A 57,009-nucleotide genomic window follows, 5' to 3' on the forward strand; every position below is an offset into this window, starting at 1 on the left:
CGGCGGCAACACCGGGCGCAACACCACCATCGTCCGCTCGAACTACCTTTGGGAGGAGAGCGAAGCGCTCTACGACCATGCCATGGACCTGTGGCAGGACCTGTCGCAGGAGCTGAACTACAACGTGATGTATTCGGCGCGTGGCGTGATGATGCTGGCGCATACGGTGCATGACATTCAGGTGTTCAAGCGCCATGTGCACGCCAATCGGCTCGCCGGGGTGCAGAACGAATGGCTGAGTGCTGAAGAGGCGAAGGCTTTTTGCCCGCCGCTGAATATCGGGAAGAACATCCGCTATCCGGTGCTCGGCGCCGCCTTGCAGCGCAAAGGCGGGGTCGCCCGCCATGATGCGGTGGCCTGGGGCTATGCGCGCGGCGCGGACCAATACGGCGTCGATATCATCCAGAACTGCGCGGTCACCGGCATTCGCCGGAATGCCGATGGATCGGTTGCCGGGGTCGAGACCTCGCGCGGCTTCATCGGCGCGAAGAAGGTGGGCGTCGTCGCCGCCGGTCACACCAGCACGGTGATGGACATGGCCGGCGTGCGCATGCCGCTGGAATCGAACCCGTTGCAGGCGCTGGTCTCCGAGCCGGTGAAGCCATGCTTTCCTTGCGTGGTGATGTCCAACACCGTGCACGCCTATGTCTCGCAGTCGGACAAGGGCGAGTTGGTGATCGGCGCGGGCACCGACCAGTATGTCTCCTACAGCCAGACCGGCGGATTGCAGATCACCACCCACACGGTCGATGCCATCTGCGAGCTGTTCCCGATGTTCCGCCGCATGCGGATGCTGCGCAACTGGGGCGGGATCGTCGACGTGACCCCGGACCGCTCGCCGATCATCGGCAAGACGCCGGTGCCGGGGCTCTTTGTCAATTGCGGCTGGGGTACCGGCGGCTTCAAGGCGACCCCCGGTTCGGGGCATGTCTTCGCCCACACCATCGCCCGCGACGACCCGCACCCGATCAATGCGCCCTTCACCCTCGACCGGTTCCGCACCGGCCGGCTCATCGACGAGGCGGCGGCCGCCGCCGTCGCCCATTGAGGTAGGTTCATGCTGCTGATCCAGTGTCCCTATTGCGCGGTGGAGCGCCCCGAGCTCGAATTTCGCTATGGCGGCGAGGCGCATATCGCCCGCCCCGAGAGCCCGTCGGAGCTGACCGACGAGCAATGGGCCGATTTTCTCTACATGCGCAGCAACCCGAAGGGCGTGATGGCCGAACGCTGGCGCCATGTGCATGGCTGCGGTCGGTTCTTCAATGCCCTGCGCGATACGGTCAGCGACCGCTTCCTCGCCGTCTACAAGGCCGGCGAGCCGCGCCCCGATATCGAGGCGCCGGAGCCAACTGCCCCGAACAAGGAGACCGGCCGGTGACCCAGATCCGCCGCACCCGCTCCGGCGGCCGTATCGACCGGTCGCAGCCGGTGCGTTTCACCTTCGATGGCCGGGAGCTGACCGGTTTTGCCGGCGATACGCTCGCCTCCGCCCTTCTGGCCAATGACGAGCACCTGGTCGGCCGGTCGTTTAAGTATCACCGGCCGCGCGGTATCCTCACCGCCGGCTCGGAGGAGCCGAACGCCCTTGTCGGCGTCACCCGGTCGCCGGGCTCCGGCACACCAAACCTGCGCGCCACCCAGGTGGAGCTCCATGAGGGGCTGTCCGCCCGCAGCCAGAACCGCTTTCCCTCGCTCGGGTTCGACATCGGCGCGGTCAACGATCTGATGTCACCGCTGTTCGTCGCCGGGTTCTACTACAAGACCTTCATGTGGCCGAAGAGCTTCTGGAATCGGGTCTACGAGCCGTTCATCCGGGCCGCCGCCGGTCTCGGCACGGCGCCGACCGCGCCGGATCGCGACCGCTATGCCAACCGCTATGTCCACTGCGATGTGCTGATCGCCGGTGCCGGTCCGGCGGGCATCGCCGCTGCCCTGTCCGCCGCCGAGGCGGGGGCGCGGGTGATCCTGGCCGATGAGCAGGCGGAAATGGGCGGGGCGCTGCTGCATGAAACCGGCGCCACGGTGGAGGGCCAGCCGGCTGACCGCTGGCTGGAAGCGGCGCTGGCGGAGCTCGCCGCCAATCCGCGCGTCACCCTGCTGCCGCGCACCACCGCCTTCGGCTATTTCAATCACAACTACATCGCGCTCGGCGAACGGGTCACCGACCATCTTGCCGTGCCGGACCCGGATTTGCCGCGCGAGCGGCTGTGGCAGGTTCGTGCCCGTCAGGTGGTGATTGCGGCCGGTTCGATTGAGCGCCCGCTGGTGTTTCCGGAAAACGACCGTCCGGGTGTGATGCTGGCCGAGGCGGGGCGTATCTATGCCAACCGCTATGGGGTGTTGCCGGGCAGATCCATCGCGGTCGCCACTGCTTGCGACACCGCCTATCGCGCCGCGCTCGACATCCATGCGGCGGGCGGTTCCATCGCGGTCATTGCCGACCTGCGGGAGCGGCCAGATGAGGCGCTTGTCGCCGAGGCCCGGGCGGCCGGCATCCGCGTCGAGACCTCCTGCGTCGTCACCGGGGTGCTTGGCCGCAAACGCGTGCGCGGTGTTCTGCTGGGTCGGTTGCGGGCGGGCAGCGTCACAGCGGCCGGCACCGTGAATGCCGATTGTCTGCTGATGTCTGGCGGCTGGACCCCGAATGTCAGCCTGCATTCCCAGTCGCGTGGAAAGCTCGTCTGGGACGAGGAACGCGGCGCTTATCTGCCCGGAGATGCCGTGCAGGCGGAGCGCTCTGCCGGGAGCTGTGCCGGGGTCGACGGGCTTGCGGCGGTGCTTGCCGATGGCGCCCGCGCCGGCGCGGAGGCAGCCCGAGAGGCCACCGGCAAGGCGCATGCGCCGCGTGAGATCTTGGCCGAGGGCGGCGAAGCCGGCATTGGCTGGGTGCTGGGCGCGCTGCCGCATGACCGGGATGCGGCCAGGGTGCGCGCCTTTGTCGACTACCAGAACGACGTCACCGCCAAGGACGTCAAGCTGGCGGTGCGCGAGGGCATGCACTCCATCGAGCATATCAAGCGCTACACCACCACCGGCATGGCGACCGATCAGGGGCGCCTGTCGAACATGAATGCCCTGTCGATTGCCTCCACGGCGCTGGACCGGCCGGTGCCGGAGGTGGGGCTGACCACCTTCCGCCAGCCCTATACGCCGGTCAGTTTCGGAACGCTTGCCACCACCTCGCGCGGGGATCTGTTCGACCCGGTCCGCAAGACGCCGATCCACGACTGGGCGGCCGGGCAGGGGGCGGCCTTCGAGGATGTCGGCCTGTGGAAGCGGGCCTGGTACTTCCCGCGCGGCGGTGAGGACATGCACCGCGCGGTGGAGCGGGAATGCCGCACGGTACGAGAAAGCGTCGGCCTGTTCGATGCCTCCACCCTGGGCAAGATCGAGGTTGTCGGACCGGATGCGGCGGAATTTCTCAACCGGATCTACACCAACCCGTGGCTGAAGCTCGGGCCAGGCCGCCTGCGCTACGGGCTGATGCTGAACGAGGCCGGGTTCATCATGGATGACGGTGTCGTCGGCCGGCTGGCCGAGGACCGCTTCCATGTGACCACCACCACCGGCGGTGCGCCGCGCGTCCTGGCCCATATGGAGGACTACCTCCAGACCGAATGGCCGGATCTCAAGGTCTGGCTGACCTCCACCACCGAACAATGGGCGGTGATCGCGGTGCAGGGGCCGAAGGCGCGGGAGGCGATCGCGCCGATCATTGACGATATCGACCTTGCGACCGAGGCGCTGCCGCATATGTCCATGCGCGAAGGGCATGTGATGGGCGGCATTCCCTGCCGGCTGTTCCGCATGAGCTTCACCGGCGAGGCCGGATATGAACTCAACGTGCCGCCCTCGCGCGCCCGCGAGGTTTGGGAGGCGGTCTGGGCCAATGTCGAGAAGCTTGGCGGTTGCGCCTATGGTACCGAGACCATGCACGTGCTGCGGGCGGAAAAGGGCTACATCATCGTCGGTCAGGAGACCGATGGTACCGTCACCCCGGACGATGTCGGCATGAGCTGGGCCATCGGCAAGAAGAAGCGCGACTTCGTCGGCATGCGTTCGCTGGCCCGGCCGGATCTGGTGGCCGAGGGGCGCAAGCAACTGGTCGGCCTTTTGACCAGGGACGGCACGACGCTGTTGGAGGAGGGGGCGCAGATCACCCGCGAGGCGGTGCCCGCGCTGAAGACCCCCGCTCTTGGTCATGTGACCTCGTCCTATGTTTCACCCGCCGCCGGCCGGCCGATTGCCCTGGCGATGATCGCCGATGGCCGGGCCCGGATGGGCGAAACCCTGCATGTGCCGATGCCGGAAGGCGCGATTACCGTCGAGGTGGTCCCACCGGTGTTCGTCGATCCCGAAGGAGCGCGGCTCAATGTCTGAGGCACCCCTTTATTCCGCCGCTGGTGACACCGAAGCGGTGCTTGCCGCCCCGGGGCTGCGGGTCTCCCGGACCCGGCCGCTTGCGCGCTTCGCCTTTCGCGGTGATCCGGCGGCTGCCGGCAAGGCCGGCGCTGCCTTCGGCGCGTCCCTGCCGATGACCCCGCTTGCCGCCAACCGGGTCTCCGCCCGCGCCGCGCTCTGGCTCGGCCCGGATGAATGGCTGCTGTTGGCCGCTGATGAGACTGCGGCGGCAATCGCAGTCGGCATGGCCACGGCGCTTGCCGATGCGCCCCATGCGCTCGTTGATGTGTCGGAGCGCAATGTCGCGCTTTTGGTGGAAGGCGAAGGCGCGGAGCGTCTGCTCAACACCCAGGTGTTTCTTGACCTGGACCCGGCGGCCTTTCCCGTGGGGATGGCGACCCGGACCTTGTTCGCCAAGGCGGAAATTATCCTCTGGCGGCTCGGGGACGAGGCCTTCGCCGTGGAATGCTGGCGCAGCTTTGCCCCCTACATTGAGGGATTGCTCGTGGAGGGAGCGCGGGGGCTTTGAGATCGTTGGCCGTCCGCGCTCCGTTTTCCGGTGTTCGTGGTCAGTCGGCGATCAGGCCGCGCTTCTTCAGCAGCCCATCGACCGACGGCAACGCGCCTCGGAAGGCGATGTAGGCGTCCTTCGGGTCCTGGCTGCCGCCGGCGGAATAGATCCACTTGCCGAGCCGCTCGGCGGTGTCCGCATGGAACGCATCGCCGGTTTCCTCAAAGGCGGTGAAGGCGTCCGCGTCCATCACCTCCGACCACATGTAGCTGTAGTACCCGGCCGAATAGCCATCGCCGGAAAACACATGGGCGAAATGGGTCGGCCGATGCCGCATGACGATCTCGCGCGGCATGTCGATGCGCGACAGGGTGGCTGCCTCCAGCGCGGCGACGTCCGCACCGTCCGCCGGCTGGCCGTCATGCACATCGAGATCGAAGATCGCCGAAGCGAGGTATTCGACGGTGGAGAACCCCTGGTTGAAGTTGCGGGCCGCGTGCAGGCGGTCGAGCAGATCCTGGGGCATGGGCTGGCCGTCATGGGCGCTGATGGCGAATTGCGACAGGATTTCCGGCTCGCTCAGCCAGTGCTCGAACAGTTGCGACGGCAGCTCGACAAAGTCACGGGCAACGGAGGTGCCGGAGATCAGCGGATAGGTGACATTCGACATCAGCCCATGCAGGGCATGACCGAATTCGTGAAACAGGGTGCGGGCATCGTCGAAGGTGAGCAGCGTCGGCTCGCCGGGGGCCGCCTTGGCGAAATTCATCACGTTGACGATGATCGGGCGAATGTCGCCATCGAGCTTCTGCTGGCGCCGGAAGGCACTCATCCAGGCGCCGCTGCGCTTGGAGGCCCGATTGAAATAGTCGCCAAGGAACAGGCCGAGATGCTGGCCGCCCCGATCCTTCACCTCGAAGGCACGGACATCGGGGTGATACAGATCGAGCCCTTCGACCTCCTGGAAGGTAAGGCCGAACAGCCGGTTGGCGGTGTGGAAGGCGGCCTCGATCATCCGGTCAAGCTGGAAATACGGCTTCAGCTCCGCATCATCGAGCGCGTAGTCGCGCTGGCGGAGCTTTTCCGAGTAGTAGCGCCAGTCCCAGGGGGCGATTTCAAGATTGTCGCCCTCAGCCGCCGCGATTTCCTGCAGCGCTGCGGCTTCCGCGCCAGCCTGTGCCCGTGCCGGGCCCCAGACCGCCTCCAGCAGTTCCCGCACTGCCGTCGGCGATCCGGCCATGGTGTCATCGAGCTTGAAGCTGGCGAAATCGTCGAACCCGAGGAGCCGGGCGCGTTCAGCACGGAGCTTCAGAGTTTCGGCGATGATCTCCCGGTTGTTGGTCTCACCCGGCATCTCGCCGCGCCGGATCCAGGCGGCAAAGGCCTCCTCGCGCAGGTCGCGTCTTGCTGAGAATTGCAGGAACGGCTCGATCAGCGAACGGGACAGGGTGATCACATGCTTGCCCGGGTGCCCGCGTTCGCGCGCCGCTTCGGCCGCTGCCGCCCGCAGAAAGTCGGGCAGGCCGGCAAGATCCGCCTCCGTTTCAAGGACCAGGGCATACTCTGCTTCGTCGCGCAGGACATTCTGGGAGAACGCCGTGCCCAGCACCGCCAGCCGCTGGGTGATTTCGCTCATCCTTGCCTTGCCGGCGTCATCGAGCCCGGCCCCGGCGCGGCGAAACAGAGTGTGATAGCGCTCTAGAACCCGGCGCTGCTCCGCATCGAGGCCAAGGCTCTCCCGTTGCTGCCAAAGGCGGTCGATCCGCTGGAACAGCGCCGAGTTGAGCATGGTTTCGCTGTGATGCCGGGCAAGGCGGGGCGCCATGTCGCGCTCGATGGCCTGCAAGGCGGGGCTGGTGTGGGCGCCGGTGAGATTGAAGAACACCGACGCGACCCGGGTGAGCTGCTCGCCGGCGCGCTCCAGCGCCTCGACGGTGTTGGCGAAATCGGGCGCGTCCGTCCCCTCGGCGATGGCTGCGATATCCGCCTTCGCTTCCGCCAGAGCCGCGTCGAAGGCCGGGGCGAAGTCGCTCGCCTCGATCTGGCCGAAAGGAGGGAGACCGAAGGGCGTGTCCCAGCGGGCAAGAAGCGGATTTGTGGTGTCGGACATGAACGGGGTTCCGTCTGCGGGGAAGAAAAGGGGAGATGTCACCAGATGTGGAGACATCCATTATATGGGCGCAAGGCCCTCTCTTGTCAGCCCTTGCGGACCTGACCGCAGAGGTTTTCACGAGCGTGGGCGGGCGGTTCGGGAGAATTGACCCGCCTCGCGTCATTGATCGTTAAGGGCGCGCGCATCATACTGAGCGCCATGTCCGCTCTGTCCATCTCCTTGTCCGGCCTGCAACGCGCCGGTGCCAGATTCGAGACCGCCGCCCGTCAGATCGTCTCCGCGGGAACGGTCCGGCCAGGGACAGAGAGTGAGGGGCCGGCTCCTGCCGCCGGACCGGAGGCCGCCATTGGCGCGCCGCGTCCCGGGTTTTCGCCGGATATGGCCACAGCCATGGTCGGGATGATCGAGGCGGAAAACGCCTATGTGGCCAATGCGCGGGTGGCCGGTCGCATTGCCGAGATGCAGAAGGCCTATCTGGACGCGCTTGCCCCGAAATCCGAAAAGTAAAACCTTGCGCTGAGCACGCCGCGATCTCGTTCAGCCCGTAAGGAGCGCGCGTCAGGCGGACATCTGCCGGCTGCAGGTCGTGTGTCGGCGATTGGGGGAAAGCTGGGGCCAGAAATAAATAACGCCCACCGGAGGGAGGAGAACCGGTGGGCGCCATTTATTGGCAACCGATGCTGGGAGGAGGTGCACCGGTTGTACAACGGGGCCAGACGTTGGGAGGAGGAGTGTCCGGCGCCGTTGAGAGACATATGGGGGAGTCGGCCCGGGATTGCCAGAGCCGAGGTTGCATATCAGCTCTGAACTCAGTGCAGGGCACTGCACAATTTTTCAAGCCGGTTTGTGTGCGGTGCGAAATTGGCGGGTCTTCGAACCGTGCCTCCCCGTGAACAACGCGCGGGAGGGTGGTGGCTGTATGGGCAGTAAGGTTTTGTAAAATAACAGTTATCAAGAATTTTGCGCGCTGTGATTTGCCATTCGGCTCAGACGCGGGCGCCGTCTTCGCTGATGCTTGCGCTGGCTGGCGGGCGCAAACACATGATATCAAAAGAAGATGAAGCCCTGCCGTCTCACCTCCGCCGGTCTCATCGTTCAGGCCGATGGCTCCAGTTATCCACTGCCGGACGTCGATGCGGCCGAGATTCTTGTGCCCCATCTGGCGCCACGTGTCGAAACCTATGAGTTGGCGGGCTTGGGCGAGATCGGCGTTCTGATCCGCTATTCCTGTCATTGCTGGACCAGCAAATATGATGAGGCACTCCATAACGGCGTGATCCGGATCATGGATCGTGGGCGGGCGCGCGCCTTTGACCCTGCGCGCTATGCGGCCTCGTTGGAACTGCCGGAGCTGATGCGGGATCTGCCGCACAAGCGGATCTATGCCACGCGGGGCGACCGCAACTATGGCTGCTATGATGCGAGCCGGCGCGATGCGGATGGGCTCTGCTATACGGCCTATTTCGCACTGAAGGCGCGCAAGGGCCTATGTGATGCTGCCCCCTATAGTTTCCGCTTGTTCGTTGAAAGCGCCTATCCCAAGGCGCAGCAGGAGCCAGGTCGGGCAACGAGCCTGCGTGCGATCCTTGGCAGGTCCCGCGCGGGGACAGAGATTGGCGAGGAACCCGAAGACTGACGCGGCGTGGATGCGAAAACGAAAAAAGCGCCCCCCGAGGCTTCGGGCGGCGCTTTTTTGTTCGGACCCGCCTGACGGCGGGGCGAGATCAGCGATGGGTGCGGGCGATGAAGTCGATGTCGCCACGGCCGATGCCGAGATCGCTGAGCTCACGGTTGGAGAGCCGCGACAGCTCGTAATAGGTCTGCCGGTACTTCTGCCAGGAATTGTATTTGCGCACGAGGGTGTCGAACATGGTTTCGCTCTTTCGGTCTGATGTTTCAGTGAGCGAACACCCGCCGATGTTGCGGCGCGACAATCGCTCGATAGGGTGGATATAAGCTGCCTTTCGGCCTTCGGAAGACGGTGTTTCAGCATGGCTGGGCCGCGTTGGCTGCGGAACTGAAACAAGGGCGTCCGGTGCGGCGGGACACGCCGCGAAGCTCTTTCAAAAAAAAGCGATCGCCCGCCGGAGGGAGGAGAACCGGCGGGCGACGCTATTTCCGGACGAGGCTGGGAGGAGGATGCCTCGCCGGGCACGCTAAAGGGACAGGGGAGGAGGTCTATCCCTTTGAACGTGATCTCTTATCGGCTCACGCGCTTGGCGATGAAGGGAATGTCGCCGCGTGCAATGCCAAGGTCGTCAAGTTCGCGCGTCGTCAAGCGCGACAGCTCGGAAACCGTGCTCTGGTAGCTCTTCCAGGACCGGTACTTGCGCGTAAGTGACTCAAACATCGGATGGCCTCGCCAGATTTGCGCCGCTGCCGTTCCGCGTCAGCGCCGCGTCAATTCGATGACCGGTAGATAGATTTTCCAGCTGATGAAAAAAAGAGCGATTTGTGCATGGCAGGGGTGCGGATTGTGCATTGCAACATCACACCCCTGCCCAATTGCCCGGTTTTGCGCCGAAACCGCCTATTCGGCGGCACTCATCCGCCGGATCGGTCGTCGTGCGAGTACCTCGCGCAGGAACTGCCCGGTGTAGCTTTCCGGCACCTCGGCGATTTCTTCCGGAGGACCGGCGGCAACCAGCGTTCCGCCGCCATCACCGCCCTCCGGCCCGAGATCGAGAATCCAGTCGGCGGTCTTGATGACCTCCAGATTGTGTTCGATCACCAGCACGGTGTTGCCTTGGTCGACCAGCTCGTGCAGCACCTCCAGCAGTTTCGCCACATCATGGAAGTGCAGGCCGGTGGTCGGTTCGTCGAGGATATAGAGCGTGCGGCCGGTGGCGCGCTTGGCCAGCTCCTTGGCCAGCTTGACGCGCTGCGCTTCGCCGCCGGACAGGGTGGTGGCCTGCTGGCCGACCTTGATATAGCCGAGCCCCACCCGGGCGAGGGTCTCCAGCTTGTCGCGCACGGCCGGCACGGCGGAAAAGAACGCGGCACCTTCCTCAACTGTCATGTCGAGCACATCGGCAATCGATTTGCCCTTGAACAGAACTTCAAGCGTCTCCCGATTGTACCGCTTTCCCTGGCAGACATCGCAGGTGACATAGACGTCGGGCAGGAAGTGCATCTCGATCTTGATGACACCGTCGCCCTGGCAGGCCTCGCAGCGTCCGCCCTTGACGTTGAAGGAGAACCGGCCCGGCGCATAGCCGCGGGTCTTGGCTTCCGGCAGGCCGGCAAACCACTCGCGGATCGGTGTGAAGGCGCCGGTGTAGGTCGCCGGGTTGGAACGCGGCGTGCGTCCGATCGGCGACTGGTCGATGTCGATCACCTTGTCGAGCAGTTCCAGCCCGTCGATATGATCGTGCGGCGCCGGGTTGTCGCGGGCGCCGTTCAGCCTCCGCGCCGCCGCCCGGTACAGGGTGTCGATCAGGAAGGTCGACTTGCCGCCGCCAGACACGCCGGTGATGCAGGTGAAGGTGCCGAGCGGAATGTCGGCGGACACGTTTTTCAGATTGTTGCCGCGCGCGCCCGCCACATGCAGCCGGCGCGCCTTGGAGATCTCGCGGCGCATGGCCGGCATGGGAATCGTCAGGTCGCCGGAGAGATAGCGACCGGTCAGCGACGCCGGGTTGGCGAGGATGTCCGCCGGGGCCCCTTCGGCGACGATCTCACCGCCATGCACGCCCGCGCCCGGGCCGATATCGACCACGTAATCGGCGGTCAGCACCGCATCCTCGTCATGCTCGACCACGATCACCGTGTTGCCCAGGTCGCGCAGGTGCTTGAGCGTTTCCAGCAAGCGGGCATTGTCGCGCTGATGCAGACCGATTGACGGCTCGTCGAGCACGTAGAGAACCCCGGTGAGACCCGAACCGATCTGCGACGCCAGCCGGATGCGCTGGCTTTCGCCGCCGGACAGGGTGCCGGAATTGCGCGCCAGCGACAGATAGTCGAGCCCCACGTCATTGAGGAATTTCAGCCGCTCGCGAATTTCCTTCAGGATTCGCACGGCAATTTCGCTCTGCTTGGTGGTGAGGTGATCCGGCAGCGCGGAGAACCAGTCGCCGGCCTCACGGATCGACAGCTTTGCGATGTCGCCGATATGGCAATCGGCGATCTTCACCGCCAGCGCTTCCGGTTTCAGCCGGTGGCCACCGCAGGTGGGGCAGGGGCGGTCGGACTGGTAGCGCGACAGCTCCTCGCGGACCCATTCGGATTCGGTCTCGCGCCAACGCCGCTCGATATTGCCGACGACACCCTCGAAGGTCTTGGAGGTGCGATAGCTGCGCACCCCGTCATCATAGACGAATTCGATCTTCTCCCGCCGGGTGCCGAACAGGATGGCGTTGCGCAGCGTCTCCGGCAGGTCCGACCAGGGCGCGGTCATCGAGCCGCCGAAGTGCCGGCAGAGCGCTTCCAGGGTCTGCGCATAGTAAGGAGATGTCGAGCCGGTCTTGGCCCAGGGCAGCACCGCCCCGCCGCGTAAGGACAAGCTATGGTCTGGCACCACCAGTTCCGGCTCGAACGCCAGCGTGGTACCGAGCCCGTCGCAGGCCGGGCAGGCGCCGAACGGGTTGTTGAAGGAGAACAGGCGCGGCTCGATTTCCGAGATGGTGAAACCGGAAACGGGACAGGCGAATTTCTCTGAAAAGACAATGCGTTCGTGGGTTTCGTTGCGATTCTGCAGCACCGCATCGCGGCTCTTGTCCGCAGCCGGCAACGGCCGATCGGCATATTCGGCAATGGCGATGCCATCGGCCAGCGATAGGGCCGTTTCCAGCGAATCTGCCAGCCGTCCAGAGATGTCGCCGCGCACGACAATGCGGTCGACCACCACGTCGATGTCGTGTTTCAGCTTCTTGTCGAGCGCCGGGGCTTCGGAAATCTCGTGGAACTCGCCGTCGATCTTGACCCGCTGGAAGCCCTTCTTCATCAGCTCGGCCAGTTCCTTGCGGTATTCGCCCTTACGCCCGCGCACCACGGGCGCCAGCAGATAAAGTCGCGTTCCTTCCTCCAGCGCCAGCACCCGGTCGACCATCTGGCTCACCGTCTGGCTCTCGATCGGCAGACCGGTCGCCGGCGAATAGGGCACGCCGATGCGCGCGAACAACAGGCGCAGGTAGTCGTAGATTTCGGTGACCGTGCCGACCGTCGAGCGCGGGTTGCGCGAGGTCGTCTTCTGCTCGATGGAGATGGCCGGCGACAGGCCGTCGATCTGGTCGACATCCGGCTTCTGCATCATCTCCAGGAACTGGCGGGCATAGGCCGACAGGCTTTCCACGTAGCGGCGCTGTCCTTCGGCGTAGATGGTGTCGAACGCCAGCGACGACTTTCCGGAACCGGAAAGGCCGGTCATCACGATCAACTGATCGCGCGGCAGGTCGAGGTCGACATTCTTCAGGTTATGCTCGCGCGCGCCCCGCACGCTGATCATGCGCCGGTCCGGTGCGGACTGGGGAGCGGAAGGGGGGGGGGTCGAGCGGGTCTTGGCCATTGGTGTCTGCAATCCCTGGCGTTGCGGTGCCGGAGTTATTCAGGAATTTCGGGCGATGCGGTCCCGGAGTGAGGATCCGTTCCGCCGCGCCGTTCTACGCTATGACGGCGGATGCGTCGATTGACGAACGCGACCCGGCGAGGGTTTCTAGTTTTGTACGTTTCGGCATGGAAGTTCGATTGCATGAACATAATAAGAACATTACCGGGGTGGCAAGTCCATTGCGGTGCGGCGGTGGAATTTTGCCCTTCGCTGCCCCTCGCGATGGTCGGAAGGCGCGCTCCGCGTGGCGCGCCAAGAGAGGCTCTTGAAATCGGTCGGTGGATGTGGAACGAATGGGGAACGCGGTCGGGCGTTTCGGCGCCGACTGTGGAAAAACGGCAAAAATCCACGGCATCGCTGGCACCAAACCCATATGGTCCCCCGACGCGGCCGGACATTCGGCGGGCGCTGAATGAAGACGAACGAGGAGAGCGACAATGTCGGGTAGCGTCAACAAGGTCATCCTGGTGGGCAATCTCGGCGCCGATCCGGAAGTGCGGCGGATGCAGGATGGCCGTCCGGTCGTCAACCTGCGCATCGCCACCTCGGAGAACTGGCGTGACCGCAACACCGGCGAGCGGCGCGAGCGGACCGAATGGCACCGGGTGGTGATTTTCAACGAGGGGCTGGCCAAGGTCGCCGAGAATTACCTGCGCAAGGGCTCCAAGATCTATGTGGAAGGCCAGTTGCAGACGCGCAAGTGGCAGGACCAGTCCGGCCAGGATCGCTACAGCACCGAGGTGGTGCTCCAGGGCTTCAACTCCGTGCTGACCATGCTGGATGGCCGCGGTGAAGGCGCTGGCGGCGGTCGTGAGCTTGGCGGCCCGTCCGGCGGGTCGGCATCGGGCGGCGGCTTTGGCGGCGGTTCGCGCGGCGGCGGCTATGACGCGCCGCAGCAGGGTGGCGGTGGCGGCTACGGCGGCCCCGGTGGTCCCGGCGACATGGACGATGAAATTCCGTTCTGAGGCAATGTCCTGTCTTCGAGAGGCAGGCTGAACCAGACAATGAAAAACCCGGCGCAGGGATCTGCGCCGGGTTTTTTGTGTCTGTTGCGAGTCGAAGACGGTTGATCGGTGCCCCTAGTGCGTGTCCGTGTCCCGCGACTTGCTCGCTGCCAGCATTTCCTCATGGTGGCGGGTGGCCTGCACCTCGATGAAGACCCGGCGGACGATGGGAAAGCGCTGTTTGATCGCGATTTCCAGCGCATAGATCGCTTCTTCCACCTTGCCGACCGTGAGATTGTCCTGAAAGTCGACGGAGAGAGCGAGCAGCACGTCCTCCGGTCCCCGGTGCAGGGTGCGGATCTCGTTAAGGCGCGACACGGTCGGCGTCGCTTCGACGACGGCACGGATGGTGTCCACCACCTCCGGCGCGGCGGATTCGCCCACCAGCAGGCCCTTGGTCTCATAGGCAAGGAATGCGGCTGTGGCCGCCAGGATCACGCCGATGGCAACCGAGGCGGCGCCATCGAGCCAGGGCAGGCCGAGATATTGCGCCGCCAGCAAGCCGCTAAGGGCAACCAGCAGGCCGAGCATGGCCGCTGTGTCCTCGAACAGAACGGTGAAGACCGCCGGATCCTTGCTGTCGCGCACCGCCTGCAACAATCCCTGCCGCCCGCGCACCTTGGAAAACTCCTTGTAGGCGATCCACCAGGCGCCCGCCTCGAACACGATGGCAAGGCCCAGCACCACATAGGCGACGATTGGCGAGGTAACCGGATGCGGATGCAGGATCTTCTGCACCCCCTCGTAGATCGAAATGCCGGAGCCCACGGCGAAGATCAGGATGGCGACCACGAAGGACCAAAAGTAGAGCTCGGCCCCATATCCAAAAGGATGTTTTTCATCAGCGGGTTGCCGGGCTTTCTTCAGGCCATGCAAAAGAAGTCCCTGGTTGCCGGTATCCACCAGCGAGTGAATCCCTTCCGACATCATCGCCGAGGAGCCGGTGTAGGCTGCGGCGAAGAACTTGGTCACGGCGATGAGGGCGTTGCCGGCAAGCGCGGCGTAGATGACTTTTTTGGAGCCGGTCGCTGCCATGGAGTTTCCTTTCCTGCCCGGTCGGGCGGCTTACGTGGGCGACAATCCTCGAATGCGCCGGGCACAGCTGACGCGGATGTGACTCGAGAGCATGTCCTGTTTCGGGGTAGTCAATCGAGGACGGCTCTGCAACCTCTCGCAAGCGGGCGAAGGTGGGAGAAGGGGAGGAAGATGGATGTCGCGACGTGCTCCGAATGCTCAAGATGCCGCTGCAGGGAGACCATTCCGGCGGCGTTTGACAGGTCTCATGGCGGCCTTCATTCTGCTTGGTGCGGTCAGTCCTGCATGCGCCGGTGAAGCCGAGGTGGTCGATGCCCACGCGCGGCAATCTGCGGATGGGAGTTGGCGTTTCGAGGTGACCGTCTCCCATGCCGACACCGGCTGGGATCACTATGCAGATTTATGGGAGGTGCTGGCGCCCGATGGTCGGGTGCTTGGTCGTCGGGTCCTCGCCCATCCGCATGTGAACGAGCAGCCCTTCACCCGGTCGCTGGCCGGGGTGGCGATCCCGGAAGGCCTCGATCGGGTCGAAATCCGGGTGCGCGATACGGTCCACGGATGGGGGGAGCGGCGCTATCTCTTGAACTTGCCTTGAGAATTGCTCCGCGCGGCGCAAGACGACGGGGCTTGTGACCGAATATGAAGCGGGAGAGATAGGAAATTGTTTTTGCTTTAAAAAACAGGGATTATGAGAACTCTATCAAAAGTCGATTCCCGGGGGCTGACATGTATCTTGGATTGCTGTTCCTGCTGCTGACGGCAACGCTCGCCAGCGCCGCCTATGGGCCGCCGCGTTGGACGGTGGGGCTGACTGTTGTTTCCTTTGTCGCGGCGGGGCTGGTGTATTTCCATCACGCCTCCGACTCGCTTCCTCTGTCGTTCTGAGGCCCGCCATGATCTCCCGTACGCTCGAAACGACGCTGAACGCGCTCGCCCTCTACGCCATCGCTGCCGTGCTTGGTGTGGCCTTTTTCGATCAACTCGTGAACGGCGAGTTGCCCTGTCCGCTTTGCTTGCTGCAGCGGGCCGGCTTCCTGCTCTTGGCGATCGGGCCGGTCCTGGCCGTCGCGCGCGGGCCCAGGGCCGCCTGGTACGGCGTGACGATCCTGGCCGGTCTCGCCGGCGCGGGCTTCGCCACGCGCCAGATCCTGCTGCACATTGCGCCGGGGGATGCCGGCTACGGCGCGCCTTTCCTTGGGCTGCATTTCTACACCTGGGCCTTCGTGGTCTTCGTTGTCGCCATTGCCGCGAGTGCGCTGATGCTGATCCTGCGCCAGCCTGACGGCGAAGCAACTGACGAAGTGCAGGCCGGCGCCGCCTCGGGCGATGCACTCGGGCGCATCGGCATTCTGCTCGTCATTCTGATGGCGGCAGCGAATGTGCTCTCGACCACGCTGGAATGCGGATTTGCGACTTGCCCGGACGATCCGGTGACCTACCAGCTTCTGACGCCGTCCGGTTCGTGAGACGCGGTGTGGGGGGCGGTACCCATGCGCTCGCGCACTGATTGACGCTGCGGGCGGTCCTCCGTATCACGGGAGACCGCCCTTTTTTGTGCCTCGTTGAGCCGGAGCCTGTCCATGACCCAACGCCTTGCCATTCGCCGCATGAAGCCTGCGGATCTGGAACGTGCGCTCGACTGGGCTGCGGACGAGGGCTGGAACCCGGGTGTCGACGACGGCACGCCGTTTCTGGCGAGCGATCCGGAAGGTTTCTTTGTCGGTGAGTGCGAGGGCACGCCGGTGTCTTGCATATCGGCTGTGCGCTACGGCGAGGGTTACGGCTTCATCGGCTTCTACATCTGCCACCCGGATTGGCGCGGCAAGGGGTATGGCAAGCTCATCTGGGATCATGCCATGGCATATCTGGAGGGGCGTACGATCGGTCTCGATGCGGTCCTCGCCCAGGAGGCCACCTATCGCTCGTCGGGCTTTGAGAGCGACTATCACACGATCCGCCATGGCGGGCTCTCGCTGGCCGAACAGCCGTCCGACCCGCGCGTCGCGATGCTCGGGCAGGGCATTCTACCGACGGTGCTCACGTATGACCGCCCGTTCGTTCCCGCCGTGCGCGATGCGTTCCTGACGTCCTGGTGCTCGCCGATGGCGAAGGGGCGGCGCGGGTTCGTCTTCGTGGAGAATGGCGAGCTACGCGGCTATGGCGTGATCCGCCAGTGCCGCGAGGGCTTCAAGATCGGCCCGCTCTTCGCCGACACTTCGGAGGTGGCCGACACGCTCTTCCGCGCGCTGGCGGGGCAGGTGCGCGGACAGATGGTCTGGCTCGATGTGCCTGAGCGCAACGCGGCGGCGATGGCGCTGGCCGAGACCTACGAGCTCTCGCCGGAGTTCGAGACCGCACGCATGTATCATGGCGAGAAGCCCGTTCTCGATCTGGCGCGGACCTACGGCATCACCACGCTGGAGCTGGGCTGAGGGCGGTGCTGGTGCCCGCGCGCGGCGTTCAGCCGGCGGCGATCAAGGCGCGAACGCCATCGGCGATGAACTGTACGGAAAGGGCGGCCAGCAGGACGCCGAGAAGGCGGGTCACGACCATCGCCGCCGTATCGCCCATCAGCCGCTCGATCCGGTCGGCCAGCAGGAACGAGACGAAGCAGCTGCCGATGATCACAAGGATCACCGACACCAGACCGGCCATGGAGAGGCTGTCGGGCGCCTGGGAGCTGAGCAGGATGATCGCGCTGATCGCGGCGGGGCCGGCGATCAGCGGAATGGCGAGCGGAAACACGGCGACCGCGTGCAATTCGTCCTGATGGGCGACTGCCTTTTCCGCGCTTTCCGATTTTCGCCGATTGCGTTTCTCGAACACCATTTCCACGGCGATCATGAGAAGCAGCAGGCCGCCGGCGATCTGGAAGGCGGGCACCGAGATACCGAGCACGCCAAGGACGCTCTTTCCCGCCACCAGGAACAGAAACAGGATCCCACCGCCGATCAGGGTCGCGCGCACGGCGATGCGCTTGCGCGTCTGCGCGGTCGCACCGGCGGTGATGGCGAGGAACATCGGCGCGAGGCCGACCGGATCGATCGTCACGAACAGTGTGGCAAAGGCGTTGACGAGGAATTCTGCCAGCATGTGCGGCGCATCGGCTCCCGACTCGGATGGCTCTTTATATCAATGAAACGGGCCAATGTCGGCCAGGGACTTCCCGCGTTCTTGCGACAATTCACAGGGAGCCGTCTCAACCGTTTGAATTCGCAGGGAAATGCAGTTTCCGTTTTGCTGTCGTGAATTTGTCGCGCAGGGCGAAATCGGGTATAAGAAACCAGCGAATTCAACAGAATGCGAGACACCTCCTTGTCAGATCAGGATACGAGCGCACCGTCGGGCGGCCTACCGTCCGATATCCGGCCTGTTTCCATCACCGACGAAATGAAGCGCAGCTATCTCGACTACGCCATGAGCGTGATCGTCAGCCGTGCGCTTCCCGATGTCCGGGACGGACTGAAGCCGGTCCACCGGCGGATTCTCTACTCGATGCACGAAAACGGCTACGAGTGGAACAAACCCTACCGCAAGTCGGCGCGCGTCGTCGGTGACGTGATGGGTAAGTATCACCCCCATGGCGACAGCGCGATCTATGACGCGCTGGTGCGCATGGCACAGGACTTCTCGCTCCGGCTGCCGCTGATCGACGGGCAGGGCAACTTCGGCTCCATCGATGGCGACCCCGCCGCGGCGATGCGCTACACCGAATGCCGCCTGCAGAAGGTCTCCCAGCGCCTGATCGACGATCTCGACAAGGATACGGTCGATTTTCAGGACAACTACGACAATTCGGAAAGCGAACCGGTGGTCATGCCGGCGAAATTTCCGAACCTCCTGGTCAATGGTGCCGGCGGTATCGCCGTGGGCATGGCGACCAACATTCCGCCGCACAATCTGGGCGAGGTGATCGATGCCTCCATCGCCCTGATGGACAATCCGCACATGTCGCTGGCGGAGCTGATGGAGATCGTGCCGGGACCGGACTTCCCGACCGGCGGCATCATCCTCGGCCGCTCGGGCATTCGTTCCGCCTATGAGAACGCACGCGGATCGGTGGTGATGCGCGGCCGGGCCGAGGTGGAGGAAATCCGCAAGGATCGCTACGCCATCGTCGTCACCGAGATCCCGTATCAGGTGAACAAGTCGACGATGATCGAGAAGATCGCCGAGCATGTTCGCGAAAAGCGGATCGAGGGCATCTCCGACATTCGCGATGAGTCCGACCGTTCCGGCATGCGGGTGGTGATCGAACTGAAGCGCGACGCGGTCGCCGATGTGGTGCTGAACCAGCTCTACCGCTACTCGGCGCTGCAATCGACCTTCGGCGCCAACATGGTGGCGCTCAATGGTGGTCGCCCGCAGCAGCTCGGTCTGAAGGAAATGCTGAGCGCCTTCATCGCCTTCCGCGAGGAGGTCATTGGCCGGCGGACCCGCTTCCTTCTGACGAAGGCGCGCGACCGGGCGCATCTGTTGGTCGGTCTGGCCATCGCGGTGGCCAATATCGATGAGGTGATCCATCTGATCCGGACTGCGCCCGATCCGGCGACCGCCCGGGCCCAGTTGATGGAACGCAACTGGCCGGCCCGCGATGTGGAGCCGCTCATTCGCCTGATCGACGACCCGCGCCACATGGTGCAGGAGGACGGCACCTATCGCCTGTCCGAGGAGCAGGCCCGGGCCATCCTGGAATTGCGCCTGCAGCGCCTGACCGCGCTTGGCCGCGATGAGATCGCCGATGAACTCAACAAGATCGGCGAGGAAATCCGCGACTATCTGGAAATCCTGCGCTCGCGTGAGCGGATCCTCGACATCATCCGCGAGGAGCTGACGGAAATCCGCGACGAATTCGCGACCCCGCGCCGGACGGAAATCGTCGAAGGCGGCGCGGATCTGGAAGACGAGGACCTGATCCAGCGCGAGGACATGGTCGTCACCGTCAGTCACGCCGGCTACATCAAGCGGGTGCCGCTCGACACCTACCGGGCGCAGCGGCGCGGCGGCAAGGGCCGCTCGGGCATGTCGACCAAGGACGAGGATTTCGTCACCCGGCTGTTCGTTGCCAACACGCACACGCCGGTGCTGTTCTTCTCCTCGCGCGGCATCGCCTACAAGATGAAGGTCTGGCGCCTTCCGCTCGGCGGCCCGACCTCGCGCGGCAAGGCGCTGGTCAACATGCTGCCGCTAGAGCAGGGGGAGCAGATCACCTCGATCCTGCCGCTGCCGGAAAACGAGGACAGCTGGTCCGAGCTGGACGTGATGTTCGCCACCCGGCGCGGTACGGTCCGGCGCAACAAGCTGTCCGATTTCGCGCAGATCAACAAGAACGGCAAGATCGCCATGAAGCTGGAGGACGGCGACGGTATCGTTGGCGTCTTTACCTGCACCGAGCATGACGATGTGCATCTGACCACCGCGCTCGGCCAGTGCATCCGCTTCGCGGTGACCGATGTGCGCGTCTTCGCCGGCCGCAATTCGGTTGGCGTGCGTGGTGTCAATCTGGGCGAGGGGGATCACGTCATCTCCATGTCGATCCTGCGCCATTTCGAGTGCACGGCGGAAGAGCGGGCGGCCTATCTGCGCTGGCGCCGGTTGATGCGTGGCGAGGCGGATGATGCGGCCGAGCCGGCAGCTACCGGCGAAGAGGAGGAGGCGGCCGGCGAGCTGTCGCCGGAACGCTACGCGGCGATGAGTGCTGCTGAGCAGATCATCCTCACCATTTCCGAGAACGGTTATGGCAAGCGCTCCTCGTCCTTCGAGTACCGGGTGACCGGACGCGGCGGCAAGGGCATCACCGCCATGGCGGTGACCAAGCGCAACGGACCGTTGATCGCCTCCTTCCCGGTCGATGACAGCGACCAGATCATGCTGGTAACCAACGGTGGCCAGTTGATCCGTTGCCCGGTCGACGGGATCCGGATCGCGGGCCGTGCCACCCAGGGCGTGATCGTCTTCAAGACGGCCGAGGGCGAGGAAGTCGTCTCCGTCGAGCGAGTCTCCGACGAGGAGGAGCATGACGACGTGCTTGGCGGCGAAGGCGAGGCCGATGCGGCGACCTCCGAGGATCCGGGCCAGTCCGGAGATGATGGGGCGGCGGAAGAGTAATCGGCCGGACGCTGTCTGATGAAGCTTTGAAGGGGCGCGTGGTGTTTGCTGCGCGCCCTTTTTCATGCGCCGGCGACAGAGCGAAATATCGAGCGGCGAAGCAGGGCAGGTGGCGCGGGATCGGTGGTACGGGTCCTGAAACGGCAAAGGCGACGCCTGAAGGATCAGGGCGTCGCCTTTTGCAGTGAGGTTTGTGAGCGCCGCTGGCGCGAAAGGATCAGGTGCTGATCGGCACGCGGGTCAGGATCGAGGTGCGATTGCTGACCGACCGGTCCTCGTGGGTCTCGAAACGGATCTGCCGCGAGGCCCGATTGCCCTCCAGGGCGTTGATGCAGTCGCTCGACCAGTTGCCCCAGCTCTGTCCTTCACAGGCCGCCGGCAGCGGCTTGGTCTGCCGGTTGGTCTTGGCTTCCATATTGGAGACCACCGTTTCGCCCGTTGCCGGGTCCGCCGCAGTCGGTGCGCTGGTCTGCGACCAAGACGTGCCCACCACGCCGGCAAGAATGGCGGCGGCGGCGACAGTGGCAATGGCCAGGCTGCGGAAGTGCTGTTCCGGGGCTCGCTGAGCAAAGGTCATTTGAGGTCATCCCTGCTTCGTTGTTGATGCCTCCATCTTGTCAGGACCGACGGGGAAAACCGTGACGGGTGTCACGATCAGAAGGTTTGCAGCAGGCTGTATTGGCGTTCCGCGCTCAGCGGGGCGACCAGAACGGGCGCGCGCATCTGCGTTTCCCGAAGGCCGAAGCAGGATGGGTCCTCATCGCGGAAAATGATGCCATCGCACGCCTCGGCCGCAGCCTCGATCTCCAGGGGCTCCTCTGTCAGCATTTGGGTTGCATGGGTCCGATCGGCAGATGCCTGTCGGTCGGTATAGGCCACGCCGCTGATCAGAACGGCGGCAAATGCCACCACGCCAGCCAGCCAGAAGGCGAGCGGGGTGGACGGCTGATAAATTTTGTGAATCGTCATCATGGGCGCATACATGGATCATGGATCGCCTTCTGGCAACGGGGTGAAGCCGTGGCCCTGTCATATTTTTGTTATGTGTGTCGGCTCCGTTGAGCCGCTGGCCTGGCCGAGGCTATGGATGCTCGGCAGTCATCTGATTTTGGCCGCCGAAACGGAGACGCGGTGATGAGTCGGGGAACTCACCACCGCGTCGCACGAGAGGTCCGAGGTCAGGGTATCGGATCACTCTGTAACGGGGATGCGGATCAACTCCGTCATCGAATTGCTGGTTCTGGCAACGGTCGTGAAGGCCGGTTTGGCATCGGGGGCGACCGAGCGTGCAAGCTCCGCGCACCCGGTAACGGAATCCGTCATGGTCGTTGCATCACAAGCCACATGAACCACTCTCTGCTGCCGGTCGCCCTTGCGCGCCGAGGCGCTGTCGCCGCCAAGCATGGTGGCCCCCGTGGTGGCGATGAACAGAGCAGCGCCAGCGGCAATAATGCCAAGGGTCCAGGCCCCCACTACACGCTTCATCTTCGCCTCCTTGTGTTTGTTGGCCACACCCTAGCAGAAAATGACGTTGGGTAAAATAAAATCGTTGTGTGTGATTATTGCGCAACAAAGTTACCCGGAAAGTCGCGCGCGTGCGGGCCTCTCTTGTCTCTGGGCGTGTGCGCGGGTAGAGATGGCGCATGACTCGTACCGCCCTTTACCCAGGCTCGTTTGACCCGGTCACCAATGGCCATATCGACATCCTGCGCCAGGCGCTGGATCTGGCCGACCGTGTTGTCGTCGCCATTGGTATCCATCCCGGCAAGGCGCCGCTGTTTTCCTTCGAGGACCGCGTGGCGATGATTGCCGAAGTGGCGCGCGAGGCGTTCGGCGCCGCCGATGCGGCGCGGCTGGAGGTGATCTCCTTCGACGGGTTGGTGGTCGAGGCAGCACGCAGCGCCGGGGCGGATTGTCTTGTGCGTGGGCTGCGCGACGGCACCGACCTGGATTACGAGATGCAGATGGCGGGGATGAACGGAGCGATGGCGCCTGAAGTGCGCACGCTGTTCCTGCCGGCTTCGCCCGATGTTCGTCATATCACCGCCACTCTGGTGCGGCAGATCGCAAAGATGGGGGGCGATGTGCGCCCCTTCGTCCCGTCGCATGTCGTGGCCTGTCTGCGACAGCGACTGGCCGAGCCGGCGTGAGCGCCGGCAGACCGGCCGCAGTATTTCTGGAGAGAACATGATAGCCCGTTTGACGTCCCTGATCTGCGCTGCCGCCCTTGCCATGGGGCTTGCCTTCAGCGCCAGCGCCCAGGCGCCGGACCTTGAGAACACGCTTTATCTCGATCTCAAGGACGGGCGTGTGGTGATCCGGCTGCGTCCGGACCTTGCGCCCAAGCATGTGGAGCGGCTGAAGAAGCTCACCCGCGACGGCTTTTACGATGGCATCGTCTTTCACCGGGTGATCGACGGTTTCATGGCCCAGACCGGTGATCCGACCGGCACCGGCACGGGTGGGTCCGATCTGCCCGATCTCGCCGCCGAGTTTTCCGACGCGCCGTTCAAGCGCGGCACGCTCGGCATGGCGCGGGCGCAGAACCCCAACAGCGCCAATTCCCAGTTCTTCATCATGTTCGCCGATGGCGACTGGCTGAACGGCCAGTACACCGTCTTCGGCGAAGTGGTCGAGGGCATGGACCTCGTCGACAAGATCAAGCGCGGCGAGCCCGTCCAGAACCCGGACAAGATTATCAAGATGCAGGTCGCGGCGGACGCCAAGTGATCCTGGGACCTGGGATGAAACGACCCGACAACTCGCGACCCAACAAGGAGAAAGCGCGTGGCTGATTACAAGGATCCGGAAAACACCCTGCTGATGGAAACCACGCAAGGCCCGGTCGTTATCGAGATGAAGCCGGATCTGGCGCCGCAGCATGTCGCCCGCATCAAGGAACTGGTGCGCGATGGCTTTTACGACGGCATCGTGTTTCACCGGGTGATCGATGGCTTCATGGCCCAGACCGGCTGCCCGCAGGGCACCGGCACCGGTGGTTCGGGCAAGAAGCTGAAGGCCGAGTTCAACGCGCACAAGCACGCGCGCGGCACCTGCTCCATGGCCCGTGCCATGGACCCGAACTCCGGCGACAGCCAGTTCTTCATCTGCTTTGCCGATGCGCCCTGGCTCGACGGCCAGTACACCGCCTGGGGTGAGGTGATCGAGGGGATGGACAATGTCGACAAGATCAAGCGCGGCGAGCCGGTGGTGAACCCGGACAAGATCACCTCGCTGAAGGTCGCCGCCGACGCGTAAGCTGCAAGGATCGGAATGTGAGCGCGATGAGCAACAGCATTCCGGTCCTTCGGGTGGTCCGTCCGACCAACGATTTTGCGCCGCTTGAGCGCTTCTACATGCAAGGCGCCGACTTCCGGCGCCTTGCCGCTTTCGAGGGGCGTGATGGGTTTTCCGGCATGGTGCTGGGGTACCCCAGGGCTCCCTGGCATCTGGCCCTCGTTCGGGAGGAGGGGCAGATCGCCCCACGGGCTGGCAGCCCGGAACAGCTTCTCGTTCTCTACCTGCCCGATCCGGATGAATGGCGCGTTGCGGTTGACCGGATGACGGCGCACGGGTATGAGCCGGTGCCCGCCCAGAACCCTTATTGGGAGGTGGCGGGCAAGACCTTCGAGGATCCCGACGGCTACCGGCTCGTCTTCCAGAACCGGGCCTGGGATCTCTGACATTCGCCCCAGCAGATCCAGAGCGGCCATGCGCGTCGACGATTTTGATTTCGAACTTCCGCCCGAGCGTATTGCCCTGCGGCCCGCCCGTCCGCGCGATGCCGCACGGATGCTTGTGGTGCGCCCTAGTGGCCAGCCGGAACTCTCGGATGCGGGGGTGTCCGATCTTGCCGCGCTGCTCGACCCGGGCGATGCGCTGGTCTTCAACGACACGAAGGTGATTCCGGCCCAGCTTGAGGGCCGCCGCACCCGGGGCGAAGTCACTGCGCGGATCGGCGCCACCTTGCACCTGCGCTCCGGCGATGATCGCTGGTGGGCCTTTGTGCGTCCGGCCAAGAAGCTCGTGGTTGGTGATCGGGTCAATTTCGGGGAGGGGGCGAACAACGCTTGTCTGCTCGGCAGCCTCGATGCGACGGTCGCGGAAAAGCGCGACAACGGCGAGGTGCTGCTGGTGTTCGACCTTGCCGGACCGGATCTCGATGCCGCCATCGCAGCCGTCGGCCATATCCCGCTGCCGCCCTATATCGCCGCCAAGCGCGGGGAGGACGCGGCCGACCGCGCCGATTACCAGACGATCTTCGCGGACAAGGACGGCGCGGTCGCGGCCCCCACCGCCGGGCTGCATTTCACCCCCGGTCTCATCGCCGCGCTCGATGCACGCGGTATCGAGCGGCATTTGGTGACCCTGCATGTGGGCGCCGGCACCTTTCTGCCGGTCAAGGTGGACGACACCGCCGACCACAAGATGCATGCGGAGCGGGGCGAGGTGAGCGCGGAAACCGCCGAAGCCCTGCGCAAGGTGCGCGCGCGCGGCAACAAGGTGGTGGCCGTCGGCACCACGTCCTTGCGCATTCTGGAGAGCGCGGCGGCGGGCGAGGGCGGACTTGAGGCCTTCTCCGGCGAAACCTCGATCTTCATCACCCCAGGCTATCGGTTTCGGGCCATCGATGCCCTGATGACCAACTTTCACCTGCCGCGATCGACCCTGTTCATGCTGGTCAGCGCCTTTTCCGGGCTTGAGACCATGCATCGGGCCTACGCCCATGCGATCGCTGGCGGCTACCGATTCTATTCCTACGGCGATGCGTCGCTGCTGTTTCCCAAGGATGGTTCATGACCGATCGTTTTGCCTTCAGGTTGCTGGCGCGCGACGGCGCGGCCCGGCGCGGCGAAATTCGTACTCCGCACGGGACGGTGCAGACCCCCGCCTTCATGCCGGTCGGCACGCAAGGGACCGTCAAGGCGATGTATCCCGAACAGGTGCGTGCGCTCGGCTCCGACGTGGTGCTCGGCAACACCTATCACCTGATGCTGCGGCCGACGGCGGAGCGGGTTGCGCGTCTGGGGGGCTTGCACAAGTTCATGAACTGGCCGCACACAATCCTTACCGATTCCGGTGGCTTTCAGGTGATGTCGCTGGCTCAGCTTCGCAAGCTGACCGAAAATGGCGTCACCTTTCAGAGTCATGTGGACGGCAGCCGTCACGAGATGACACCGGAGCGCTCGGTCGAGATCCAGCAATTGCTCGGCTCCGATATCCAGATGCAGCTCGATGAATGCATCGCCCTGCCGGCGGCGCGCGACGATGTGGAACGGGCGATGCGCCTGTCGCTCCGTTGGGCGGAGCGCTCCCGGCGCAAGTTCGAGGAGATGGGCGGCCCGGAGCGGGGGCAGGCGCTCTACGGCATCGTTCAGGGCGGCGATGTGCCCGACCTCAGGGTGATCTCGGCAACCGAACTCGGCGCCATGCCGTTCGAAGGTTATTCGGTCGGCGGGCTTGCCGTCGGTGAGCCGCAGGACGTGATGTTGCGGATGCTGGAGGAAACCACCCCGGCCATGCCCGAGGACAAGCCGCGCTACCTGATGGGCGTCGGCACGCCGGAGGATATTCTGGAAAGCGTCGCGCGCGGTATCGACCAGTTCGACTGTGTGATGCCGACCCGCGCCGGCCGGCATGGTCTGGCCTATACCCGCTTCGGCAAGGTCAACCTGAAGAATGCCCGCCATGCGGAAGACCATCGTCCGCTCGACGAAGAGGCGGAGTGCCCGGCGGCCCGGGACTACAGCCGCGCCTATCTGCATCACCTTGTGAAGGCGGGGGAGGGGCTGGCGGCGATGCTGCTGACCTGGAACAACCTGGCCTACTACCAGAGCCTGATGAAGGGCATTCGCGAGGCGATCGAGGCGGGACGGTTCGAGGATTTCCGCAACGAGACGCGCGAAAACTGGGCGCGCGGCGACATCTCAAAGCTGGCATAGGCTGGTCGGCGTGCATCAGAGGTGCCGGTTGCCGTGCGTGGCGAATACGAGAATGCACAGTTTGCCGTTTACCGGGCTTGAACGCTCCGGCGCTACGCTCCAGGGCGATGTAAGCTCCTGTGAAAACAGGTTCTTGCCTGAGGTTGTGGTGGTCGGGGGAGTTTGAAGGTCAATGGCGGCTGACAAACCAACAGTGCGAGGCGAGATTCGTTCCGTTCCTCGGGCGGACTGCTCGCTCCCGGCCGTTCTGCATGACAAGGGCATGGAGATTGCCTGCGTCATTGAGAACCTCAGCATTTCCGGCTGTCGGGTGCGTTTGCCGCGCCGGGCCTTGCTTAGTGAGAATTTTATCCTGGAGTTCTCAGGTCGCGGTATTCGCGTTGCCGCCGAACTTGTGTGGCTCAACGGCGAGGAAGCGGGATTGCGCTTCCACCACGAACGGCCGGCTGACGTCCCTTCCGAGACGGCAACCGTTCAGGTCGATGTGCCGTAGACACGGCCCGCGCGAGACCGGCGGGCGTCAAAGGCGGTTCAGCAGGGCAGGTGTCGGCCAGCCATCTGCCGGGATGCCGAGACGGAGTTGCTCGGCCTGCACGGCGGCGCGGGTTCCGGAGCCGAGAATGCCGTCGATCTTGCCAACGTCATACCCCCGCTTGCGCAGCCGCGTCTGCAAGGCCTTCATCTGCGCATCCGAAAGCCCGGTATCGGGGGAGCCGGCCTGGTAGCGCGGCGCACCGGCGAGGCGGGTTGCGAAATAGGCCGCGGTCGTCGTGTAGATGAACGACTGGTTCCACTCCAGATAGACCCGGTAGTTGGGGTAGGCGAGGAACGCCGGCCCTTTCCGCCCCTGCGGCAGCAGCAGCGCGGCGGGCAGCCGGCCATCGGGCAATTGGCCGGAGCGGGCGCGCACGCCCTGTGCCGCCCAGTCGTCGGTGGTCAACTCGAATTGCACGCCGCTTTTTTCCCAGGTGAGAGTGTCGGGAAGGACGACCTCCTGCAACCAGGGCTCGCCGGCGCGCCAGCCAAGGCTCTGGATGAAGCGGGCAGCGGTGAGGATGGTGTCGGGCGCGCTTTTCTTCAGGTCCACATGTCCGTTGCCGTCGCCATCGACGCCGAAGCGGATGATGTCCTGCGGTAGCATCTGCACCTGGCCGATTTCCCCGGCCCAGGCGCCCGTGGTGCGCGCCGGGTCGAGATCGCCATGTTCCACCATCCGGATGGCGGCCAGCAACTGTGGGCGAAACAGCTCCGGCCGCCGACAGTCATGGGCAAGGGTCGCCAGGGCATTGACCGTGTTGAAATCGCCCTGAACCGCGCCGTAGTCGGTCTCCAGCCCCCAGAACGCGGTGATCACCGGCCCCGGCACCCCGTAGTCCCGTTCGGCACGGGCAAAGACCTTGGCGTATTTCGACAGATTGCCGGCGCCATGCTTCAGCCGGTAGCCGCTGACTGCCCGTTTGGAAAAGGTGAGGAAGGTCTGTTTGAACACCCCTTGCGCGCGATCGCGCGCCAGCACCTTGCGATTTATCCGCGCATTGGCCAGCGTCCGCGAGATGGCCGCATCGGACAGCCCCTCGGCGCGCGCGTCGCGGCGTACGCCATTGAGAAAGGATCCGAAATCGCCGCCGCAGGGGGCGCCGGCCGCATTGGCGGTCGGACTGCCGGCGAGGAGAGCTGCAAGGCAGGCGGACGCGAGGGGCAAGGTCATGCGGATCATCGGGCGCTCCGGCGATTCGTGTCTGAACGTCATGCATGATCGCGGATCGCGGCGCCGATGAACAGGGCCCGTTGCCGGCGGAGGGCCTTCAAGACGAAGCTTGCCGCGCCGCCTTGTCATCGCGCAGATAGATCTCCGCCGTTGCCCGTGGCATCGGAGCGCCGAAGCGGTACCCTTGCCCGAAATGGCAACCGCGCTGACGCATGTAACGCTCCTGAGCCTCGGTCTCGATGCCTTCCGCGACGACGTCGGCGCCGAGGCCGTTGGCGATCGACAGAAAGCCTTCGATGATGACCTCGGAGGAGCGGTCCTTGCCGATGCCTGCGACAAACTCGGTGTCGATCTTCATCTCGTGGAAGGTGAACTGCCGCAGATGCTGGAACGAACCGTAACCGGTGCCGAAGTCATCCATGGAAATGCGAACCCCCATGGCTGCAAGCGTTTCCACGTTCTGCCGGATCATCTCGGCCGCCCGGGCAATGAAGACGTCCTCGGTGATCTCCAGGGTGATCAAGGGCGCCAGATGCGGCACGCTCTCGATCAGCTGGCACAGATCGTCGAGCCCGCTGTGGCTGGCAAGGGTCGCTTCCTCGATGTTGATCGCCACGCCGCCAGGATCGAGCCCCTGTTGCAGGAAGCCGCCGAGGTCGGCAAGGACCTGGGTGGTGATGGCTCCGGTGAAGTCGCCCTGAAGGCCGAAGCGGCTGATTCGGGGAAGGAAATCCTCCGGTGTCAGAACACCCTTGGTTGGGTGGTGCCAGCGGGCCAACGCCTCGAATCCTGCATGGGTCTTGCTGCGCAGGTCGATCTTTGGCTGGTAGTAGGGCACGAAGGCGCCGCTGCGCAGGGCCTCTTCCAGTTCCTCCCGGTCATGCACCCCGACCCGCTCCGGTGTCGTGTTCCGGGTGAAGACCGAAAAGGAGGGGCGCTTGTCCTGCTTGGCCGCGTACATCGCCTGATCCGCCGCCGCCATCAGCGCTTCCCCATCTCCGTCGATGTCGCTCAGCCGCACGGCGCCGACACTGGCCCCGACACGCAGGACCTTGCCGTCATGGTCGATCGGGTCGCGGGTGGCATCGAGAAACCGTGTGGCGATTGAGGCCGCATCGAGCGGTCGGTCATCGGAGGTGATGGCGATGCCGAATTCGTCGCCGCCGATCCGCGCGACCATGTCGGTGGGGCGCGCCAGCAGCGAAAAGCGTCGCGCCAACTCCCTCAGCACCGCGTCCCCGGCCTCGTGGCCATAGGTGTCGTTGATCGGCTTGAAACTGTCCAGGTCGATCAAGAGGCAGATCAGATTGTCCTTTTCCGTGTGCGGGGCACGGATCGCCCCTTCAAGGAACAGGTCGAAGGCCTTGCGATTGGCGAGGTCGGTCAGGCCGTCATGCAGGGCCAGATACTCCAGTTTTACCCGTTTTTCCTCGCGCTCCTCCTCCAGCTTCCGGTTCTCGATCAACACCCGTTGAAGCTCTCGAACCGACATTGAAATACTGCCGATCTCGTCCGAGCGCCCGCTGTAGGGCACCTCTCCCTTGAGCTTGCCATGAAGCAGGCGATTGATGGTTTGGACCAGTTCCCGGATCGGGTGGATGATCGCTCGGGACGCGAGATAGCTGGCAAGGACGGCGAGGGCGCCGGCGAGAAGCGATTGCCAGATGAACTTGCGCGCCATTTCCCGCGCGTCGCGGCTGGCGCCGTTGGCCCTTTGTTGAAAATGCTGAGACGCATTGGCCGCAGCCTGATGTGCCAGCGATTCCACCCGGCTGAAGATGGCATCTCCGCCGCGCGCGGCAACGGCACCGAGCGTGGCGTTGCGCAAGATGAGCAGCATCACCTGTGAGGTGTTGTCCCTGTAGGCGTTGAAGGCATCTCGCAATCGGCTTGTTCCAGCGACACCGGCGGATTCGAGCATCTGGATGCCGCCATCGGCCTGCCTGAGCTCTTCGTTGATGGATTTCAGGGTTCGTTCCAGCTCCGCACCCTTGACGCCAATCTGGCTCCAGACCGAGAGCCGGTAAAGGTGGGCATCGATCCGTGCGAGGGACTGCGGTATTTCATAGGCATGGGCCAGGACGGGAGCGAACTCCTCGTAGCCGGCGGTGAGCACCGCGCGCTGGGTCTTGAGCGTCTGCCAGCCGTGGACGGAAAGGAGCGCGAGGAAGCCGAGCGTCGCCAGCGGGGCGGCCATCACCTTCAGGAGAATGGGCCAATTGGCCAGTCTGATGCGTTGGATCAAGGCGTCAGTAATCATCTTGGAAGGCGCCAGCGCACAGAATGCGCTGCCCGTCTTGAAGGAAGAAGCAGGTATGCAGCCCGCGGGCCGAGCGTCCTGTCCTGGGATGAAGAAACAGCAGCGAAAACACTGCCTCGCCGGTGCCGTCCGCCGACTGTTTCGCAAGTGAGGCCCAGAAGCGTCCCTCAATGTCGGTTATGTTGTTGACGTTGGCTCCGACCAGATCGGGATGTCCGGCGTCGAACCAGCTGAGGCCATCAGTGGTCACCCCCCAAAGGTGCAGACCGTTGGCATCTCGTTTCCAGGGCGCTGCACCAAAGTCTGCCAACGCGGCTTCCAGACCGACGGCCTGAACATGGCGACGGGCCAGGGCGGCAAGGTCCGTCACGTCTCGCTGGAGTGCCTCAAGGTCGGATCCGGCCGCGCGCGCATGCAAGCTCGTCACATTCTCGTCCAGACTCTGACTCTGGGCGGGCAGTGGAGAAAGTGCTGCTGCAACCAAAGATAGAATCACTACCTTCATTAAACGCTCCAGTATTTAATAATATTCTGATATTATTCTGTGAAGGAAGATTTAAGAAGCGTGCGCTCAGGGAAATGTACAGGTTTGTTCTCTTCGGTATTTTCTAAAAGTTTAATCATGAAGTGGAGGTGATTTCTTTGGTTTGTGCAGGTGCGAGATGTCGCTGAAGTGCGGCGCCCGGGCTCTCGGGGCGACGGGCGCTCACAGTCGGTGGCTGGTGCTTTTCTGTCGATGCAGCATCGACTAGGGTCCTGCCACCCCTGAAACGGATATCTTGCATGGCTGATCACTTGGAACTGAATGCGGAGAGTGCTGCATCCCCCCGCCGGGATGGGATATCGCCGCAATCCCGGCGCCACCTGCAGATGCGCAAGGAAGCTCTGGCTGCTCATCCGCAGCTGCGGGCGCTGGCCGGCCCGGACTGGCGGACCGTTCTTGCTCTGCCCGTGCTGCTTGGCTTGCATTGGTCGGTCGCCGCAGCCGTTTCGCAAAGCAATCTTCTGGTTGTTTTTCTTGCTGCCTTTCTTGTCGGTCAGTTCGTGATCCATGCGGCCGGGGCCCTGGTGCATGAGACGGCGCACCGGCTGATTTTTCGCGGGGAGAGGGCGAAGCTTGCCTTCGATCTCGGATTGGAGACGATTCTCGGCTCCTTTGCCAAGCAACTGACCTATCAGCACGAACATCTGTCGAGCCACCATCCGTATATCGGCGATTATGAGCGGGACTATGAGCATGAGGATCTTTGCGCCTTCAAGGCGCGGGAGATGCTGATTGAGGGCCGTCCCCGATTGCAGCGCGTGCTGACCATCGCCACGCTGGTCGTTCACCTCTTGCCGTTCGGCTTCATCATCAGCGACGAGATCTTTCCCCGGCTGTATCAGCGCCTGACCGGGCGGGTGGCGAAGGATTGGCAGCGGCACATTCAGGCAACCTCGGCGCCGGTCTGGCAGACGCGCCTGTTCATTGGCTGGTCGCTGGCGGTGAACGCGCTGCTGTTCTGGCTGTTCGGCTTCTATGGCTGGCTCTACCACAACTGGGCGCTGTCGATCTTCCTCGGCAAATGCGGAATCAGCAATTTGGGGCAGTCGTTGAGTGAGCATCCCGGCGACAATGATCAGGTGCCGACCCGGTCCACCTATGGCTGGATCAACCGGTTTCTGTTCAACACCGGCTATCACAACGAGCATCATACCTTCCCCAACGTGGCCTGGACGCGGCTGCCGCGTCTGACCGCCGGGGCGCCGGAGGTGTTCAACAGCCGGGCGGAACGCTCCTATCTTGGTTATTGGTGGGCGCATGTTCGCGGCGACTTTCTCACCTCCCGCCGCAACCCTCTGCAGCAACAGGACCAGAGCGTGCGTTGCCCGCGCGCAAGTTGACCGTCGCCATGCCCGCGAGGAGGCGGACAGCCGGCGCGCGCCATTGGTCGCCTGCGCCTTGCCGGCCAGCGCTTTTCCGGAACGCTGCCGAAAGCCGGGGTCACCATGGGGTAGCCGCGTGGCGGGGCTTGTGTTTTGAGGGCTGATGCGCTTTGACTGCCGAAGCCTGAGATTCCCCGCGCGGGGAATCTGCGCCGACCAAGACCCCGCCGCTTTCTCCCGCGCGCGACAACCGAGTGACGCACCCTATGCATCTGTCCCGCTACTTCCTCCCCATTCTCAAGGAAACGCCGAAAGAGGCGGAGATCGTGTCGCACCGGCTGATGCTGCGCGCCGGCATGATCCGTCAGGAGACGGCGGGTATCTATGCCTGGTTGCCGATGGGGCTCAGGGTCTTGCGCAAGATCGAGCAGATCGTGCGAGAGGAGCAGAACCGGGCCGGGGCGCAGGAACTGTTGATGCCGACCGTGCAGCCCGCCGATCTGTGGCGCGAGAGCGGGCGCTACGATGCCTATGGCAAGGAAATGCTGCGCATCACCGACCGCCACGAGCGCGAGATGCTGTTTGGCCCGACCAACGAGGAGATGGTGACCGACATCTTCCGCGCGTCGGTGAAGAGCTACCGCGATCTGCCGCTCAACCTCTATCACATTCAGTGGAAGTTCCGCGACGAGGTGCGTCCGCGCTTCGGCGTGATGCGCGGCCGCGAGTTCCTGATGAAGGATGCCTATTCCTTCGATCTGGACAAGGAAAGCGCGCGCCACGCCTACAACCGTATGTTCGTCGCCTATCTTCGCACCTTCGCCCGCATGGGGCTGAAGGCGATTCCGATGCGCGCGGATACGGGCCCGATCGGCGGCGACATGAGCCACGAGTTCATCATTCTCGCCTCCACCGGCGAGAGCGAGGTGTTCTGCGACAAGGCGATCCTCGATCTGCCGATTCCCGGCGAGGACACGGATTTCACCGCCGATCTGAGCCCGGTCATCACCGACTGGACAACCCCTTACGCTGCCACCGACGAGATGCACGATACGGCCGCCTTCGAGGCGGTTCCGGAAGCGGAGCGCATGTCCGCGCGCGGCATCGAGGTTGGCCATATCTTCTATTTCGGCACCAAGTATTCCGAACCGATGAATGCCAAGGTGACCGGCCCGGATGGCGCCGAAGTGCCGGTGCACATGGGCTCCTATGGTGTCGGCGTGTCCCGCCTGCTCGGTGCGATCATCGAGGCGCATCACGATGACGATGGCATCGTCTGGCCGGCATCGGTCGCGCCGTTCCATGTGGGCATCATCAATCTGAAGCCGGGCGATGCGGCCACGGATGCCGCCTGCGCCGATCTCGAAGCTCAACTGGCAAAAGCCGGTCTCGACGTGCTTGTCGACGATGTCGACAGCCGGGCCGGCGCGAAGTTCGCGACCATGGATCTGATCGGCCTGCCGTATCAGCTGATCGTCGGCCCGCGCGGGCTGAAGGACGGTGTGGTCGAGGTGAAGGCACGGGCAAGCGGGGAACGCGCCACGCTTTCGCCGCAAGAAGCGGTCAATCGCTTGATTGGCGAGCTGTCCTCCTGAGACGGGCCGTTCGCCCCATGCAAGGCAAGAGACAGGTATGAAAATAGGCGTCAAGGCTTCCCGACCATCCGGCGATACGCGCATGTTCGCCGGGTTCGAATGGATGCTTGCCGGGCGCTACCTGCGCTCGCGCCGGCGGGAGACCTTCATTTCGGTGATCGCGGGTTTCTCCTTCCTCGGCATCATGCTGGGGGTGGCGACCCTGATCATCGTCATGGCGGTAATGAACGGCTTTCGCGGCGAGTTGTTGTCCAAGATCCTCGGCATCAACGGTCATCTGCTGGTGCAGCCGATCGGCAGCGAGCTTGACGACTATGACGCGGTGGCCGCGCGTCTGGAGAATCTCGACGGCATCACCTTCACCTTGCCGTTCGTGGAGGGGCAGACCCTGGTCTCCGGTCCTTCGGGCGCGTTTGGCGCTCTGGTGCGCGGCGTGCGCGAGGGTGACCTGATGCGTCAGCCTCTGGTCGCCAATACCGTCATGACCGGGACGCTCGATAAGTTCGACGAAGGCACCGGTATCGCCATCGGCACCCGGATGGCCCAGCAGCTCGGCGTCAGTGTCGGCGATACGGTGACCTTGGTCAGTCCGCGCGGCAATGTCACGCCGATGGGGGTCACGCCACGGGTGAAGGGCTATCCGGTGGTTGCCGTGTTTGAAATCGGCATGTCCGAATATGACGGCACCATTGCCTTCATGCCGCTGGCCGAGGCGCAGCGCTACTTCAACCAGGAGGGCATCGTCACCGGCATTGAGGTGTTCACCGAAGACCCCGACGAGGTCGGCCGGCTGAAGCCGCTGGTGGAGGAGGGGGCCGGGCGTCCGACCTATGTCACCGACTGGCGCACGCGCAATGTCACGTTTTTCTCCGCCCTGGAGGTGGAGCGTAACGTGATGTTCCTGATCCTGATGCTGATCGTCATCGTCGCCGCGCTCAATATCATTTCCGGCATGACCATGCTGGTGAAGGACAAGGGGCGGGATATCGCCATCCTGCGTACCATGGGGGCAACCCGAGGCGCGGTGCTGCGGGTCTTCGTCATCACCGGGGCCAGCATCGGCGTGGTCGGAACGCTGGCCGGGTTCATCCTCGGCTTTGTCGTCTGCCTCAATATCGAGCCGATCCGTCAGGGCATCTCCTGGCTGACGCGGACCGAACTGTTCTCGCCGGAGCTTTATTTCCTGAGCCGTCTGCCGGCGGATATGGACAGTGGCGAAACCGCTGCCGTGGTCATCATGGCCATGGTCCTGTCGCTTCTGGCGACGCTCTATCCGGCCTGGCGCGCGGCCCGGCTCGATCCGGTCGAGGCGCTGCGGTACGAATGACGATGATGGACGACGCAACCACCATGGCCGGAGAGACCGCACCGCTACCCTTGATGCTGGCAGGGATCAGCCGGGGCTTTCGCGAGGGGGCCGGACGGCTCGATATCCTCAACAACGCCAATCTCGCGCTTCACCCGGGCGAGTTGGTGGCGCTTGTGGCGCCATCGGGGGCTGGCAAGTCGACGCTGTTGCATATCGCCGGTTTGCTGGAGCGCCCGGACGAGGGCGAGATCTATATCGACGGCGTGCCCTGTGGCAGCATGGACGATGCCGAGCGCACGCGGATGCGCCGCACCCGGCTCGGCTTCGTCTACCAGTTTCATCATCTCCTGCCGGAGTTCACCGCGCTGGAAAACCTGATGATGCCGCAGCTCATTCGCGGTCTCGACAAGGACGAGGCGCGGGCGCGGGCGCGGCAGCTTCTCGACTACATGCGGCTCGGGCCGCGCGCCGACCACCGCCCTTCGGAACTGTCCGGCGGTGAACAGCAGCGGGTGGCCATCGCCCGCGCGGTGGCCAATGCGCCGCGCATCCTTTTGGCTGACGAGCCGACGGGGAACCTCGATCCGGTTACCTCCGCCTATGTGTTCGATGCCCTGGTGGCGCTGGTGCGCGCCTCGGGTCTGGCCGCGCTGATTGCCACGCACAATCTCGACCTGGCCTCGCAGATGGACCGTCGGATCACCTTGAGGGACCGGCAGGTCGTGGAGATCTGATCGTCCCGAGGCGCCGACCCCACGAGGCACTCTTCACCCTTCGCTAACCTTGATGGCTCTCCCCGCAAGGGTGGGGTTGCGTAAAGAACAAAACGGGAACATGATAGATCCATCAGGCTCGATCAACGGGGGAATGTCATGTTTCATCTGGTGCGCGAAACGGTTAGGGATCTGGTGGCGCTCGGCTCGCTGTCGCTGTTCGGCATGACGATGCTGCTGTGGAGCGATGCAATCGCCGAGGTCTTGCGCCCCTGAGGATCGGTGGATGGGCAGCGGGTCGCTGCCGACACGGATGGATGGGTGGGGGATAAACCAGGTTTGTCTGGGGACCGTGCGCCGTGGGTTGCTCGACAGCAGGGGGGGCGACGTCGGAAACTTGGCCGAAGGGCGGTTTGACCGTGTAGGGTCGCCGCTTCAACGACAAGAGACGGTTCAATGGAACAGCCCGGCTTCATTCACCTGCGCGTGCATTCGGCCTTTTCGCTGCTGGAAGGGGCGCTGCCGCTGGGGCGGCTCATCGACCTGGCGAAGAAGGATGCCCAGCCGGCGCTGGCGATCACCGACACGGCCAATCTGTTTGGCGCGCTCGAGTTTTCGGAAAAGGCCTGGGGTTCGGGCATCCAGCCGATCGTCGGCGTGCAGATCCTCGTCGATTGTGAGGATGGCGGCGTCAAACGCGGCCGGGAGACCCTGAGGCTTGCCGAGGTGGTTCTGCTTGCCGCTGATGCCGCCGGTTATGCCAACCTGATGGATATTGTCAGCCGGGCCTATCTCGACACGGATCCGGAGATCGCCGCGCATGTTGGCCTTGCCCGCCTTTGCGAGAAATCCGAGGGCGTAATCCTGCTGACCGGCGGGGCGGCGGGGCCTCTGGGGCAGGCGGTGCTGGCCGGTGATGACGACAAGGCGCGCAGCCGTCTGGACACCATGAAGGCCGCTTTCGGCGACCGGCTCTACATCGAGATCCAGCGCCATGGCATGGCCGATGAGGTCGCCAGTGAAGCCGGGTTGCTGGCGCTGGCCTATGCGGCGGAGGTACCGCTGGTCGCCACCAACGAAGCGTTCTTCCCCGCACGCGACGATTACGAAGCCCATGACGCGCTGATCTGTATCTCGGAAGGCCGGGTGATTGATGAGGACGACCGTCGCCGTCTGACGCCCGAGCACTACTTCAAGACTCGTGCGGAAATGGTCGAACTGTTCGCGGACCTGCCGGAGGCGGTGGCGAACACGGTGGAGATCGCCCGGCGCTGCCACGCCCGTCCCTTGAAGCATCCGCCGATCTTGCCGCAATTCGCCGGTGCTTCCGCCGACCCGGAGGCCGCTTTCGCCGCCGAGGTGGCGGAACTGGTGCGGCAGGCCCGCGAGGGACTGGCCGCACGGCTGGAGGCCCATGGTCTGGCGCCGGACACCGAGGAGGAGGAGTACTGGAAACGACTGGACTATGAGCTCGGCATCATCGAGAGCATGCGCTTCCCGGGCTACTTCCTGATCGTTGCCGACTTCATCAAATGGGCCAAGGCCCACAACATTCCGGTTGGCCCGGGGCGTGGATCGGGCGCGGGCTCGCTCGTTGCCTGGTCGCTGACAATTACTGATCTCGATCCAATGCGTTATGCGCTTCTGTTTGAGCGGTTTCTTAATCCCGAACGTGTGTCCATGCCGGACTTTGACATCGACTTCTGCCAGAACCGGCGGGAGGAGGTGATCCGCTATGTGCAGGGCAAGTATGGCCGCGAGCAGGTTGCCCAGATCATCACCTTCGGAACGCTCCAGGCCCGCGCCGTGTTGCGCGATGTTGGCCGCGTGTTGCAGATGCCCTATGGCCAGATCGACCGATTGTCGAAGATGGTGCCGGCAGCGCCGGGGCAGCAGGTGACCCTGGAGGAAGCGATCCGCGACGAGCCGCGCCTTCAGGAGGCACAGCGCGAGGAGGAGAGCGTGGCGCGGCTCCTGGCAATGGCGCAGAAGCTGGAGGGGCTCTACCGCCACGCCTCCACCCACGCCGCCGGTGTCGTCATTGGCGACCGCCCGCTTGAGCAACTGGTGCCGCTCTACCGCGATCCGCGCTCCGACATGCCGGTTGCCCAGTTCAACATGAAGTGGGTCGAGCAGGCCGGGCTAGTGAAGTTCGACTTTCTTGGTCTGAAAACGCTGACGGTGATCGACACGGCAGTGAAGTTGATCGAGTTGCGCGGCATAAGCATCGACATGGCCAGTTTGCCGATGGATGACCCGGCAACCTATCGCCTGCTGGCCGCCGGCGAGACGGTGGGCGTGTTCCAGCTTGAAAGTCAGGGCATGCGCCGGGCCATCGCCGGCATGAAACCGGACCGGTTCGAGGACATCATCGCCCTGGTGGCGCTCTACCGTCCCGGCCCGATGGACAACATCCCGGTCTACAACGCCGTCAAGCACGGCGAGCAGGAAGCCGACTACCTGCATCCGCTGCTGGAAAACATCCTGAAGGAAACCAACGGCATCATCGTCTACCAGGAGCAGGTGATGCAGATCGCCCAGGTCCTGTCGGGCTACTCCCTCGGCGAAGCCGACCTTCTCCGCCGCGCGATGGGCAAGAAGATCGCTTCGGAAATGGAGATCCAGCGGGCCCGTTTCGTCGATGGTGCCGTGGAGCGCGGCGTCGACAAGGGGCAGGCCGGCACGATCTTTGACCTGGTGGCGAAGTTTGCCAACTACGGCTTCAACAAGTCGCACGCGGCCGCTTATGCGTTGGTGTCCTATCATACCGCCTGGCTGAAGGCGAACCACCCGGTCGAGTTCATGGCCGCCTCCATGACCCTTGATCTGGGCAACACCGACAAGCTGAGTGACTTCTGTCAGGAAGCCAAGCGCATGGGCATCAAGGTGCTGGCGCCGTCGGTCAACCGCTCCGGCGTTCATTTCACGGTGGAGGACGGCAAGATCCGCTACGCCATGGGCGCGATCAAGGGCGTCGGCGAGCAAGCAGTGGAGCATATCATCGAGGTGCGCGGCGATCGGCCGTTCCGGGATCTTGGCGATTTCGCCAGCCGCGTCAGCGCCCGCCAGATCAACAAGCGCACGCTGGAAAATCTGATCAATGCCGGTGCCTTCGATGAGCTGGAGCCGAATCGGGCGCGCCTGTGTGAGGGAATCGACAGGATCGTCGGCGTGGCGCAGCGTACCGATGAGGATGCGGCCAGCGGTCAGAACGACATGTTCGGCGGCGGCGAGGCGGGTGAAGAGGTGCATCTGCCCGACGCCGGCAATTGGCTCCCCGAGGAGCAGTTGCAGCGGGAGCAGGCGGCGATCGGCTTTTATCTGTCGGCACATCCGCTCGATTCGTACCGGCCACTATTGGAGCGGATGCGCGTGCAACTCTGGAGCGATTTCGCGGTGTCGGTGAAGCAGGGAGCGACGGCCGGACGCCTTGCCGGCACCGTGCTGGCGCGGCAGGAACGTAAGACCCGTAGCGGCAATCGCATGGGGATCGTCCGTCTGTCCGACCCCAGCGGGCAATATGAGGCGCTGCTGTTCTCCGAAACCCTGCATCAGTACCGTGATGCGGTGGAGCCGGGAAAGTCGGTGATCCTGATTGTTGGCGCGGACATGCGTGACGACGAACCCAGCCTGCGAATCCAGTCGGTGCGTCCGCTGGAGGAGGCGGCCGAGCGGGTGCAGCGAAACCTGACGGTGTTCCTGCGCGATCCGGGGGCGGCGCGGCGCCTGTCGCGTCACCTGTCTGAAAGGGGGGACGGTGAGGTCAGCGTGGTGGTGATGCTGGACAACGGCGCCCGCGAGGTCGAGGTGCGCCTTCCGGGTGGCTATCGGTTGACGCCGCAGATCGCCGGCGCGCTGAAGACAATCCCCGGCGTGGTCGAGGTGGAGATGGCTTGACAGCACCTCCTGTTGGAGAGGCGGCAGCCGATCCGGGCCGGATCATCGACAAAAAAGCGTCAAAAGCGCGGGTGAAGGGCAGGGCGGGCTTGAATTGCCGGGGCGCGGCGACTATAACGCGCGCATTCCACACGCAGGGTTGGTTTTCGTCGAGAAACGGGGTCCATCCGGTGCCGGCATGTGAGTGTCGCCACGCCCTGCGGAGGTTTAACCGGAAAATCAAGGAGTTGCACGGCCATGGCCCTGCCCGATTTCACGATGCGTCAGTTGTTGGAGGCCGGTGTTCACTTCGGTCACCAGAAGCACCGCTGGAACCCGAAGATGGGTTCGTACATCTTTGGTGTGCGCAACAACATCCACATCATCGACCTTGCCCAGACCGTTCCGCTGATGCATCAGGCGCTGAAGGCCGTGTCCGACACGGTTGCCGCTGGCGGTCGCGTGCTGCTGGTCGGCACCAAGCGTCAGGCTCAGGAGCCGGTCGCCGAGGGCGCGCGCCGTTCGGCCCAGTACCACGTCAATGCCCGCTGGCTCGGTGGCATGCTGACCAACTGGAAGACCATTTCCCAGTCGATCCAGCGCCTGCGCAAGCTTGAGGCCACCCTGTCCAACGAAGGTGGCGGGCTGACCAAGAAAGAGCGTCTGTTCATGGACCGCGAGCGCGAGAAGCTTGAGCGGAACCTGGGCGGCATCAAGGACATGGGCGGTCTGCCGGACCTGCTGTTCGTGATCGATACCAACCGCGAGGCCATTGCGATCCAGGAAGCCAAGCGTCTTGGTATTCCGGTTGCGGCCATTGTCGACAGCAACTGCGATCCGGACGGTATCGATTTCCCGGTTCCGGGCAACGACGATGCGGGCCGGGCGATCACCCTTTACTGTGATCTCATTGCGCGTGCCGCGATCGACGGCATCTCCCGTGCCCAGGGCGGTATGGGGCTTGATATCGGCGCGGCTGAAGAAGCGCCGATCGAGCCTGCTCTGGATGCCGAGCCGGCGGCGGAAGTTGCTGCGGATGAGGCCTCGCAGGTTCAGGCCGGCTGATCATCGAGACTACATGCCGGCGGGGTCCTTCGGGTTTCGCCGGCTGCCGTCCTGAAAAGGGCGGTGCCTGTCATTAATCTTATGTAGGGCCTCGGCTAAGCTCGCCGGGGTGCACACCCGTCAACGAGGCGATCTATGAGCATTACCGCAGCGATGGTGAAAGAGCTCCGGGAAAAGACCGGTGCTGGCATGATGGACTGCAAGGGAGCCCTGAAGGAAAACGACGGGGACATGGAAGCTGCCGTGGACTGGCTGCGGACCAAGGGCCTGGCCAAGGCCGCCAAGAAGGCTGGCCGCGTCGCGGCTGAGGGTCTGGTTGGCGTGGCCTCGAACGGCGCCAGCGCAGCAGTTGTCGAGCTGAACTCCGAAACCGATTTCGTCGCCCGCAACGAGGCCTTCCAGGCACTGATCGCGGGTGTGTCGAAGGCGGCGCTTGAGGTGAACGGCGACGTCGAGGCGCTTGCCGCCGCTCCGTTCCCGGGCAGCGACAAGACCGTCGAGGGCGAGATCAAGGAAGCGATCGCGACCATCGGCGAGAATATGTCTCTGCGCCGCATCGCGACCGTGGCCGTTTCCAAGGGGGCCGTTGCCTCCTACGTTCACGGCGCGATTGCCGAGAACATGGGCAAGATCGGCGTGCTGGTCGGCCTTGAGTCCGAGGGCGATGCCGAGGCTGTTGCCGCATTCGGTCGCAAGATCGCGATGCACATCGCCGCGACCAACCCGCTTGCGCTCAATGTCGATGAACTGGATGCGGATGTCGTCGAGCGCGAGCGTCAGATCTTCGCCGAGCAGGCCCGCGAGTCGGGTAAGCCGGAAAACATCGTCGAGAAGATGGTCGAGGGTCGTCTGCGCAAGTTCTACGAGGAAGTCACCCTCGTGAAGCAGGCTTTTGTTGTCGATCCGGACAAGACGGTCGAGGAAGCGGTCGAGGCCTTCGCCAAGGAACTCGGTAGCCCGGTCAAGCTTGTTGGTTTTGTGCGCTATGCCCTCGGTGAGGGGATCGAGAAAGAAGAAGCCGATTTCGCTGCGGAAGTCGCGGCGGCGGTCGGTAGCTAAGTTCAGTAGGGCGCCGGATGATCCCGGCGCCCTTCTTCTATCCGGCGCTCATTGGAAGATGTACCATGCCGAGCGGGCCTTTCCTTTGGGGAAAGGACGCGCGGCATTTTTCTGCGAGCCAGCAGGTGTCGTGGTACAAGATGCGGGTGAGCGCCATCTGAAGCCGGGCAGACCCGGCGGAAACTGAAACATCCAATGGCGGGACGGATGATGACGAGAAAACTTCGCTGGCGGCGCGTGCTTGTGAAACTGTCGGGCGAAGCATTGATGGGCTCCCAGGACTTTGGCATCGACCCGGAGACGGTCGGCCGGGTGGCCAAGGAAGTCGCCGAGGCAGTCAGCCTCGGGGCGCAGGTTGGTGTGGTCGTCGGTGGCGGCAATATCTTTCGCGGCGTCGCGGTTGCAGCCAAGGGTGGAAACCGGGTGACCGGTGACCACATGGGCATGCTGGCGACGGTGATGAATTCGCTGACACTTGCCGATGCCTTGCGGCGTTTGGGCGTGCCGGCCCGCGTGCTTTCGGCGGTTCCTGTTCCCTCGATTTGCGAAACCTTCACCCAACGTGGCGCAGAACGCTACATGGAAGACGGTGATGTGATCGTCTTCGCGGGCGGCACGGGCAACCCGTTCTTCACCACCGACAGCGGCGCGGCCCTGCGCGCGGCCGAAATGCGTTGCGACGCCTTTCTGAAGGGCACCAGCGTCGATGGTGTCTATTCCGACGATCCCAAGAAGGTGCCGGACGCGGAGCGTTACGAGACACTGACCCCGGGCGAGATGCTCGGCCGGGATCTGAAGGTCATGGATGCGACCGCGGTTGCGCTTGCGCGCGATAACGCGATCCCCGTGATCGTCTTTTCCATTCGCACGCCCGGCGCCCTGGTCGACGTGATGAATGGTGTCGGCAAGTACACCGTCATTTCCGATTGATGATTGTGTGAGACGCGGAGCCGGCGCAGTGGCATGTTCCGCCGCGCCGGTTCCGCGTTTTTCGGAATTTCCCGTGAATTCCGGTTGTTTGCCGTCGCTCTGGGCCTGCAGCGGCGCGGAAGCGCTTGCCTTTCGCCCCCCGCTCATGGAAATAAGACGCAGTTGTTTTATGGGGTTGGTCCTGTGCATGTGGGCCGACCGGAAAAGGAGAGGTCACTATGGCGGATCAGGATGTCGACTACGCGGATCTGGAGCGCCGCATGAACGGGGCGATCAGCGTGTTGAAGACGGATCTGGCCGGTCTGCGGACCGGGCGCGCCTCGTCCAACATGCTGGATGCGGTTTCGGTAGATGCATACGGCTCACCGATGCCGATCAACCAGGTGGCGACGGTCAGCGTTCCCGAGCCACGGATGATCTCCGTGCAGGTCTGGGACAAATCGATGGTCTCCGCGGTAGAAAAGGCCATTCGCGAATCCAATCTCGGCCTCAATCCGGTGGTGGACGGCACTACCTTGCGGCTGCCGATTCCCGAGTTGAACGCCGAGCGGCGTAAGGATCTCATCAAGCTGGCGCATAAATATGCGGAACAGTCGAAGGTTGCCGTGCGCCATGTCCGCCGCGATGGCATGGACACCTTGAAGAAGCTGGAGAAGGACGGGGACATCAGCGAAGATGACAGCCGGGTCTCCGCCGAGCGCGTCCAGAAGATGACCGACGAGATGATCGTTGAGATTGACGCCATGCTGGCGAAGAAAGAGCAGGAAATTTCCCAAGTCTAGCCGCATGCAGCGGCCTGGTCGGCGGATGAGGGAGCAAGGAATGACGGTGACGGCAGACCTGAATGTCTCCGCGCGGGACAAGGCGCCGGGGGATGTCCCCCGGCACGTCGCCGTGATCATGGACGGCAACGGCCGGTGGGCTGTGCAGCGGGGGTTGCCACGCACGGAGGGGCATCGGGCCGGCGTGGCCGCGTTGCGCCGGATTGTCCGTCATAGCGCCGCGCGCGGCGTCGAGTTCCTCACCCTGTTCAGCTTCTCCTCGGAAAACTGGAGCCGCCCGGCCGCTGAAGTCGGCTTTCTGATGAGCTTGCTTCATCGGTTCGTGCGTCGTGACCTGGCGGAGGTCCACCGTCAGGGCGTGCGCGTCACGATGATCGGCGAGCGCGAGGGGCTGGAACCGTCGATTCTCGGGCTGATTCTGGAGGCGGAGGAGTTGACGCGGAACAACACCGGCATGACGCTGGTGGTCGCTTTCAATTACGGGTCCCGTAACGAGATCCTGCGGGCGACGCGCAAGCTCGCCGTGAGAGTCGCCGCTGGCGAGCTGTCCCCCGGGGAGATTGATGAAGCGACGATTTCCGCGAACCTCGACACTGCCGATCTGCCGGATCCGGACCTGATCATCCGCACCAGCGGTGAGCAGCGCCTGTCGAATTTCCTGCTGTGGCAGGCGGCCTATGCGGAATTCTATTTCCCGGACCTTCACTGGCCCGATTTCGATGAGCATGCGCTCGATGAGGCCTTCGCGGCCTATGCGGAACGGGATCGCAGATTTGGCGGGCTTTCCGCGAAAGTGGCAAGATGACGGATCCTGATCCGCGGCCGCAACCCGGCGGTCGAAAGCGTTCGGAGCTCACCCTTCGGATCCTGTCCGCCGCTGTGCTCGCTCCACTGGCGCTGGCCGGGACCTATGTCGGCGGCTGGGCCTTTGCCCTTGGCGTCGGTGCCTGCGCCCTGTGGCTCGTGTGGGAATGGGCGGCGATGGTTGGAGCTCTCAGCCAAGGGCGCGGCATGGCGCTGGCGACGCTCGCCGGGGTGCTGCCGGCGCTGGTTCTGGCGGTTGCGACCGGGCAGGCGGCGCTTGCGACCCCGGTGTTGGCGATCACCGCCGGCGGTGTCGCGCTCGCCGGTGTGATGACGGGCCGGACGCTGTGGACATGGCTTGCCGCGGGGATGCTCTATGGTGGGCTGCTTGGTGTCGTCCTGATCGATCTGCGCGCCGGCTCGCATGGGCTGGCGATGGTTCTCTTTCTCTTCGCGGTGGTCTGGGCAACCGATATCGCGGCATATTTCGCCGGGCGGTCCATCGGCGGACCGAAGCTGTGGCCAAGGGTGTCACCGAAGAAGACCTGGAGCGGCGCGCTCGGTGGCTTGGCGGCCGCGATTGCGGTCGGGGTGGCTGCCTCCGCGCTCGACCATGTGGTGTCGCCCTTGTTCTGGATCCCGGCGGCGGCAATCCTTTCGGTCTTCTCGCAAGCCGGCGATTTGTTCGAATCCTCTCTCAAGCGCCACTTCGGGGTGAAGGATTCCGGACACCTCATTCCCGGTCATGGCGGCATCATGGATCGGCTTGATGGGCTCGCCGGGGCCGGAATTCTCGGCTATCTGGTCGCGGTGACGGCAAGCGGAAGCCTTGTTGATCCGGTCTACCGGTTGATGGCCGCCCAGGGATACTGACCAGGAACAGTGACAGTGAGCGAAATGATGCAAGGTCCGGGCGGTGCGGATCACGACGAGGCCGCCGGGGCGCCGATGCGCTTGACGGTGCTGGGGGCGAGTGGCTCGATCGGCCGCAGCACCCTGGATCTGGTCGAGCGCTATCCGGAGCGCTTCGAGGTTCAAGCGCTGACGGCAAACACCAGCGCCGAGGCGCTGGCTGATGCCGCTGTCCGGGTCGGGGCCCGCTTGGCGGTGGTGGCGGACCCGGCGGCGTATGGCGCCCTCAAGGCTGCCTTGGCCGGCTCCGGGATCGAGGCGGCGGCGGGCGCGGAAGCGGTTGTCGCGGCGGCTGAGAGGCCGGCGGATATGCTGGTGGCGGCGATTGTCGGAGCGGCCGGACTGGCGCCGACCCTGGCGGCGGTGCGGGCGGGCACGACCATCGCGCTTGCCAACAAGGAATGCCTTGTTTGCGGCGGCGATCTGTTCATGCAGGCGGCACGCTCCGCCGGCACGACCATCCTGCCGGTGGATTCGGAACACAATGCCCTGTTCCAGGTGTTCGAGGCGGGCAATGTGGGGCAGGTCGAGCGGTTGACCTTGACCGCCTCTGGCGGGCCATTCCGAAGCTTGTCGCTTGAGGAGATGCGTCACGTCACGCCGGAAGCGGCGCTGCGCCATCCAAACTGGAGCATGGGCGCACGGATTTCGATCGACAGCGCGACGATGATGAACAAGGGGTTCGAGGTCATCGAGGCGCGGCACCTGTTCCCGGTCCGCCCCGATCAACTTGACGTGCTGGTGCATCCACAGTCCGTGGTGCATGGTATGGTACAATACCGCGACGGGTCGGTGCTGGCGCAGCTTGGTTCGCCGGACATGCGGACGCCGATTTCCCATTGCCTCGCCTGGCCCCGCCGCATGCGGACGCCGGCACAGCGCCTTGATCTCGCCGCATTGGGAACGCTCACCTTCGAGGCTCCGGATCCGATCCGCTTCCCGGCTCTGCGTCTCGCGCGTGAGGCAATGGCAACCGGCACGGCCGCCACGGCCGCGCTGAATGCGGCGGATGAGGTTCTGGTCGAGGCCTTTCTGAACCGTCGCATCGGTTTTCTGCAGATCGCCGAGACGGTGGAGGCGGTGCTGGAGACCATGGCGCGCAATGGCGAGTTGACCGCACCCGGCTCGGTCGATGAGGTGCTTCAGGTGGACGCGTTGGCCCGCGAGGCCGCGCGGGACCTTGCCGGCTTGACCGGCTGACGATGCAAACAGCTTCTTAACTCGCCGGGGGCAGAATGCTGGCCCAGGCGGAGGGGATACGAATGGAACTGATCGGATCTGTGTTCGGGTCTGCGGCGGGATATCTCCTGCCGTTCCTCTTTGTTCTGACAGTCGTCGTGTTCTTTCACGAGCTGGGTCATTTCCTGGTTGCGCGCTGGTGCGGTGTCAGGGTTCTGGCGTTTTCCGTCGGCTTCGGGCCGGAGCTTTTCGGCCGCAACGACCGGAAGGGGACGCGCTGGAAGGTCTGCGCCATTCCGCTTGGCGGGTATGTCAAATTCGCAGGCGATGAGAACGAGGCGAGCGCCCCCGACACTGCCGCGCTGGCCCGGATGAGCGAGGAAGAGCGCGCCGGCGCCTTCCAGACCAAGAGCGTCGGCCGCCGGGCGGCCATTGTCGCCGCCGGACCAATTGCCAACTTCATCCTGTCGATTGTCATCTTCGCTCTGCTGTTTTCCGTGCTGGGCCGCTCGGAGATTTCTCCGCGCGTCGATCAGGTGCAGGCGGAAAGCGCCGCGCAGGAAGCTGGCATTCTTCCCGGAGACCTGATCGTTGCTATCGGCGGTGAGCCGATCGAGACATTTTCGGAGCTGCAGCGGGCGGTCAGCGTCAGCGCCGATATTCCGCTTCAGTTGGCGATTGACCGGTCCGGGCAGCTGATCGACGTCACCGTCACGCCGAAGCGGCGGGAGATCACCGACCGTTTCGGCAATGTCCAGAAGGTGGGTCTGCTGGGCATCAGCCGCAGTGCCAAGCCGGAGGATATCGTCAAGCGCCAGTTCGGCCCGGTCGAGGCGGTGGAAGAGGCTGTCAAGGAAACCTGGTTCGTGGTCGCGCGCACCGGCGGCTACGTGGCTGGCATCTTTGCCGGGCGTGAATCGGTCGATCAGCTCGGCGGCCCCATTCGGGTTGCCCAGATCTCGGGGCAGGTGGCGACCCTCGGCTTTGCCGCGCTGCTCAACCTGACGGCGATTCTCTCCATTAGCATCGGTCTGCTCAATCTGCTGCCGATTCCCATGCTGGATGGCGGGCATCTGCTGTTCTACGCAGCCGAGGCGGTGCGTGGAAAACCCTTGAGCGAGCGGGCCCAGGAATACGGATTCCGATTGGGGATAGCCATCGTGCTGTTCCTGATGGTATTCGCGACATGGAACGATGTGCTGCACCTTTCCGCCTTGTGAGGCGGAAAGCGTGTCGCTGCTGCAACGCTTGCGCTTGAATCGCCTAAGGGCCGGTTTGAGCGGTTGCGTCCGTGGCAAAAGACTGTAAAACGACTGACGTATATGAAGAATCTCGGCCGCTCATCCGACCTGTAGTCAGCAGGTACCTGAGGTGGCGGAACCAGAAAAAGGCACAGTGTCTTTATGCAGCGTCTGCAGAACACGACCAGAACGATCCTGGTAGCCGCAATGATGTGCGGGGTCGCGCCGATCCTGCCGCATTCCGTACCGGTCATCGGAACCTCTGAGGCCGAAGCCGCCGTGATCAGCCGGGTGGTCGTGCGTGGCAATACGCGCATCGAGCCTGCGACAGTCGAGAGCTACCTGACGATCCGTCCCGGTCGGCCCTATGGTGCGGCCGATATCGACGAATCGCTCAAGGCTCTGTTTGCCACGGGGCTGTTCGAGGATGTCTCGATCAATCGCCAGGGCAATGCCCTTGTGGTGTCCGTGGTCGAGAACCCGATGGTCAGCCGCGTGTCCTTCGAGGGCAACAAGCGGATTTCGGACGAGACCCTGAAGGGCGCGGTGCGGACCCAGGAGCGGTCGATGCTGACCCGCGCCAAGGTGCAGTCCGACGTTCAGAATATTCTTGAGGCGTATCGTCGCTCCGGTCGCTATCGCGCGACCGTCGAGCCGAAGATCATCAGCCGTGACAGCAATCGCGTCGATCTGGTGTTCGAGATCAACGAAGGCGAGCGCACCGGCGTCGAGCGCATTACCTTCATCGGTAACACCAAGTTCAGTGACGGTCGTCTGAAGGATGTGATCCGTACCCGTCAGAGCGGGCTGCTCAGCTTCCTGCGCACGACCGACAGCTTCGATCCGGATCGTCTCGATGCCGACCAGGAGCTGATTCGTCAGTTCTACTACCGGCATGGCTATGCGGATTTCCGTATCATTTCGGCCGTGGCCGATCTCGACCGTGAAGAGAACGTGTTCTACGTCACCTTCACGATTGAAGAGGGTGAGCAGTACACCTACGGCGATGTCGATGTGCAGACGTCGCTTGCCAGCGTCGATCCGGAAGAGTTGCGCCGCAAGCTGCGCACTGATCCGGGGGATACCTATTCCTCGCTTGAGGTCGAGAAGTCGCTTGAGGCGTTGACGCTCGATGCCTCGCGGCAGGGCTATGCCTTCGCCCAGGTTCGTCCGCGCGCCACGCGCGATTACGAGAACCGGACGATCTCGCTGACCTATTTCATCGAGGAAGGTCCTCGGGTCTATGTCGAGCGGATCAACATTCGCGGCAACGACCGGACCCGCGAATACGTCATTCGTCGTGAGTTCGATCTGGCCGAGGGCGACGCCTTCAACCGAGTGCTGATCGACAAGGCCGAACGTCGCCTCAAGGATCTGCAGTTCTTCAAGAACGTGCGGATTACCACCGCTCGCGGCAGCGCGCCGGACCGCATCATCATTAATGTCGATGTGGAGGAGCAGCCCACCGGTGAAGTTGGCTTCGGTGTTGGTTACTCGACCTCCGACGGTGTGATTGGTGATGTCACCATCAGTGAGCGCAACTTCCTCGGTCGCGGTCAGTTCGTTCGCGCCAAGCTTGGTGTCGGCAGCTCGACCCAGTCTTATGAATTCGCGTTCACCGAGCCGTATTTCCTCGGTCGCCGGGTTGCGCTTTCGCTGGATGTCTACCGCCGTGTCTATGGCGAGACGGACTTCCGCGATTACGAGCTGGACACTACCGGCGGCTCGATCGGTCTGGGTCTTCCGCTGCGCGATGACGAGCTGCGCCTGAATCTCGTCTACCGGATCTTCGATCAGGAGGTGAGCCGCAAGAATACGAACACGCTGTCGAATGCGCTGACGTCTTCGTACGGTCGGAACATCACCTCGTCGATCGGTTACACGCTGGTCTATGACACTCGCGACAGCCGGCTGGATCCGCGCGACGGCTTCTATGCGACCTTCGGTCAGGAGCTGGCTGGTCTCGGCGGCGATTCCCGCTACCTGTCGACCACGGTCGATGCCCGCGCCTACAAGGAGCTCCTGCCTGAGTGGGGCGTGGTGGGCGTGCTGCGCGCCGGCGGTGGTAACATCTTCGGTCTCGGCAAGGATCTGCGGGTGACCGACCAGTTCCAGCACCGCGACTCGTGGCTGCGTGGTTTCGAGCCGCAGGGCATCGGTCCGCGTGACGCCACCACGGGCGACTCGCTCGGTGGTCGCTGGTATGTGCATGCCAATGCGGAAGCAGAGTTCCCGATCTTCGGTCTGCCGCGTGAGCTTGGCCTGTTCGGTGCCGTGTTCACTGACTTCGGTGCTGTCTGGGATGCCGATCCGGCGCTTATCAATTGCGTCGAGACGGGTGGGGGTTGCGGTGGCAATCAGCCGGCCGGCTCGGTTCTGTCGAACGGTTTCTCGCCGCGCGTCTCCGCGGGCTTCGGTGTCAAGTGGGTGTCGCCCTTCGGGCCGATCCGTGCCGACTTCGCCTGGCCGTTGGTCAAGGAAACCGGCGACCGTACGCAGTTCTTCCGCATCGGCGGTGGCACGCGCTTCTGATCGGTTTGAACACTGCTGCAATTTGAACCGGCTGCCGCTCGTTCGGCGGCCGGTTTGCTCGTGAGGAAACCATGACAGATCCGGTCTTTTTCGACGCTTTCGCACCGGTCACCATCGCCGATCTCGCGGCTTGGGTAGAGGGCGAGCTGCCCTCCGGCGGCGGCGAACGGGTGATCGACAGCGTCGGTCCGCTGGAAGATGCGGTGGCCGGGCAACTGGTGTTCTTCGACAATACCAAATATCTCCCCATGCTGGCCGAAACCGTCGCGACTGCTTGCCTCGTGTCCCAGCGTCACGCGGCCAAGGTGCCGGAGAGTGTCACGCCCATCGTGGTGCGCGAGCCGTACCGGGCCTGGGGCATCATTCTCGGCCGCCTTTATCCGGCCGCGCTCACACCGATGACCATGGACGGCACCCTCGGCGGGATCTCGCCCGCTGCCCGCATCGATCCGAGCGCGCGGCTGGAAGATGGCGTGGTGGTCGAGGGCGGCGCGGTGATCGGGCCGGAAGCCGAGATCGGCCGGGGCACGCGCATCCAGGCAAATGCGGTGATTGGCGCGCGGGTGCGCATCGGCCGCGATTGTGCGATTGGCGCCAATGCGGTGGTGCAGAGCACGTTGATCGGCAATCGGGTGATCCTGCATCCGGGCGTGTGCGTCGGGCAGGATGGTTTTGGCTTTGCCATGGGCGCGCAAGGACACCTGAAGGTGCCGCAGATCGGCCGGGTCATCATTCAGGACGATGTGGAGATTGGGGCCAACACCACGGTGGATCGTGGGGCCAATCGCGATACGGTGATCGGCGAGGGCACCAAGATCGACAACCAGGTGCAGATCGGCCACAACGTTGTCATTGGTCGTCATTGCGTGATTGTTTCGCAGGTCGGCATCTCCGGCAGCGCCACCTTGCAGGATTACGTCGCCATCGGCGGGCAAAGCGGTGTTCGCGGCCACGTTACCATCGGCATGGGCGCCCAGATCGCCGCCGTCAGCGTGGTGGAGGCGGACGTGCCCCCGGGCGAGCGCTATGGCGGCGTGCCGGCCAAGCCGGTGAAGGTCTGGTTCCGTGAGGTGAAGACCCTCGCCAAACTGGCCGAACGCGGATTGAAGAAGCCGACCGACTAACGGCCTGCCTTGTCATCTCATCGGGAAATGGGAGAAGGTCGGTCGAGGTTCCCGGACGAAGGGGCCGGATTTTCGCGACGCAGGAAATAAAAACACATCAGGTTGAGGACTGAGGGCATGAGCGAGGGTGAAAACAAGACGTTGGGAAGTGCCGATATCCTTCGGGTACTGGAACTTCTCCCGCATCGGTATCCCTTCCTGATGGTCGACCGGATCGTCGACATGGATGGGGATCAGTCCGCCATCGGTATCAAGAATGTCACGGCGAATGAGCCTCATTTCATGGGCCATTTCCCGGGCCAGCCGGTGATGCCGGGCGTGTTGCTGATCGAGGGCATGGCCCAGACCGCCGGTGCGCTCTGCGTCCATTCGCGCGGCAATGCCGACACGCCGAAGCTGGTCTATTTCATGACCATCGACCGTGCGAAATTCCGCCGGCCGGTCGTTCCCGGGGACCGGGTCGAGTACCATATGAAGAAGATCCGCAACCGCTCCAACATCTGGAAGTTCGACGGCGTCGCGCTGGTCGACGGGGTGAAGGTGGCGGAAGCCGAGATCAGCGCCATGCTGGTCGACAACAACGACGATTGAGGACTTTAATGGCAAGAATTCACCCGTCCGCGGTGGTGGAAGATGGCGCGCGGCTTGGCGCGGATGTCGCCATCGGCCCGTTTTGCCATGTGGGGCCGGAGGTCGAGCTTGGCGATGGCGTCGAGCTGAAATCTCACGCGGTCGTGGCGGGCAACACGCAGGTTGGCGCCCGCACGGTGATCTTTCCCTTCGCTTCCGTCGGACATCAGGCCCAGGACCTGAAGTTCAAGGGCGAGGACGCGCGCCTGATGATTGGCGCCGACTGCATCATTCGCGAAGGTGTGACGATCAATCCGGGCACCGCCGGTGGCGGTCATGAAACGGTGATCGGCAATCGCTGTGCGTTCCTTGCCAATTCCCATGTGGGGCACGATTCGCGCCTCGGCGACAACATCATCCTGTCGAACAATGTGATGATTGCCGGCCACGTGACGGTCGGAAATCACGTCATTTTCGGCGGCGGCGCCGCCGTGATCCAGTTCACTCGCATTGGCGACAACGCCTTTGTCGGCGGACTGGCGGGCCTGGAAAACGACCTCATCCCCTTCGGCATGGTGATGGGCAACCGGGCGCGGCTCAATGGGCTTAACCTGGTCGGCCTGAAGCGCCATGGCTACGCCCGTGAAGATATTCATGCCCTGCGCAGCGCCTACAAGGAGCTATTCGAGGTCGAGGAGGGCACCTTGCGCCAGCGCGCGGAAAAGGTGGCCGCGGCCTATGCGGATCGGGCTCTGGTGCTCAAGGTCACGGATTTCATTCTGGAAAAGACCGACCGCCGGTTCTGCACGCCTGCATTCGAAGGGTGACGACCGGTGAGCCCCGGCGATAATCCCACGCCTGTTGCGGTGATTTGCGGCAGCGGGCGGCTGCCGGTGGAAGTGGTCGCGGCGGCGCGCGCCAGCGGGCGCAAGGTGGTCGCCATCGCCATCAAGGGCGAGGCCGATCCCGCCATTGCCGAGTATGATCCGACTTATCTCGGCTGGGGCCAGATCGGCAAACTCGCCGACCTGCTCAAGCGCGAATCCTGCCGCGATGTGGTGATGATCGGCGGGGTGACGCGCCGCCCGGAAGTCCGTGAAATCGTTGGCGATCTCGGCACGATGCGGCGCCTGCCGCGCATCGTTGCGGCGCTGGTTGGCGGCGATGACTCCCTGCTGACCCGTATCATTCGCCTGTTCGAGGACGAAGGCTTTCGGATCATCGGCGCCCATGAGATTGCACCGGAGCTGTTGGCGGGTGAGGGGGCTATTGCCGGCCCGCGCCCTTCATCCGATGCGATGGCGGATCTGGAGCTCGCCCGCCGGGCGGTGATCGAGCTGGGGCGCCTCGATATCGGTCAGGGGGCGGTTGCCATTGCCGGGCGGATCGTCGCCGTCGAAGGGGCGGAAGGCACCGATGCCATGCTGCGCCGCTGCGCGGAGTTGCGGCAGATCGGACGGGTGAAGGGCAAGGGCGGGGTTCTCGTCAAATGCGCCAAGCCGGGACAGGATTTGCGCATCGACCTGCCGGCCATTGGCCCGGCAACGGTGGAGCTGGCCGGGGCAGCAGGCCTTGCCGGGGTCGCAGTGGAAGCGGGGCGGGTGCTGATCGCCGAACGGGCGCGAACGCTGCAACTGGCCGGCACCTCGAAAGTGTTCCTCTGGGGAATGCCGACCCTGCCGCCCGCGCCGAAGCTTTCCCCCAGCCAACCAGGTGACACATGACCGCCGATCAGAGCCAGGCGCGGCCCGAGCGCCCACGCAAGCCGCTGAATGTCTATCTGATCGTTGGCGAGGAATCCGGCGATCAGCTTGGCGCCCGGCTGATGCGCTCGCTGAAGGGTGAGCTTGGGGAGGGGGTGCGCTTTCGCGGGGTCGGCGGCGAGCGGATGGCCGGCGAGGGGCTGACATCGCTCTTCCCGATTTCCGATATCGCGGTAATGGGCCTGACGGCGGTGCTGCCGCGCCTGCCGACCATCGTCCGCCGGGTCTATCAGGCGGTGGACGATGCGATTGCCGCCAACCCGGATGTGTTGGTGATCATCGACAGCCCCGATTTTACTCATAATGTCGCCAAGCGGGTGCGCAAGCGCGCGCCGCATATTCCCATTGTCGACTACGTCTCGCCCTCGGTCTGGGCCTGGCGCTCGGGGCGGGCGCGCAAGATGGCGGCCTATGTGGACCATTTGCTGGCGATCCTGCCGTTTGAGCCGGCCGCCCATCGGCGCCTGGGCGGTCCGCCGACCAGCTACGTCGGCCACCCGCTGATCGAGCGCATTGACGAGCTGCGACCCGCCGATGGGGAGCGGACTCGGCTGGAGGCGCCAGAGGCCGAGCGTGTGCTGCTGCTGCTGCCGGGAAGCCGGCGCAGTGAGGTGTCGCGCTTGCTCACGGATTTCGGTCAGGCGGTCGAGCGGGTCCATGCTGAGTACCCGAATTTGCGAGTGTTGCTGCCAGCCGTGCCGCATCTGGCGGATGATATTCGCGCGCAGGTGGCCGGCTGGAAGACCGCGCCGGAAATCGTTCTGGGGGAAGAGGCGAAATTCGCTGCCTTCCGCAGCGCGCACGCGGCCTTGGCCGCATCCGGTACAGTATCGCTTGAACTGGCGATCGCAGGCGTTCCGATGATTATCGCCTATCGGCTCGACTGGGTGTACCGGCGGATCAAGGACCTCAACAAGGTTCTGAAATTCGCGGGCGTCACCTCGATGGTGCTGCCGAATATCATCCTGGAGGAAAACGCCGTTCCGGAATTCCTCGACGATGATGCATCGCCGGAGACCCTTGCCGCCGCGCTGGTTCCGCTGTTGGCGGACACGCCGGAACGCGCCCGTCAGACCCGCGTCTTTTCCCGGCTGGACGATGCCATGCAGCTCGACAATGGCGAGACGCCGTCAGGCCGTGCGGCACGGATCGTCATCGCCGTCGCGCGTGGCGAAAAGCCGGACTAGGCCGAATATCGCTTCAGCCTAGGGTCCAAGGTCTGGACCCTAGAGTCGGCGGTAGCGCTGCGGGCTCATGCCCGTCCAGTTGCGGAAGGCGCGGGTGAAGGCGGACTGCTCCGAATAGCCGAGGTTGTAGGCGATTTCCGTCAGCGACATGTCCGGATCGTCCATGTAGTGCAGCGCAAGCTCATGCCGGGCGGCCTTGAGGATGTCCGGGAAGGCAAGCCCGTGTCGCCTGAGCTGCTTCTGGAAGCTGGAGCAGGACAGCCCCAGCACCGAGGCGATCTCCGGCAGGGTCGGCAGGCGGGAGCCCAAGTTGAGCTTGACCTGATTGCGCACCAGCGTGGCGAAGTCCGTCGGGTCCTCCAGTGAGGCGTTTCGGCTCTCCAGGAAGGCCTTCACCACGGAAAACAGATACGGGTCCTGATCCGGCATCTTGGCATCGAGATCCTTGCGCCGGAAAGCGATGGCATTGGTCCGCCGTCCGAACCGTACCGGCGCGTTGAACAGCCGCTCATGCTCGCTGCCGTCGTCGGGTGCGGAATGCTCGAAACGCACTTCTAGTGGCGCCCAGTCTTCGCCGAGCGCGGCGCGGAACACGTTGCAAAACATGCCCAGCGACAGTTCCGCATCCTGCCGACGGTTGATTACCCTGGGGTCGACGATCTGGTAGCTCAGCCACAGAACGCCATCATCCGGCAGGAGTCCGAAGGTGGTCTGTCCCTGATGCGCGGGGAAGTAGGTCTCCATGTGGCGCAGGCCAGCGGCCAGTGTCGGCGAGCTGATCGCCGCATAGCCAAGCATGCCAAGTTGTTTTGGCTGGAAATTCTTGCCGAAATGCAACCCGATGTTGTGATTTCCGGTTTGCTGCGCTGCAACCTCGAACATTTCGCAATACTGGGAGAGATTTACTTCGGAAACCGGGTTTTCGAAGTCCTCATGCCGGATCCCTGTCTGTCCGAGGATCCGGTCGATGTCTCCCCCGCACGCGCGAAACAATTGTTCCGCTCCATTTGCCGCTGCCGACAAAACTTTAGACGGCGCCGTGAATTCGCACGAATTTACTGGCTGTTGCACGGATTTTTCGATTCATGTGTTGCCGGCACGGGCTTTATGCCTCGTAGCCATCCCTCTGGAAACTGACCTCGTTGACGGGTCAGGTTGAGAAGTAGTGTTAAATTTGAACTGTCGCTTGTCAAGTCGTGCGGAGGAAACCGGTATTAGGCTGGAAGGATAAAATAAGGAACGAAATGCCTAACCAGAGCCTGACCGGAGGGGAATCCAATGACTGTTACACGCAGACGATTTCTGGCGGGAACCGCCGCCACGGCAGCGGGTCTGATGGTTGCCGGCCGCATGTCGCCGGCCCGTGCCGCGCGCAATGACCAGATGAACATTCTTTGCTGGGAAGGCTACAACTCCGATGGGGTGCTCGGGCCATTCCGCGCCGCCAATTCCGGGGTCACCGTGCGCGCCGAAAGCGGCACTTCCGACCCGGACATGATCAACAAGCTGCGCGCCGGCGAGACCAGCGTCTGGGACCTGATCAACGTCAATCAGCCCTGGGCCCGCGACCAGCTTTACCCCGAAGGGCTGATCAAGCCGCTCAGCAAGGAGCGGTTCCTGCCGTATTTCGACAAGATGCTGCCGGAGTTCGCCGCGCCCTATCCGCTGGCCTTCGCCGACGATGGCAATCTCCTAGGCATGCCCCAGCGCTACGGTCCGTTCAGCTTCGTCGTCAACACCGACAAGATCAGCCGGGAGACGGCGGAGGATCAGGGCTGGAACCTGTTCCTCGATCCGGCGATGAAGGGCCGCTACGGCGTTCTGACCTATGACAACTGGAACGTCATTCACATGTGCCTGACCGCCGGGCTCAAT

52 protein-coding genes (2 of these 52 only partly in view) are annotated in these 57,009 nt (G+C 64.0%); 39 read left to right on the forward strand and 13 right to left on the reverse strand.

Going from position 1 to position 57,009, the window contains the following annotated elements; all coding sequences use genetic code 11:
• The 4 genes in view from IEV83_RS01240 to IEV83_RS01255 are tightly spaced (at most 9 nt apart) and all read left to right on the forward strand, a layout consistent with a single transcriptional unit that may run on beyond the window.
• Window positions 1-1,048 carry the 3' portion of a sarcosine oxidase subunit beta family protein gene (locus IEV83_RS01240; RefSeq protein ID WP_181758443.1) on the forward strand. It extends 206 nt beyond the left edge of the window, so 1,048 of the gene's 1,254 nt are visible here — the last part of the coding sequence; its start codon lies off the left edge, out of view; it ends in the stop codon at window positions 1,046-1,048.
• 9 nt (window positions 1,049-1,057) lie between these two features.
• On the forward strand, window positions 1,058-1,378 hold the full coding sequence (locus IEV83_RS01245) for a sarcosine oxidase subunit delta (RefSeq protein WP_181758444.1): 321 nt from the start codon (window positions 1,058-1,060) through the stop codon (window positions 1,376-1,378).
• Complete coding sequence (locus IEV83_RS01250) at window positions 1,375-4,380, forward strand: sarcosine oxidase subunit alpha family protein (protein ID WP_181758445.1); 3,006 nt, start codon at window positions 1,375-1,377, stop codon at window positions 4,378-4,380. Before IEV83_RS01245 ends, IEV83_RS01250 begins: the two co-directional genes overlap by 4 nt.
• Complete coding sequence (locus IEV83_RS01255; protein WP_181758446.1) at window positions 4,373-4,930, forward strand: sarcosine oxidase subunit gamma; 558 nt, start codon at window positions 4,373-4,375, stop codon at window positions 4,928-4,930. Before IEV83_RS01250 ends, IEV83_RS01255 begins: the two co-directional genes overlap by 8 nt.
• 40 nt (window positions 4,931-4,970) lie before the next feature.
• Here the strand turns inward: IEV83_RS01255 and IEV83_RS01260 are convergent, their stop codons facing one another.
• Window positions 4,971-7,022: a M3 family metallopeptidase gene (locus IEV83_RS01260; RefSeq protein WP_181758447.1), complete on the reverse strand. Its 2,052-nt coding sequence runs from the start codon at window positions 7,020-7,022 to the stop codon at window positions 4,971-4,973.
• Between the two features lie 201 nt (window positions 7,023-7,223).
• On the opposite strand from IEV83_RS01260, the gene IEV83_RS01265 reads away from it, so the two are divergent.
• A complete protein-coding gene (locus IEV83_RS01265) occupies window positions 7,224-7,532 on the forward strand; it encodes a hypothetical protein (protein WP_181758448.1) in 309 nt (102 codons plus the stop codon).
• A gap of 550 nt (window positions 7,533-8,082) precedes the next feature.
• The gene (locus IEV83_RS01270) at window positions 8,083-8,661 is read left to right on the forward strand and encodes a YjaZ family protein (RefSeq protein WP_181758449.1); all 579 of its coding nucleotides are present in this window, start codon (window positions 8,083-8,085) and stop codon (window positions 8,659-8,661) included.
• A gap of 88 nt (window positions 8,662-8,749) precedes the next feature.
• Here the strand turns inward: IEV83_RS01270 and IEV83_RS01275 are convergent, their stop codons facing one another.
• The 3 genes from IEV83_RS01275 to uvrA form a co-directional block, all read right to left on the reverse strand.
• Window positions 8,750-8,896 carry a DUF1127 domain-containing protein gene (locus IEV83_RS01275; protein WP_181758450.1) on the reverse strand — a complete coding sequence of 49 codons (147 nt, stop codon included), beginning with the start codon at window positions 8,894-8,896 and terminating at the stop codon, window positions 8,750-8,752.
• A gap of 329 nt (window positions 8,897-9,225) precedes the next feature.
• A complete protein-coding gene (locus IEV83_RS01280) occupies window positions 9,226-9,375 on the reverse strand; it encodes a DUF1127 domain-containing protein (protein ID WP_181758451.1) in 150 nt (49 codons plus the stop codon).
• 180 nt (window positions 9,376-9,555) lie between these two features.
• Window positions 9,556-12,468 (reverse strand): excinuclease ABC subunit UvrA, encoded by a 2,913-nt coding sequence (uvrA, locus tag IEV83_RS01285; protein ID WP_244628017.1) that lies wholly within the window; start codon window positions 12,466-12,468, stop codon window positions 9,556-9,558.
• Between the two features lie 539 nt (window positions 12,469-13,007).
• Here uvrA and IEV83_RS01290 point away from each other — a divergent pair.
• Window positions 13,008-13,535 (forward strand): single-stranded DNA-binding protein, encoded by a 528-nt coding sequence (locus tag IEV83_RS01290; protein ID WP_181758453.1) that lies wholly within the window; start codon window positions 13,008-13,010, stop codon window positions 13,533-13,535.
• A 114-nt stretch (window positions 13,536-13,649) separates the two neighbouring features.
• Here IEV83_RS01290 and IEV83_RS01295 read toward each other — a convergent pair whose 3' ends face one another.
• Entirely contained in the window at window positions 13,650-14,609 is a 960-nt protein-coding gene (locus IEV83_RS01295; protein WP_181758454.1) for a cation diffusion facilitator family transporter, read from the reverse strand.
• A gap of 247 nt (window positions 14,610-14,856) precedes the next feature.
• Here IEV83_RS01295 and IEV83_RS01300 point away from each other — a divergent pair, with 247 nt between their 5' ends.
• From IEV83_RS01300 to IEV83_RS01315, 4 genes are all read left to right on the forward strand, one after another.
• Window positions 14,857-15,204 carry a hypothetical protein gene (locus tag IEV83_RS01300; RefSeq protein ID WP_181758455.1) on the forward strand — a complete coding sequence of 116 codons (348 nt, stop codon included), beginning with the start codon at window positions 14,857-14,859 and terminating at the stop codon, window positions 15,202-15,204.
• A 131-nt stretch (window positions 15,205-15,335) separates the two neighbouring features.
• Window positions 15,336-15,494 (forward strand): DUF5993 family protein, encoded by a 159-nt coding sequence (locus tag IEV83_RS01305; RefSeq protein ID WP_181758456.1) that lies wholly within the window; start codon window positions 15,336-15,338, stop codon window positions 15,492-15,494.
• Between the two features lie 8 nt (window positions 15,495-15,502).
• Window positions 15,503-16,075 (forward strand): disulfide bond formation protein B, encoded by a 573-nt coding sequence (locus IEV83_RS01310; RefSeq protein ID WP_181758457.1) that lies wholly within the window; start codon window positions 15,503-15,505, stop codon window positions 16,073-16,075.
• A 114-nt stretch (window positions 16,076-16,189) separates the two neighbouring features.
• Window positions 16,190-17,041 carry a GNAT family N-acetyltransferase gene (locus IEV83_RS01315; protein ID WP_181758458.1) on the forward strand — a complete coding sequence of 284 codons (852 nt, stop codon included), beginning with the start codon at window positions 16,190-16,192 and terminating at the stop codon, window positions 17,039-17,041.
• A 28-nt stretch (window positions 17,042-17,069) separates the two neighbouring features.
• Here IEV83_RS01315 and IEV83_RS01320 read toward each other — a convergent pair whose 3' ends face one another.
• Window positions 17,070-17,702, reverse strand: coding sequence for a MarC family protein (locus IEV83_RS01320; RefSeq protein ID WP_181758459.1), 633 nt, complete (start codon window positions 17,700-17,702; stop codon window positions 17,070-17,072).
• A gap of 207 nt (window positions 17,703-17,909) precedes the next feature.
• On the opposite strand from IEV83_RS01320, the gene gyrA reads away from it, so the two are divergent.
• Window positions 17,910-20,717 carry a DNA gyrase subunit A gene (gene gyrA / locus IEV83_RS01325; RefSeq protein ID WP_181758460.1) on the forward strand — a complete coding sequence of 936 codons (2,808 nt, stop codon included), beginning with the start codon at window positions 17,910-17,912 and terminating at the stop codon, window positions 20,715-20,717.
• Window positions 20,718-20,934: 217 nt separating this feature from the next.
• On the opposite strand, the gene IEV83_RS01330 is transcribed toward gyrA, so the two are convergent.
• The 3 genes from IEV83_RS01330 to IEV83_RS01340 form a co-directional block, all read right to left on the reverse strand.
• The gene (locus IEV83_RS01330) at window positions 20,935-21,294 is read right to left on the reverse strand and encodes a hypothetical protein (protein WP_181758461.1); all 360 of its coding nucleotides are present in this window, start codon (window positions 21,292-21,294) and stop codon (window positions 20,935-20,937) included.
• A gap of 77 nt (window positions 21,295-21,371) precedes the next feature.
• The gene (locus IEV83_RS01335; RefSeq protein WP_181758462.1) at window positions 21,372-21,701 is read right to left on the reverse strand and encodes a hypothetical protein; all 330 of its coding nucleotides are present in this window, start codon (window positions 21,699-21,701) and stop codon (window positions 21,372-21,374) included.
• A 207-nt stretch (window positions 21,702-21,908) separates the two neighbouring features.
• Complete coding sequence (locus tag IEV83_RS01340; protein WP_181758463.1) at window positions 21,909-22,202, reverse strand: hypothetical protein; 294 nt, start codon at window positions 22,200-22,202, stop codon at window positions 21,909-21,911.
• Window positions 22,203-22,360: 158 nt separating this feature from the next.
• Here IEV83_RS01340 and coaD point away from each other — a divergent pair, with 158 nt between their 5' ends.
• The 7 genes from coaD to IEV83_RS01375 all read left to right on the forward strand — a co-directional run bounded on the left by coaD (window position 22,361) and on the right by IEV83_RS01375 (window position 27,152).
• A complete protein-coding gene (gene coaD / locus IEV83_RS01345; protein ID WP_181758464.1) occupies window positions 22,361-22,867 on the forward strand; it encodes a pantetheine-phosphate adenylyltransferase in 507 nt (168 codons plus the stop codon).
• 82 nt (window positions 22,868-22,949) lie between these two features.
• Complete coding sequence (locus tag IEV83_RS01350) at window positions 22,950-23,447, forward strand: peptidylprolyl isomerase (protein WP_244628051.1); 498 nt, start codon at window positions 22,950-22,952, stop codon at window positions 23,445-23,447.
• Window positions 23,448-23,504: 57 nt separating this feature from the next.
• Window positions 23,505-23,975 (forward strand): peptidylprolyl isomerase, encoded by a 471-nt coding sequence (locus IEV83_RS01355; RefSeq protein WP_181758466.1) that lies wholly within the window; start codon window positions 23,505-23,507, stop codon window positions 23,973-23,975.
• 26 nt (window positions 23,976-24,001) lie between these two features.
• Window positions 24,002-24,400, forward strand: a complete 399-nt coding sequence (locus tag IEV83_RS01360; RefSeq protein ID WP_181758467.1) for a VOC family protein — start codon at window positions 24,002-24,004, stop codon at window positions 24,398-24,400.
• 28 nt (window positions 24,401-24,428) lie between these two features.
• Window positions 24,429-25,517, forward strand: coding sequence for a tRNA preQ1(34) S-adenosylmethionine ribosyltransferase-isomerase QueA (gene queA / locus IEV83_RS01365; protein WP_181758468.1), 1,089 nt, complete (start codon window positions 24,429-24,431; stop codon window positions 25,515-25,517).
• The gene (gene tgt, locus IEV83_RS01370; RefSeq protein WP_181758469.1) at window positions 25,514-26,659 is read left to right on the forward strand and encodes a tRNA guanosine(34) transglycosylase Tgt; all 1,146 of its coding nucleotides are present in this window, start codon (window positions 25,514-25,516) and stop codon (window positions 26,657-26,659) included. Before queA ends, tgt begins: the two co-directional genes overlap by 4 nt.
• Window positions 26,660-26,831: 172 nt before the next feature.
• On the forward strand, window positions 26,832-27,152 hold the full coding sequence (locus tag IEV83_RS01375; RefSeq protein WP_181758470.1) for a PilZ domain-containing protein: 321 nt from the start codon (window positions 26,832-26,834) through the stop codon (window positions 27,150-27,152).
• 27 nt (window positions 27,153-27,179) lie between these two features.
• Here the strand turns inward: IEV83_RS01375 and IEV83_RS01380 are convergent, their stop codons facing one another.
• Genes IEV83_RS01380 through IEV83_RS01390 form a run of 3 tightly spaced genes read right to left on the reverse strand, consistent with a single transcriptional unit; the run spans window position 27,180 to window position 31,132 of the window.
• Window positions 27,180-28,409, reverse strand: coding sequence for a lytic murein transglycosylase (locus IEV83_RS01380; RefSeq protein ID WP_244628018.1), 1,230 nt, complete (start codon window positions 28,407-28,409; stop codon window positions 27,180-27,182).
• A gap of 55 nt (window positions 28,410-28,464) precedes the next feature.
• Window positions 28,465-30,612: a putative bifunctional diguanylate cyclase/phosphodiesterase gene (locus IEV83_RS20330; RefSeq protein WP_181758471.1), complete on the reverse strand. Its 2,148-nt coding sequence runs from the start codon at window positions 30,610-30,612 to the stop codon at window positions 28,465-28,467.
• Between the two features lie 4 nt (window positions 30,613-30,616).
• Window positions 30,617-31,132: a hypothetical protein gene (locus IEV83_RS01390; RefSeq protein ID WP_181758472.1), complete on the reverse strand. Its 516-nt coding sequence runs from the start codon at window positions 31,130-31,132 to the stop codon at window positions 30,617-30,619.
• A gap of 365 nt (window positions 31,133-31,497) precedes the next feature.
• Here IEV83_RS01390 and IEV83_RS01395 point away from each other — a divergent pair, with 365 nt between their 5' ends.
• The 19 genes from IEV83_RS01395 to lpxB all read left to right on the forward strand — a co-directional run bounded on the left by IEV83_RS01395 (window position 31,498) and on the right by lpxB (window position 55,134).
• On the forward strand, window positions 31,498-32,511 hold the full coding sequence (locus tag IEV83_RS01395; RefSeq protein WP_188478577.1) for a fatty acid desaturase: 1,014 nt from the start codon (window positions 31,498-31,500) through the stop codon (window positions 32,509-32,511).
• A 248-nt stretch (window positions 32,512-32,759) separates the two neighbouring features.
• Window positions 32,760-34,088: a proline--tRNA ligase gene (proS, locus tag IEV83_RS01400; RefSeq protein ID WP_181758565.1), complete on the forward strand. Its 1,329-nt coding sequence runs from the start codon at window positions 32,760-32,762 to the stop codon at window positions 34,086-34,088.
• Between the two features lie 37 nt (window positions 34,089-34,125).
• Complete coding sequence (locus tag IEV83_RS01405; RefSeq protein WP_244628019.1) at window positions 34,126-35,415, forward strand: lipoprotein-releasing ABC transporter permease subunit; 1,290 nt, start codon at window positions 34,126-34,128, stop codon at window positions 35,413-35,415.
• A gap of 5 nt (window positions 35,416-35,420) precedes the next feature.
• Window positions 35,421-36,131, forward strand: coding sequence for an ABC transporter ATP-binding protein (locus IEV83_RS01410; RefSeq protein WP_181758567.1), 711 nt, complete (start codon window positions 35,421-35,423; stop codon window positions 36,129-36,131).
• 435 nt (window positions 36,132-36,566) lie between these two features.
• Window positions 36,567-40,007, forward strand: coding sequence for a DNA polymerase III subunit alpha (dnaE, locus tag IEV83_RS01415; RefSeq protein WP_181758474.1), 3,441 nt, complete (start codon window positions 36,567-36,569; stop codon window positions 40,005-40,007).
• Between the two features lie 237 nt (window positions 40,008-40,244).
• Complete coding sequence (rpsB, locus tag IEV83_RS01420; protein WP_181758475.1) at window positions 40,245-41,051, forward strand: 30S ribosomal protein S2; 807 nt, start codon at window positions 40,245-40,247, stop codon at window positions 41,049-41,051.
• A 135-nt stretch (window positions 41,052-41,186) separates the two neighbouring features.
• On the forward strand, window positions 41,187-42,110 hold the full coding sequence (tsf, locus tag IEV83_RS01425) for a translation elongation factor Ts (protein WP_181758476.1): 924 nt from the start codon (window positions 41,187-41,189) through the stop codon (window positions 42,108-42,110).
• Between the two features lie 210 nt (window positions 42,111-42,320).
• Window positions 42,321-43,040, forward strand: coding sequence for a UMP kinase (pyrH, locus tag IEV83_RS01430; RefSeq protein ID WP_181758477.1), 720 nt, complete (start codon window positions 42,321-42,323; stop codon window positions 43,038-43,040).
• A 218-nt stretch (window positions 43,041-43,258) separates the two neighbouring features.
• Entirely contained in the window at window positions 43,259-43,822 is a 564-nt protein-coding gene (gene frr, locus IEV83_RS01435) for a ribosome recycling factor (protein WP_181758478.1), read from the forward strand.
• 40 nt (window positions 43,823-43,862) lie between these two features.
• Window positions 43,863-44,627 (forward strand): isoprenyl transferase, encoded by a 765-nt coding sequence (locus IEV83_RS01440; RefSeq protein WP_181758479.1) that lies wholly within the window; start codon window positions 43,863-43,865, stop codon window positions 44,625-44,627.
• Window positions 44,624-45,499, forward strand: a complete 876-nt coding sequence (locus tag IEV83_RS01445) for a phosphatidate cytidylyltransferase (RefSeq protein WP_181758480.1) — start codon at window positions 44,624-44,626, stop codon at window positions 45,497-45,499. The genes IEV83_RS01440 and IEV83_RS01445 overlap by 4 nt, the downstream gene beginning before the upstream one ends.
• Window positions 45,500-45,523: 24 nt before the next feature.
• On the forward strand, window positions 45,524-46,738 hold the full coding sequence (locus tag IEV83_RS01450; protein WP_244628053.1) for a 1-deoxy-D-xylulose-5-phosphate reductoisomerase: 1,215 nt from the start codon (window positions 45,524-45,526) through the stop codon (window positions 46,736-46,738).
• A 62-nt stretch (window positions 46,739-46,800) separates the two neighbouring features.
• Window positions 46,801-47,937: an RIP metalloprotease RseP gene (gene rseP, locus IEV83_RS01455; RefSeq protein ID WP_181758481.1), complete on the forward strand. Its 1,137-nt coding sequence runs from the start codon at window positions 46,801-46,803 to the stop codon at window positions 47,935-47,937.
• A 228-nt stretch (window positions 47,938-48,165) separates the two neighbouring features.
• Window positions 48,166-50,490, forward strand: coding sequence for an outer membrane protein assembly factor BamA (gene bamA, locus IEV83_RS01460; RefSeq protein WP_244628021.1), 2,325 nt, complete (start codon window positions 48,166-48,168; stop codon window positions 50,488-50,490).
• Window positions 50,491-50,561: 71 nt separating this feature from the next.
• Window positions 50,562-51,614: a UDP-3-O-(3-hydroxymyristoyl)glucosamine N-acyltransferase gene (gene lpxD / locus IEV83_RS01465; protein WP_181758483.1), complete on the forward strand. Its 1,053-nt coding sequence runs from the start codon at window positions 50,562-50,564 to the stop codon at window positions 51,612-51,614.
• A gap of 117 nt (window positions 51,615-51,731) precedes the next feature.
• Entirely contained in the window at window positions 51,732-52,205 is a 474-nt protein-coding gene (gene fabZ / locus IEV83_RS01470; protein WP_181758484.1) for a 3-hydroxyacyl-ACP dehydratase FabZ, read from the forward strand.
• Between the two features lie 8 nt (window positions 52,206-52,213).
• Window positions 52,214-53,011 carry an acyl-ACP--UDP-N-acetylglucosamine O-acyltransferase gene (lpxA, locus tag IEV83_RS01475; RefSeq protein WP_181758485.1) on the forward strand — a complete coding sequence of 266 codons (798 nt, stop codon included), beginning with the start codon at window positions 52,214-52,216 and terminating at the stop codon, window positions 53,009-53,011.
• Window positions 53,012-53,017: 6 nt separating this feature from the next.
• On the forward strand, window positions 53,018-53,908 hold the full coding sequence (locus IEV83_RS01480) for an LpxI family protein (RefSeq protein WP_181758486.1): 891 nt from the start codon (window positions 53,018-53,020) through the stop codon (window positions 53,906-53,908).
• Entirely contained in the window at window positions 53,905-55,134 is a 1,230-nt protein-coding gene (lpxB, locus tag IEV83_RS01485) for a lipid-A-disaccharide synthase (protein WP_181758487.1), read from the forward strand. The genes IEV83_RS01480 and lpxB overlap by 4 nt, the downstream gene beginning before the upstream one ends.
• 39 nt (window positions 55,135-55,173) lie before the next feature.
• Here lpxB and qhpR read toward each other — a convergent pair whose 3' ends face one another.
• Window positions 55,174-56,205: an AraC-like transcriptional regulator QhpR gene (qhpR, locus tag IEV83_RS01490; RefSeq protein WP_244628022.1), complete on the reverse strand. Its 1,032-nt coding sequence runs from the start codon at window positions 56,203-56,205 to the stop codon at window positions 55,174-55,176.
• A gap of 207 nt (window positions 56,206-56,412) precedes the next feature.
• Here qhpR and IEV83_RS01495 point away from each other — a divergent pair, with 207 nt between their 5' ends.
• Window positions 56,413-57,009, forward strand: the 5' portion of a protein-coding gene (locus IEV83_RS01495; RefSeq protein WP_181758489.1) for an ABC transporter substrate-binding protein. The gene runs 540 nt beyond the window's last position; the window shows 597 of its 1,137 coding nt (coding positions 1-597); its start codon is at window positions 56,413-56,415; the stop codon falls past the right edge of the window.

This window comes from Stappia taiwanensis (genome assembly GCF_014635285.1).
Classification (GTDB): domain Bacteria; phylum Pseudomonadota; class Alphaproteobacteria; order Rhizobiales; family Stappiaceae; genus Stappia; species Stappia taiwanensis.

Coding starts and splice junctions, on each gene's coding strand:
- IEV83_RS01245 (WP_181758444.1), top strand. CDS start 1,058: ATGCTGCTGATCCAGTGTCCCTATTGCGCGGTGGAGCGCCCCGAGCTC.
- IEV83_RS01255 (WP_181758446.1), top strand. CDS start 4,373: ATGTCTGAGGCACCCCTTTATTCCGCCGCTGGTGACACCGAAGCGGTG.
- IEV83_RS01260 (WP_181758447.1), bottom strand. CDS start 7,022: ATGTCCGACACCACAAATCCGCTTCTTGCCCGCTGGGACACGCCCTTC.
- IEV83_RS01265 (WP_181758448.1), top strand. CDS start 7,224: ATGTCCGCTCTGTCCATCTCCTTGTCCGGCCTGCAACGCGCCGGTGCC.
- IEV83_RS01270 (WP_181758449.1), top strand. CDS start 8,083: ATGAAGCCCTGCCGTCTCACCTCCGCCGGTCTCATCGTTCAGGCCGAT.
- IEV83_RS01275 (WP_181758450.1), bottom strand. CDS start 8,896: ATGTTCGACACCCTCGTGCGCAAATACAATTCCTGGCAGAAGTACCGG.
- IEV83_RS01280 (WP_181758451.1), bottom strand. CDS start 9,375: ATGTTTGAGTCACTTACGCGCAAGTACCGGTCCTGGAAGAGCTACCAG.
- uvrA (WP_244628017.1), bottom strand. CDS start 12,468: ATGATCAGCGTGCGGGGCGCGCGCGAGCATAACCTGAAGAATGTCGAC.
- IEV83_RS01290 (WP_181758453.1), top strand. CDS start 13,008: ATGTCGGGTAGCGTCAACAAGGTCATCCTGGTGGGCAATCTCGGCGCC.
- IEV83_RS01295 (WP_181758454.1), bottom strand. CDS start 14,609: ATGGCAGCGACCGGCTCCAAAAAAGTCATCTACGCCGCGCTTGCCGGC.
- IEV83_RS01300 (WP_181758455.1), top strand. CDS start 14,857: ATGGCGGCCTTCATTCTGCTTGGTGCGGTCAGTCCTGCATGCGCCGGT.
- IEV83_RS01305 (WP_181758456.1), top strand. CDS start 15,336: ATGTATCTTGGATTGCTGTTCCTGCTGCTGACGGCAACGCTCGCCAGC.
- IEV83_RS01310 (WP_181758457.1), top strand. CDS start 15,503: ATGATCTCCCGTACGCTCGAAACGACGCTGAACGCGCTCGCCCTCTAC.
- IEV83_RS01315 (WP_181758458.1), top strand. CDS start 16,190: ATGACCCAACGCCTTGCCATTCGCCGCATGAAGCCTGCGGATCTGGAA.
- IEV83_RS01320 (WP_181758459.1), bottom strand. CDS start 17,702: ATGCTGGCAGAATTCCTCGTCAACGCCTTTGCCACACTGTTCGTGACG.
- gyrA (WP_181758460.1), top strand. CDS start 17,910: ATGCGAGACACCTCCTTGTCAGATCAGGATACGAGCGCACCGTCGGGC.
- IEV83_RS01330 (WP_181758461.1), bottom strand. CDS start 21,294: ATGACCTTTGCTCAGCGAGCCCCGGAACAGCACTTCCGCAGCCTGGCC.
- IEV83_RS01335 (WP_181758462.1), bottom strand. CDS start 21,701: ATGTATGCGCCCATGATGACGATTCACAAAATTTATCAGCCGTCCACC.
- IEV83_RS01340 (WP_181758463.1), bottom strand. CDS start 22,202: ATGAAGCGTGTAGTGGGGGCCTGGACCCTTGGCATTATTGCCGCTGGC.
- coaD (WP_181758464.1), top strand. CDS start 22,361: ATGACTCGTACCGCCCTTTACCCAGGCTCGTTTGACCCGGTCACCAAT.
- IEV83_RS01350 (WP_244628051.1), top strand. CDS start 22,950: ATGGGGCTTGCCTTCAGCGCCAGCGCCCAGGCGCCGGACCTTGAGAAC.
- IEV83_RS01360 (WP_181758467.1), top strand. CDS start 24,002: ATGAGCAACAGCATTCCGGTCCTTCGGGTGGTCCGTCCGACCAACGAT.
- queA (WP_181758468.1), top strand. CDS start 24,429: ATGCGCGTCGACGATTTTGATTTCGAACTTCCGCCCGAGCGTATTGCC.
- tgt (WP_181758469.1), top strand. CDS start 25,514: ATGACCGATCGTTTTGCCTTCAGGTTGCTGGCGCGCGACGGCGCGGCC.
- IEV83_RS01375 (WP_181758470.1), top strand. CDS start 26,832: ATGGCGGCTGACAAACCAACAGTGCGAGGCGAGATTCGTTCCGTTCCT.
- IEV83_RS01380 (WP_244628018.1), bottom strand. CDS start 28,409: ATGACGTTCAGACACGAATCGCCGGAGCGCCCGATGATCCGCATGACC.
- IEV83_RS01390 (WP_181758472.1), bottom strand. CDS start 31,132: ATGAAGGTAGTGATTCTATCTTTGGTTGCAGCAGCACTTTCTCCACTG.
- IEV83_RS01395 (WP_188478577.1), top strand. CDS start 31,498: ATGCGCAAGGAAGCTCTGGCTGCTCATCCGCAGCTGCGGGCGCTGGCC.
- proS (WP_181758565.1), top strand. CDS start 32,760: ATGCATCTGTCCCGCTACTTCCTCCCCATTCTCAAGGAAACGCCGAAA.
- IEV83_RS01405 (WP_244628019.1), top strand. CDS start 34,126: ATGAAAATAGGCGTCAAGGCTTCCCGACCATCCGGCGATACGCGCATG.
- IEV83_RS01410 (WP_181758567.1), top strand. CDS start 35,421: ATGGACGACGCAACCACCATGGCCGGAGAGACCGCACCGCTACCCTTG.
- dnaE (WP_181758474.1), top strand. CDS start 36,567: ATGGAACAGCCCGGCTTCATTCACCTGCGCGTGCATTCGGCCTTTTCG.
- rpsB (WP_181758475.1), top strand. CDS start 40,245: ATGGCCCTGCCCGATTTCACGATGCGTCAGTTGTTGGAGGCCGGTGTT.
- tsf (WP_181758476.1), top strand. CDS start 41,187: ATGAGCATTACCGCAGCGATGGTGAAAGAGCTCCGGGAAAAGACCGGT.
- pyrH (WP_181758477.1), top strand. CDS start 42,321: ATGACGAGAAAACTTCGCTGGCGGCGCGTGCTTGTGAAACTGTCGGGC.
- frr (WP_181758478.1), top strand. CDS start 43,259: ATGGCGGATCAGGATGTCGACTACGCGGATCTGGAGCGCCGCATGAAC.
- IEV83_RS01440 (WP_181758479.1), top strand. CDS start 43,863: ATGACGGTGACGGCAGACCTGAATGTCTCCGCGCGGGACAAGGCGCCG.
- IEV83_RS01445 (WP_181758480.1), top strand. CDS start 44,624: ATGACGGATCCTGATCCGCGGCCGCAACCCGGCGGTCGAAAGCGTTCG.
- IEV83_RS01450 (WP_244628053.1), top strand. CDS start 45,524: ATGATGCAAGGTCCGGGCGGTGCGGATCACGACGAGGCCGCCGGGGCG.
- rseP (WP_181758481.1), top strand. CDS start 46,801: ATGGAACTGATCGGATCTGTGTTCGGGTCTGCGGCGGGATATCTCCTG.
- bamA (WP_244628021.1), top strand. CDS start 48,166: ATGATGTGCGGGGTCGCGCCGATCCTGCCGCATTCCGTACCGGTCATC.
- lpxD (WP_181758483.1), top strand. CDS start 50,562: ATGACAGATCCGGTCTTTTTCGACGCTTTCGCACCGGTCACCATCGCC.
- fabZ (WP_181758484.1), top strand. CDS start 51,732: ATGAGCGAGGGTGAAAACAAGACGTTGGGAAGTGCCGATATCCTTCGG.
- lpxA (WP_181758485.1), top strand. CDS start 52,214: ATGGCAAGAATTCACCCGTCCGCGGTGGTGGAAGATGGCGCGCGGCTT.
- lpxB (WP_181758487.1), top strand. CDS start 53,905: ATGACCGCCGATCAGAGCCAGGCGCGGCCCGAGCGCCCACGCAAGCCG.